This is a genomic window from Nesterenkonia sp. F (genome assembly GCF_000220985.1).
Lineage (GTDB): Bacteria > Actinomycetota > Actinomycetes > Actinomycetales > Micrococcaceae > Nesterenkonia.
Window position 1 is genome coordinate 1 of sequence record NZ_AFRW01000117.1, and the last position, 48,346, is coordinate 48,346.

A 48,346-nucleotide genomic window follows, 5' to 3' on the forward strand; every position below is an offset into this window, starting at 1 on the left:
GGCGACGATGCCGATGTTGAACATCAGCAGCGCCAGCACGCCGGCCAGCGGGCCCAGCCCGTAGGCGGTGCCGCCGATCATCGCGACGAAGAGCAGCGCCCAGCCGACGTCGGGGATGGAGCGCACCACCGAGTTGAGCGCCTTGATCGCCTGGCTGACCACACTGTTCGGACTGGAGACCGGCGAGGCCAGCAGCGCCAGCAGCAGTCCCGCCGCACAGCCGAAGCCGGTGGCGACGACCGCCATGCACAGCGTGGTCAGCCAGTCCGGCCACACGCTGACCACATAGGCCCAGTTCGGGTCCACGAAGGCCGCCAGCTGGCCCTCCAGGTTGCTCCAGCGCTCCCAGATGGAGCTGAGCGTGAAGTCGATCGTCGCCCCGGCCCAGTAGGTGAAGATCGTGAAGCCCAGCGCGCCGGTCGCCAGCGTGGCCCCGGCGCGGATCCTCCAGCAGAGCGCCAGCGACGCCAGCATCGCCGCCAGCCCCAGCAGCGGATTCAGCGGGACCCAGAGGGTGAGCGAGCCCAGCGGCAGGTAGAGCACCGTGCCGGATTCGCGGGTCAGGCAGAAGACGACGAAGGCGGCGACGGCGACGACCAGCAGCCCCAGATACGCCGGCACCGGGCGTCGCGGCGGGCTGGGCCGCGCCGTCGCCGGCCGTGTCGCCCGCGCCGTCTGCTCCGTCTGCGCCGGCGAGGAGGCTGCCCGGGCGGACGCGTTCACGACCGCTCCTCCTCGGCGCGCTCGACGACGACGTCCTCGGCGGTCAGGGAACGCTGGTAGACCTCCTCGATCGCCGCGTCGGTGGCCTCGGCGACCGGGGCGTCGAAGACGACCTCGCCGTCGCGCATGCCGATCACCCGGTCGGCGTAGGCGCGGGCGACGTCGAGATGGTGCATGTTCACGATGCAGGTGATGTCCAGCTCCTGCTGGATGCGGCGCATGTCCCGCATGACCTGGTGCGCCGTCGGCGGGTCGAGGGCGGCCACCGGCTCATCGGCGAGGATGACCTCCGGGTCCTGGGCGAGCACCCGGGCGATGGCCACGCGCTGCTGCTGGCCGCCGGAGAGGGAGGAGGCGCGCTGGTAGGCCTTCTCCACGATGCCCACCCGCTCCAGCGACTGGAAGGCGATCTCCCGGTCCTCGGGCCGGTACCACCCCAGCAGCGAGCGCCAGGTCGGGGTGTAGGCCGACCGGCCGGCGAGCACGTTGTTCAGCACGCTGATCCGATCGACCAGGTTGAACGACTGGAAGATCATGCCCACCTGCGAACGCAGCGCCCGCAGCTTGGCCTTGTTCCGCGGATCCACCGTCCGGCCTCCGACGGCCAGCGTGCCGACGGTGTGCGGCACCAGACCGTTGATCGTGCGGATCAGCGTGGATTTGCCCGCCCCGGACAGTCCGACGACGGCGACGAACTCGCCGCGGTCGATGGTCAGGCTGACGTCGTTCAGCCCCTTGAAGCCGTCGGGGTAGACGACGTCGACGTGTTCGAAGGTGATCATGGGAGGTCTCCGTGCAGAGCCGGGGCGCCGGGCACCCTCCGCGAGGAGGCGCCCCGCGCCCCGAGCGACTCAGGTGGGGGTCAGCGTACCGGTCGCACCCAGCGGGGCGCGCCGATCGGCGGACTCACTCCGCCTGGTCGCCGAACTCCTCGTAGACCGTGCGCGCGCCGTCCAGGGCCTCCTGGTCGGCCTCGACCAGGCCTTCGATCTCGTAGACGTCGTAGAGCGGGTCACCCTCCTCGAGGCCGCCGTCGCCGGCGATGTTCAGGAAGGCCTCGGTGATGGTCTGCTGCTCCTCCTCGGTCAGGTCCGCCGAGGCGACGATGCCGTCGTTGGGGATCGGGCCGGCCCAGGCGAAGGTCACGACCTCCTGGCCGACGTCGGGGTTCTCCTCGGCGATGTTCTCGCGGGCGTCGTCGAAGGAGGTGCCGATGGAGATGTCGCCGCTGTAGACGTTCTGCACCGACTGGTCGTGGCCGCCGGCGAACTGCCCGTCGACCTCGACGCCGAGCTCGTTGAGCTGGGTCTGCGGGTAGTAGTAGCCGGAGGCCGAGCCCTCGTCGACGAAGGAGACGGTGGTGCCGTCCTCGATCTGCTCCAGAGCGTCCTCGCCCATCGGCTGGTAGTCGACCCTCTCGCCGTCCTCGACGATGCCGTTGCAAAACAGGAACGGCTCGACCTCGCCCTCCTGCTCGATCTCCACCGGCTCGTCCTCGCAGTAGGTGTCCGGGTCGTTCGTGAACCACTGGGTCACGTAGGACTCCGAGCCGTAGCGCACCGACTGCAGGATCGAGGTGCCGTCGGCCTCCTGCTCGGCCTGGATCATGCCGATCGGGCCGGACATCACCAGGTGGACGTCGCCGGTCTGCATACCCTGGATGACGCCGAGGTAGTCGTCGAAGACCTCCACGGCGACGTCGAAGCCGCCGAGCTCCTCGGAGACCTGGTCGGCGATGGCCTCCTGGTTCTCCACCACGGTGGCGTTCTCCTGGGAGGGCACCAGGCCGATGACCAGCTCGTCGACGGACTCGATGGCCGCGGCCTCGCCGGCGTCCTCGGACCCGTCGCCGCCGTCGCCGTCGCCGGAGACGTCGGACTCCTCGGCGGCGCAGCCGGTCAGGGCCAGGGCGAGCACGCCCGCCAGGGCGAACGCGGACTTCGTGGTGGTCTTGGTCGTGGTCTGCATGGCAGGGGTCCTCTTCATCACGGGGCGAGTGTGAGCACCGGAGGCGGGATCCGGGCGCCCCTCGACGCCGCGTCCCCGGGGATTCCTCCGTCGGCACCGACGACGGCGTCGGGACCTTCACGACTCTAGAGAGGCCTGATCTGGGGCGACAAGAGCTGACGGCGCTGTTCGGCCACTCGTCACGCAGAGTTCACACATCGGAGTGAGGAGCGGCCGCCCAGTGCCGGAGGATCGGAGCGGCCGCGGCGAGGTCCGGCACGCGGTGGTCGGGGGTTCCGACGCCGGCGCCGAAGCGGTCGATGAGCACCGTGGTCCCGCCCCGGGCGGCGACGGGAGCGAGATCGTTCTCCCAAATGTCGCCGATCGACAGGACCTGCGTCTCGGCGACGTGCTCGGCGCCGGCGCGGCGCCGAGCCTCCTCGAGCGCCGCCGGCAGGCCGGCGGGCTTGCCGGCGTCGTTGACCACCGCGTCGAAGGCACCGGTCAGGCCGAGGACCTCCAGCCAGGGGGCGAAGGCGGCCGCGGGAGAGTTGGTGATCAGCACGACCGCGGCGGTCTCGCGGACCTCGTCGAGCAGCGCGGCCAGCCCGGCGGGGGCGTGGACGTCGGAGCGGTGGAGCCCGGCGGTCAGCAGCGCCTCGCGGCCGGCGCGGAAGGCGACGCCGGCCTCCTCGACGGAGAGCCCTCGGGCGAGGCCGAGCCGCTGGACCAGCTGATAGCCGTCCTGCACGCTCACGCCCGGCGACAGCTCGGGGACATGCAGGTCTCCGGCGGCCAGGGCCTCGGCGACGACGTCGCGCACGCCGGCGTCGCCCTCTGCCGTGCCGCCGTCGTCGCGCTCCGCCGCGCCGCGATCGGCCAGCAGCGCGTCGACCTGCGCGGCGTAGTGCAGCACGGGATCGTCGCCGAGGCAGACGGTGCCGTCGAAGTCGAGCAGCAGCAGCTGCTCACGGGACGGGGACGAGTGACCGGTCGGAGTGCTCATCATGGGAACCACTCTTCCACGCCCGACGACCAGACGAGCCGCCGAGGTCTCAGCGCGAGGCGTGCCGCGCGGCCGGAGTCGCCGGGAGCTCGCCGTGCAGGCAGAACCGGGCCAGCGCGGCGACATGGGCGTCGACGGAGTCCAGCGTCGGCACCGGCGCCGTCTCCGGCGGGACCAGGAGGCCGATCTCCGTGCAGCCGAGGACCACGACGTCGGCACCGCGGCCCTGCAGCTCCTCCATCGCGGCGAGGAACTCGGCGCGCGTGGTCTCCGGGAACTCCCCGAGGGTCAGCTCCGAGAAGATCCGACGGTCCAGCAGCCGGCAGGTCTCGGCGTCCGGGACGACGACGCCCAGCCCGTGGGACTCCAGTCGCTCGCGGTAGAAGGAGTCGAGCATCGTCGGCGCGGTGCCCAACAGCCCCAGCGTGCCGGCGCCGCGGAGGTGGCCCGCCTGGGCGACGGCGTCGGCGATGTGCACCAGCGGGACGTCGACGGCACGCTCGACGGCGGGCGCGACCTTGTGCATGAGGTTCGTGCCCACGGCGAGCGCCTCGACGTCGGCGGCGACCAGTCTCCGGGCCGCCGCGGCGAGGGCGTCCCCGGCCGCGTCCCAGTCCTCGGCGATCTGGTGGGCGCGGATCTCGGCGAAGTCCGCCGAGTCCAGCACCATCGGCGCCGACGCGTGGCCGCCCTGCTCCTCGGCGACCGCCTGGTTGATCCCGCGGTAGTACTGCTCCGTGGAGTGCCAGCTCATGCCGCCGAGCAGTCCGATCCGATGCATGGTGCGTCCTTCCTCAGACGGGGCCCGAGACCGTCGACATGACCGAGCCTGGTGCACTGCGCCCCGGGGTGCGTCCGACGCAGCGACACATACTTCTTCCGCCGCCCATCATGTATCTTCATGGCAGACACCGGTAGACCGCGTCATCGGGGACCCCGCTATAAGCAATCGTGATGACGGAGACCGTGGGGGCGTCTGCGGAGTCGGGAGCGGGAGGAACGGGCGGGGCCCCGGCCCGGTGGACACCCCGCACGACAGCACCGGCCCGAGCACACCGGGAAGACCGCACCAGGACGAGCACGAAGCGGAGCAGCGGGCGATGAGCACTGATGATCACGCACGGGGCGACGAGGGCATCGCGGACACGGCGGGCACCGAGGGCCCCGAGGGCCCCGAGGGTCCCGAGGGTCCCGAGGGCCCCGAGGGTCCCGAGGGTCCCGAGGAGGCTGCGGACGCCGACGCCTTCGACGGGGTGTTCGAGGACGACTTCGACGACGCGGAGCTCGACCCGCGGACGCTTCCGCAGCCCAGCCCCGACTACGTCGATCAGACCGAGCCTCCCGGGGCCGGCGATGGGGCCGGCCGGTCCGGCGGGACCGGGGCATCGAGGAGGTCCGGGACGTCTGCCGTCGCCCCGCGTCGCGGGGAGGAGGAGCAGCTGGACCTGCGCAAGCTGCTGCTCTTCGAACGGGCCGTCGCCGCCGGAAGCCTCACCGCCGCGGCCGCCGAACTCGGCTGGACCCAGCCGGCGGTCTCCCAGCAGCTCGGCTCCCTGGAACGTGCTCTCGGCACCCAGCTGCTCACCCGCACCACCCGCGGCGTCGTGCCCACTCCCGCCGGCCGGATCATGCTCGGCCGCGCCGAGGCCATCCGCGCGCAGACCCGCGCGGCGCTGGAGGACCTGACCTCGGCGTTCAGCTCCGCCGAGCAGACGCTGCGCATCGCCGCCTTCCCCTCGCTGATGGGCGGCCCGCTCGCCGAGGCGCTGGAGCAGCTCGCGGCCGGCGGAGGCGGCGGCTTCGAAGTCCTGGAGCACGAGCCGCCCGAGGCCCTGGACCTGCTGCGCCGCGGCCGAGTCGACGTCGCCCTGATCTTCCGCCACGGTACGGACGACGCCGTCCCGCCGGACCACCGGGCGGTGTCGCTGGGCGTCGACCGCCACCGACTCATCCTGCCGCGGCGCTGGGACCTGCACGGCGACGTCCGCGAGCTGGGCGACGCCGGCGAGCTCCCCTGGGTGGCCGGCTGCCAGCGCTGCACCGAGCACCTGCAGCAGGTCTGCGCCCAGGCCGGGTTCTCCCCGACCATCCGCCATGTCACCGATGATCCGCAGGCCATCCAGGCGCTCGTCGCCCACGGGCTCGGCGTCGCCCTGGTCTCCCGTCTCGCGCTGCGCGCCCCGGGAGCGGCGGGCTTCGCCGACCGGATCGACGTCGTCGACCTCCCCGACCTCGCCCCGCGCGAGGTGGCCGCCGTCCACCCCGAGAGCTGGACCGGCGCCGTACGGCTCGACGAGCTCATCTCAGCCCTGAGCCGACTCCTCTGACCCCGCTCCGACGCCTCGCCCGCAGGCGCACGAGCAGACGCACGAGCAGACGCACGAGGGGCCCGCCACCAGTCGGTGACGGGCCCCTTCTCGCGAGCGTGGCGCTCAGCCGATCACTTGACCGACTTGCCCGCCGAGCCCAGACGCTGGGAGGCCTCGACGATGCGAGCCGCCATGGACTCCTCGGCCTTGGCGCCCCAGACGCGCGGGTCGTAGGTCTTCTTGTTGCCGACGTCGCCGTCGACCTTCAACACGCCGTCGTAGTTGGAGAACATGTGGCCCGCCACCGGACGCGTGAAGGCGTACTGGGTGTCTGTGTCGATGTTCATCTTGATGACGCCGTAGGAGACCGCGTCGTCGATCTCCTGCTCGGTGGAGCCGGAGCCGCCGTGGAAGACCAGGTCGAAGGGGGCGTCCTTGCCGTACTTCTGACCGGTCTTCTCCTGGATGTCCTTCAGGATCTCCGGACGCAGCTTCACGTTCCCCGGCTTGTAGACGCCGTGGACGTTGCCGAAGGTCAGCGCGGTGATGTACCGGCCCTTCTCGCCCAGGCCCAGAGCCTCGATGGTGGCGACGGCGTCCTCATAGGTGGTGTAGAGCTTCTCGTTGATGGCGTTCTCGACGCCGTCCTCCTCGCCGCCGACCGCGCCGATCTCGACCTCGAGGATCTGCTTGGCCGCCGCGGACCGGGGCAGCAGGTCGGCGGCGATGCGGAGGTTCTCCTCCAGCGTCTCGGCCGACCCGTCCCACATGTGGGAGTTGAAGATCGGGTCGCGACCGGCCTTCACCTCAGCCTCGGAGGCCTCCAGCAGCGGCAGCACGAAGCCGTCGAGCTTGTCCTTCGGGCAGTGGTCGGTGTGCAGGGCGATGTTGACGCCGTAGTTCTTGGCGACCTGCTTGGCGAAGGCGGCGAAGCCCAGCGAACCGGCGACCATGTCCTTGATCGAGGCGCCCGACCAGTAGGCGGCGCCGCCGGTGGAGACCTGGATGATGCCGTCGGACTCGGCCTCGGCGAAGCCGCGGATGGCGGCGTTCAGCGTCTGCGAGCTGGTCACGTTGACCGCCGGGTAGGCATAGCCGCCGGCCTTGGCGGCGTCGATCATCTCGTCGTACTTGTCCGGGGTTGCGATGGCCACGCTGAACTCCTTCGAGTCGGGGTGTCGTGAGCGGTCTCGCACCCATCCTATCCGTGGACGGCACCACACAGGTCGACGCGCCTCAGAACAGATGCACCAGCCCGACGAAGGTCAGCGTCCCGGCGCCGACGCTGAGCAGCGTGCTGCGGCCCAGGCCCAGATGCGCCGCGACGGTGACGACGACGGCGATCCCGGCATGCGGCAGGTGCCCCCAGGCGGCGCCGGCGGAGTCGCGCAGCGTCGTCGCGGCGAGGATGACCATCAGACCGGCCGGCATCCAGGCGGCCAGCGAGCGCAGGAAGGCCGATTCGCGCAGCGGCATCACCAGCGCGAAGGGCAGCGCACGCAGCCCGAAGGTGATGGCGAAGACGACGGCGACGACGGCGACGACGTATCCGGTCTCAGGCATCGCGGGCCTCCTGCTCCTCCGCGCCCCGCCGGCGGGCGACGAGATGACGCACCGTCAGCGCCGCGAGGAAGGCCAGCATCCCGACCAGCAGCGCATGCTCGGGGACGACGACCAGCGCGCCGGAGATGCACACTCCGCCCAGCACCGCCTGCGGGACTCACGGCCGGAGCGGCAGCTGTCCAGCGTCAGCGTGATGAACAGGGCGCAGAGGGCGAACTCGAGCCCCTCGATCGGCCCGGGCAGCAGATGCGCCAGCGCGACGCCGGCCAGCCCCCCGCCGATCCAATACGTGTGGAAGGCCAGCTGCAGCGGCAGCAGGCTCCAGCCGGTCCATCCGCGCGGCGAGGCGGCGGTGACCGCGTAGGCCTCGTCGACCAGCGCATGCATCGCATACAGCCGTCCGAGCCGCGAGCGCACCGCGCTCAGCGGGAAGCTGATCGCATAGAAGACGTGGCGGAAGTTCACCAGCAGGGTGGTCAGCGCGACGGTCGCCAACGGGGCCGCGGCGAGGATCATGCCCACCAGCAGCAGCTCCAGCGAGCCGGTGAAGACGACGCCGGAGAGCACCGGCGCCAGCCACCACGGCAGGCCGGACTGCACCACGACCATCCCGAAGGCGATGCCGATGGGCACCAGGCCCATGCCGGCGGCCAGCGAGGCCCGCAGCCCGGAGGCGATCTGACGGCGGCGATCGGTCGCCGTCGTCGACGGCGCCGGTGCGGCCTCCGCCGCCCCGGCCTCCGCCGCCCCCGGCTCGGCCGGCACGGTCTCCGCACCGGTCGTCGACACCGGCTCGGCGCGCTCGATCACCTGCTGCTTCTGCATGCTTCGATGATTCCAGGAAACCCGCAGAATGTGCTTTCAGATCTTCTCCGTCTGCCCCACGATCGTGCAATACTCGACTCATGGATTCATTGGATCGCGCAATCATCGCGGAACTGGAGAAGGACGGGCGCATCTCCAACGTGGACCTGGCCGAGCGCATCGGCCTCACGCCGGGGCCGTGCCTGCGCCGAGTGCAGCGCCTGGAGGCCGACGGCGTCATCCTGGGCTACCGGGCACAGATCAGCCCGACGGCGCTGCAGCGCAGCTTCGAGGTGCTGCTCGACGTCGACCTGGACGGCTTCCGCCGCCCGCTGGCGCGGCAGTTCGAGGAGACCATGGAGACCTACGAGGAGGTCCTGGAGCTGCACCGGCTCTTCGGCTCGCCGGACTACCACGTGCGCGTGGCCGTGCAGGATCTCGCCGCCTACGAGCAGTTCCTGATGGAGAAGGTCATGGCGATCCCGGGGATCGCCAACGTCAGCTCGCGCTTCCCGATGAAGATCCTGAAGTCGCTGCGCCCGGAGTGAGCCCGGCGCGGATCAGGCGCCCGAGGCCCGGGCGACCATGGCCCGATTGACCAGCCCGGCGGCGGTGATCAACGAGGCCGCCGCCAGCGGGGCCAGCAGCGCCGCCTGGGTTCCGGCGGTCTCGGCGATGTGCCCGTTGATCGCCGAGGCGGCGGACTGGCCGACGACGACCCCGGTGGTCGCCATGGTCATCACTGTCGCGCCGCGGCCTCGCGGACTGCGGTCGGAGGCGATCGAGTAGACCACGACCAGCGTGGGCCCCAGCCCGATGCCCAGGACCAGCAGCACCATCAGGAGCAGCGGCATCGACTCGACGACCAGCAGCGCGGCGGTGCCGACGACCATGATCAGCGGGAAGACGATCCAGCGGGCGTGCATCGTGAAGCGGGCCGGGAAGAGCGCCGAGCCCAGGGCGAAGGCCGCCGAGCCGATGCCCATCACGCCGTAGACCAGGCCGGCCGACTCGGCATGGCCGGCGTCGGACATCGCCGAGGTCAGGGCGGTGAGCAGCGAGCCGAAGAACAGTCCGATGCCGAGCACGCCGACCAGCACCACCACCAGGCCCGGCCGCAGCAGCTCGCGCGCGGGCGCGGCGACCACTCCGGCGGTCCGGTTCGACGGGACCTCGTGGACGCTGGAGTGCAGGGCGAAGGCGGTGACGAAGACCAGCGTGAGCACCGCCGCGCCGATCACCGGGGCCGCCGGGCTCATGGTCGCGGCCAGCAGGCCGACGATCATCGGCCCGAAGACGAAGGTCAGCTCGTCGACGGCCGACTCGTAGGCCATGGTGCCGGTGGTCACCGCCGTGCGCCGCTCCGGGACGACACGCCGGGTGATGATGCCGACCAGCCGGCTGCGCGACATCGGCGGGACCTGCGGCGTCGTCGCACCGATGACGAAGGCGGTGGCCAGCACCGCGGCGTCCGGCAACGGCGAATACACCACCCAGGCCATGGTCAGCAGCGCGAGCGAGCTGGCCATCCCGGCGAGCATCACGACCAGCCGCTGGCCGAAGCGGTCGGCGGCCGAGCCGATGAGCGGCCCGAAGATCGCGGTGCCGACGCCGACCATGGCCGAGGTCAGTCCGCCGATCCCCAGCGAGCCGCGGCCGGCGACCACCAGGGTCAGCACGCCCACGACCATCATGGCGTAGGGGAAGCGGGCCACCAGGGCGATCGGGAAGAAGGACGTCCCGACGGCGGGGAGAAGGGTGGTGTGGCGAGCGTCCGAGGCGTCGTGGGCCTCGGCGGGACGCTCGGAGTCGGTGATGGTCATCGTCGCGCGCACCTCCTGCAGCGGACTCGTGGAGCACAGTGCCGCCTTAGCGCGCTCGTCGTCGAGCGTCACCAGGTAGATACACAATCTGATGGGCAAGGACGGCCCGGATGTCGGACAAGCCGTCCAGGCCAGCATTTCAGTCTAAACGCGCTTCTCTTGAAGGGCAACCCTGGACAGATACCCCTAGGGGGTATACATTCTGGGATATGAGCACCGAATCCAGAGATCACACGGACCAGGGCCACGACCAGCACGACCGGCACGACCACAGCCCCTCGCACGGTCACGAGGAGCACGCCGGGCACAGCACCCCTGCCGGACACGGTGACCACGCGGGACATGGCGGTCACTCCGGCCACTCCGGTCACTCCGGCCACTCCGGTCACGGCGACCATGCCGCCCAGTTCCGCCGCCTCTTCCTGATCATGCTCGTCGTCGCGATCCCGACGGCGGCGCTGGACCCGGCCTTCGCCGAGCTGCTGGGCTACTCCGTGCCCGACGCCCTCTGGCTCCGCGGCATCGCGCCGGTGCTCGGCACGGTGATGTACGTCTGGGGCGGGCGCCCCTTCCTGGCCGGGGGCCTCTCCGAGCTGCGGTCGCGCAGCCCCGGCATGATGCTGCTCATCGCTCTGGCGCTGACCGTCGCGCTGCTCTCCTCCTGGGGCGCGATGCTGGGACTCGTCGACGCCGGGCTGACCTTCTGGTGGGAGCTGGCCCTGCTGGTGGTCATCATGCTGCTGGGCCATTGGATGGAGATGCGTTCGATCGCCCGGACCAGCTCGGCGCTGGACTCGCTGGCCGCGCTGATGCCCGACGAGGCCGAGCGCGTCGACGGCGAGTCCGTCACCACCGTCTCCCCCGAGGACCTGGTCGCCGGCGACGTCGTCGTCGTGCGCCCGGGCGCCTCGGTCCCCGCCGACGGCCGGATCACCTCCGGAACGGCGAACCTGGACGAGTCGATGATCACCGGCGAGTCGCAGACGGTGACCCGCGGCGCGGGCGAGCAGGTCGTCGCCGGCACGGTGGCCACCGACTCCGGACTGCGGGTGGAGATCACCGCCGTGGGCGAGGAGACCGCGCTGGCCGGCATCCGCCGGCTCGTCGAGGACGCTCAGAACTCCAGCTCGCGGGCCCAGCGGCTGGCCGACGTCGCCGCGGCCTGGCTGTTCTGGTTCGCCCTGGCCGCCGCGGCGCTCACCGCCGCCGCCTGGCTGCTCGCCGGCAGTCCCGACGACGCGGTGGTCCGCACCATCACGGTGCTGGTCATCGCCTGCCCGCATGCCCTCGGCCTGGCGGTGCCGCTGGTGGTCTCCATCGCCTCCGAACGCGCCGCCCGGGCCGGCGTGCTGATCAGCGACCGGGTCGCCATGGAGACTATGCGCAGCGTCGACACCGTGCTCTTCGACAAGACGGGCACGCTGACCCGCGGCGAGCCCGAGCTGGTCGACCTCGCCGCGGCGGCCGGGCAGGAGGAGCAGCAGCTCCTGGCGCTGGCCGCGGCCGCAGAGTCCGACTCCGAGCACCCCCTCGCCGCCGCGATCCGCGCCGCCGCCGAGCAGCGCGGACTGGACGTCCCGAGCGCCGAGGACTTCAGCTCCTCCCCCGCCGTCGGCGTGGAGGCGACCGTCGACGGCGCCCGGGTGCAGGTCGGCGGCCCGCGGCTGCTCGAGGAGCACTCGCTCGCCGAACTGGACGCCGTCGGATCCTGGCGCGCCGAGGGGGCGATCATCCTGCACGTGGTCGTCGACGGCGCAGCCGCCGGGGCGCTGCGCCTGGACGACGCGATCCGCGAGGAGTCCCGACAGGCCGTCGAGGCGCTGCACTCCCGCGGCGCGGAGGTCGCGATGATCACCGGCGACGCCGAGGCGGTGGCGCATACGGTGGCCGAGCAGCTGGGCATCGACCGGGTCATCGCCGGCGTGCGCCCGGAGGAGAAGTCCGCCGAGGTCGCGCGCCTGCAGCAGGATGGCCGACGCGTGGCGATGGTCGGCGACGGCGTCAACGACGCACCGGCCCTGGCCCAGGCCGACGTCGGCGTGGCCATCGGCGCGGGCACCGACGTCGCCGTCGGCTCGGCCGGCATCATCCTGGCCTCCTCCGATCCGCGCGGCGTGCTCTCGGCGCTGCGCCTCTCCGACGCCGCCCGGACCAAGATGCGGCAGAACCTGTGGTGGGCGGCCGGCTACAACCTGATCGCGGTGCCGCTGGCGGCCGGGGTGCTCGCCCCGATCGGCTTCGTGCTGCCGATGAGCGTCGGAGCGGTGCTGATGTCGCTGTCGACGGTGCTGGTCGCGGCCAACGCCCAGCTGCTCAGGCGGCTCGACCTGCGGCCGGAGGCGCTGGAGACCGCCTGATCCGTCGGAGGGTCGGGGACCGACAGGGCGCGGCTGGCCATATACATAACCACGTTATATACTGACGGCGATGGATTCCCCCTCCACTCAGGCTGCGGCCTCCGCCGCAGTCGACGACCAGTCCGTCGAGGACCTCACCGCCGAGCTCGTCGTCGTCTCCGGCCGGCTGACGCGCACCCTGCGTCGGCTGGCGCGCGAAGAGACCGATCCGTCCACGGTCCGCGCGCTGTCGGTGGTCGACGAGCTTCAGCCGGTCCGCGTGGGCCGCTTCGCGGCGGAGCACCTGTGCTCTCAGCCCGCCGCGACGAAGCTGCTGGCCCGGCTGGAGGCCGACGGGCTGGTCGTCCGCCGCATCAGCGGCGCAGATCGGCGCGCCGCGGAGTTCTCGCTGACCGAGGACGGGCGACGGCGACTGGCCTCCATCCGCGGCCAGCTCACCGAGCAGCTCGCCCCGGCGCTGCGCGACCTGGACGCGGGCGACCGTGCGGGCCTGGCCCGCTCCATGGCCTCAGTGGAGGAGTTCATCAGCTCGGTGCGGCCGGACGACGACGTCCGCCGCTGACGCGCCGCCTCTCCCGCCCCGGCACGGCCGCAGGTCGTCCGGGGCGTCATCCTGCCCGGCGCCCGACACAGACCCCGCACAGACCCGACGCCCCGAGAGAAGAAGGTGGTCCCCCACGTCCTCCGCACCGCGCACCGACGCTGACACCGGCACGACCAGCACGCCTGCCCCGTCCGGCCCGACCGACGCCTCCGGCTCGCCCGGCTCCGACGCCGACGCCTCCATCCTCCGCCAGCCCCGGGCCGTCTGGGCCGTGGCCTTCGCCTGCGTCATCGCCTTCATGGGCATCGGCCTGGTGGACCCGATCCTCCCGGCGATCTCCGCCGAGCTCGACGCCACTCCGGCGCAGTCGATGCTGCTGTTCACCAGCTACCTGCTGATCACCGGGGCGATGATGTTCTTCACCAGCGCGATCTCCTCGCGGATCGGCGCGAAGCCCACGCTGCTGATCGGGCTGGTGCTCGTCGTCGCCTTCGCCGCCCTGGCCGGCAGCTCGGCGACCGTCTGGCAGATCATCGACTTCCGCGCCGGCTGGGGCCTGGGCAATGCCCTGTTCATCTCCACCGCGCTGGCGACCATCGTCGGGGCGACCTCCGGCGGCTCGGAGAAGGCGATCATCCTCTATGAGGCCGCCCTGGGCCTGGGCATCGCCACCGGCCCGCTGCTCGGCGGACTGCTCGGCGAGATCTCCTGGCGCGGCCCGTTCTTCGGCACCGCCGCCCTGATGGCGATCGGGCTGATCGCCGTCGCCGCCCTGCTGCCGAAGCAGGAGCGCCCGACGCCGGATCAGCACGTGCGGCTGACTGCGACCTTCCGGGCGCTGTCCCACCCGGGTCTGCTGACCCTGGCGATCACCGCGCTGCTGTACAACTTCGGCTTCTTCACCCTGCTCGCCTACAGCCCCTTCCCGCTGGAGGAGGACGCCGCCGCGGCCGGACTGGCGAACTTCGGGGCCATGGGCCTGGGGCTGGTGTTCTTCGGCTGGGGCATCTGTCTCGCGATCACCTCGGTCTTCGTCGCCCCGCTGCTCACCCACCGCTTCGGCCGCCGCCCGGTGCTGGTCACCACGCTGGCCTGCCTGGCGGTGATCCTGCTGGGCATGGCGCTGTTGGTCGACTCGCTGGCCGCCCTGGCGACCGGCGTCATCGTCGCCGGACTGTTCCTCGGCGTGCTGAACACGGTGCTGACCGAGGCCGTCATGGAGGTCAGCGACCTGCCGCGGCCGGTGGCGTCGTCCACGTACTCGGGCGTGCGCTTCATGGGCGGCGCCGTCGCACCGTTGATCGCCGGGCAGGTCTCCGACGCGCTCGGCGCCGGCTCGCCCTACCTCTTCGGCGCCGCGGCCGTGGTGCTGGCGATCGTCGCCCTGGTGATCGGGGCACGTTCGCTGCGCGTGCTCGACCGGGTGCACGGCGAACCCGTCGAGGAGGAGGCCTGGGCGATCACCGGAGGCGACGCGTGAGCGCGCGCTGCCCCGCTCATCATGCATCGAACGGGGGATCCACTGCGGCTATGAGCCGAACCCGGCCGCATAGCCGCAGTGGATCCCCCGTTGATGAGCGGTGGGGCCCGGCGGAGCGGTGGGCCCGGCGGACGGGCGGCGTCACCCTCAGCGCGGGCCGAAGTCCGCCGTCGAGTCGGCGGCCTCTCCGCGGGCCTGTTCGCCGTCGTCGGCACTGTGGGTGAGCTTCAGCCCGACGATGCTGCCGACGATCCCGGCCATGAACACCAGCTTCCACGCTGAGACCGGCTCCTGACCGAGGGCGATGCTCGCCGCGACGGTGATCGTCGCCCCGAGGCCGGCCCAGACGGCGTAGGCGGTGCCGATCGGGATGCTCCGCGCCGCCCGGGCGAGGGTCACCATGCTCACCAGCAGTCCGAGGAGGAACACGACGACGGGCACCGGCCGGGAGAAGCCGTCGCTCAGCCCCAGGGCGGTCGCCCAGACGGCCTCCATCACTGCGCTGAACACCAGGATGATCCAGGCCATCAGCTCACCACCTTCAGCCCGATCAGGCTGACCACGAGCAGCGTCAGCAGGCCGGTCCGCGCGACGTCGAGGGTCTCGCTGCGCCGCACGACGCCGATCACGATGGTCAGCACGGCACCGATCCCCACCCAGACCGCATAGGCGGCGCCGGCCGGAATGGCCGTCATGCCGTAGGCCAGCCCGCTCATCGACAGGACCAGCGCCGCGATGAACAGCAGCGTCGGGCGCCGCCGGCGCAGGCCGTCGGACTCGCCGAGGGCCGTCGCCCAGACCGCCTCCAAACCGCCGGAGACGGCCAGCACGATCCATTCCATGAGTCCTCCTCCCTCGTCCGCTCCGCACGAGATCCGCCCGCCGACGCCCATGTACATCGGGCGGGGGACCCCTCGGGGTCATCCGGCCGGATCGGCGACGAACACCCCGAGGAATCCCCCGCCCGACGGCGGAACGGCGGCGAGCCTCAGCGGGTCGGGTCGACCATCACCTTCAGCGACTCGCGGTCGTCCATGGCGCGGTACCCCTCGGGCACCTCGTCCAGGCCGATCACCCGGTCGAAGACCCGGCCCGGCTCGACCGTGCCGTCGAGGACGGCCGGCAGCAGCTGCTCGACGTAGGCGCGCACCGGGGCCGGGCCGCCGGTCAGCGTGATGTTGTGGCCGAAGAGGCTGCCGAAGCCGACCGGAGCCTCTTCATACTGCGGGACGCCGACGCGGCTGATCACGCCGCCCGGGCGCACCACGCCGAGGGCCTGCTCGTAGGCGGGCATGTGGCCGACGGCCTCGAGCACTGCGTGAGTGCCCTCGCCGCCGGTGATCTCGCGGACCTCGGCGATGCCCTCCTCGCCGCGGGAGGCGACGACGTGCGTCGCTCCGAACTCGCGGCCGAGGTCGGTGCGGGCCTTGTGCCGGCCCATCAGGACGATCGTCTCGGCCCCGAGCTGCTTCGCGGAGAGCACCGCGAGCAGGCCGACGGCGCCGTCGCCGATCACCGTGACGGTGGAGCCCGGGCCGACGCCGGCCTTCACTGCGGCGTGCCAGCCGGTGGGGTACACGTCGGTGAGGGTCAGCAGCGAAGGCAGCAGCGACTGGTCGACGTCGCCGGGGACGGCCACCAGCGAGCCGGAGGCCTGCGGCACGCGGATCTTCTCCGCCTGGGCGCCGCTGTGGAAGCCGCCGTTCGGGCAGGAGGTGTGCAGGCCCTCCCGGCAGTGGTCGCAGGTGTTGTCCGCATAGGCGAAGGGAGCGACGACCATGTCGCCGATCGAGAGGCCGGCGACCTCCTCGCCGAGCTCCTCGACGATGCCGACGAACTCGTGGCCGATCTGGTCGCCCTCCTCGGCGTCGGGCTTGGAGTGGTACGGATGCAGGTCCGAGCCGCAGACGCAGGTGACCACGACGCGCACCACCGCATCGGTGGGCTCGACGAGGGCGGGGTCGGGGACGTCGGCGACGCGGACGTCGCCGGCGCCGTGGATCAGGGCTGCTCGCATGAGCGATGACCTCCTGGGGTCAGGTGGGAGACGTGTCCGGGGCGGAGCCCGCCCCGGCACAGCGTCGCCGAGCCCTGGTTTGTTCCGTGAGGTTCGTCCCTTCGGAGGTCTCACCCCACGTCAGGGCGACGACGGTGCGGACGACGACGGCGATCCCGGCGACCACCCCACCGTCGGCATCGTTCCGTTCACTCTTCGGCGGTCTCGATCCGGGTCTCCGAGGTCAGCGTGCGATGCACCGGGCACTTCTCGGCGATCTCGAGCAGCCGGGCGCGCTGCGCGTCGTCGAGGTCGCCCTCCAGGTGGATGCGCCGGGTGATGCGGTCGATCCGCCCGGCCTGGGTCTCGCAGTCCTCGCAGTCGGCGGCGTGGACACGGTCGTGGCGCAGTCCGACGGTGACCTTCTCCAGCGGCAGGTCGTGCCGCTCGGCGTACATCCGCAGTGTCATCGAGGTGCAGGTGCCCAGGGCGGAGAGCAGCAGATCGTAGGGCGAGGGACCGCCGTCGTCGCCGGTCGGAGACGGCTCATCGGCGACGAATCGGTGCCGGCCGGATTCCACGACCTGCCCGTAGCCGCCCATGCCGGACTCGGCGACGACGACCGAACCGTCCAGCGCCGGGTCTCCCTCCTCGCGCTCGGGCAGGTAGCGGCGGACCCAGGCGCCGAGCACTCCGGCGGCGTACTCGGCGTCCCCGCGGCGGGTGAGCAGGTGATCGGCACCGTCCAGCGAGACGAAGGACTTCGGGTGCCGGGCCGTCTCGAAGATCTGCCGGGAGTTGTCGACGCCGACGATCTCGTCCATCGGCGCATGCATGACCATCAGCGCGGCGTCGAGTCCGGCGATGCGCTCAGCCTGCGGCTGCTCGGCGATGTCGTCCAGGAACTCCTGACGGATGCGGAAGGGTCGGCCGCCGATCGACACCTCGGCCTCACCGTCACGCTCGATCTGATCCTTGCGGCTGTCGAACCGCGCGGCGACGTGCGCCGGGTCGGCCGGAGCGCCCATCGTGGCCACCGCGCTGACCTCCGGAACCCGGTGGGCCGCGGCGATGACCGCCGCGCCGCCGAAGGAGTGGCCGACCAGGAAGGTCGGGGCCTCGTGCTCGGCCCGCAGATGGTCGGCGGCGGCGACGAGGTCGCCGACGTTGGAGCTGAAGTCGGTGTTCGAGAAATCTCCCTCGGAGTCGCCCAGACCGGTGAAGTCGAAGCGCAGCACCGCGATGCCGTCGTCGGTCAGCGCGCGGGCGATCCGCGAGGCCGAGACGACGTCCTTGCTGCCGGTGAAGCAGTGGGCGAAGAGCGCATAGGCCCGCGGAGCCTCGTGGGGCAGCTCGAGCTTTCCGGAGAGCACCGCTCCGCGGGATCCGGGGAACTCGACGCGTCGGCTGATGGGTCTGGTCCTGGTCTCCATGGATCCGATTGTTCCCTGTCGGCCCCTCGGAGGCCAGACTGGAGGCGACAGGCGCGGGTCAGTCGCCGGCACGCCCGGCCAGCACACCGGCCAGCACCACTGCGTGGTTGATCGCGCGGTCCTTCGCGGCGAAGAGCAGCGTGGCGACCGGCTCGCCGTCGAGCTGCTCGCGCAGCTCCGCGAGCGCCTCGGCCGCGGGGCAGTCGGCGAGCTCGGCGCGGTAGGCCGCGGCGAACTCCTCGAAGCGCTCAGGGTCGTGGTGCCACAAGCGCCGCAGCTCAGGGCTGGGCGCGACGTCCTTCGGCCAGAGGTCGACGGCGGCACGCTCCTTCGACACCCCCCGGGGCCAGAGCCGGTCGACCAGCACGCGCGGCCCGTCCTCGCCGGACGGGTCGTCGTGGACGCGCTTCAGGCGGATCTCGGGAGTGGTCATGATCGTCCTCTCTCCACGTCGGACGGTCGAGCACGTCGAGGCGTCCACGCCCCGACGTAGTCGGCCAGGTGCTCGCCGGTGATCGTCGAGCGCTCCGCGACCAGCTCGGCCGGCGTGCCCTCGAAGACCACGCGGCCGCCGTCGTGCCCTGCGCCGGGTCCGAGGTCGATGATCCAGTCGGCGTGGGCCATCACCGCCTGGTGGTGCTCGATGACGATCACCGTCCTGCCGGCGTCGACGAGCCGGTCCAGCAGTCCCAGCAGCTGGTCGACGTCGGCCAGATGCAGCCCGACCGTCGGCTCGTCGAGGATGTAGATCCCGCCGGAGGACTTCATGCTCATCGCCAGCTTCACTCGTTGCCGCTCGCCGCCGGAGAGCGTGTTCAGCGGCTGCCCGAGCGTCAGGTAGCCCAGCCCGACGTCGTCGAGCCGGGCGAGTATCGTCCGCGCCGCCGGCGTGCGGGCCTCGCCGTCGCCGAAGTACTGCAGCGCCTCGGCGACGGAGAGCTCCAGCACCTCGGCGATGTTCTTCCCCGCCAGGCGCAGCTCGAGCACCTCGGCCTGGTACCGCTTGCCGCCGCAGTCCTCGCAGGGAGTGGAGACGGTGTCGGTGAAGCTGAATTCGGTGACGATCACCCCGGAGCCCGAGCAGGTCGGGCAGGCGCCGTCGGAGTTGGCGCTGAACAGCCCCGGCTTCACGCCGTTGGCCTTGGCGAAGGCCTTGCGGATCGGGTCCAGCAGCCCGGTGTAGGTGGCCGGGTTGCTGCGCCGCGAGCCCTTGATCGGCGCCTGGTCGACGGTGATCACCTCCTCGCCGGCGACGTGCCCGCCGATCAGCGAGCTCTTGCCCGATCCGGCGACGCCGGTGACAGCGGTCAGCACGCCCAGCGGGATGTCGACGTCGACGTCGGCCAGGTTGTGCGTGTCGGCGCCGCGCACCTCGAACGCTGCAGTCCTCTCGCGCACCGACTCCTTCAGCTGCGCTCGGTAGGACAGCGCCTCCCCGGTGCGGGTCTCGACCGCGCGAAGTCCGTCGACCGTGCCCTCGAAGACCACCTCGCCGCCGCCGGCCCCGGCACCAGGCCCCATGTCGACCACATGGTCGGCGATCGCGATCATCTCCGGCTTGTGCTCGACCACCAGCACCGTGTTGCCCTTGTCGCGCAGATCGACGAGCAGCTCGTTCATCCGCGCGATGTCGTGCGGGTGCAGGCCGATCGACGGCTCGTCGAAGACGTAGGTGACGTCGGTGAGCGCCGAGCCGAGGTGACGCACCATCTTGGTGCGCTGCGCCTCGCCGCCGGAGAGCGTCCCCGACGGGCGGTCCAGCGAGAGGTAGCCGAGGCCGATGGCGATGAAGGAATCGAGCAGATGCAGCAGCGTCTCGACCAGCGGCGCCACGCTCGGGTCGTCGATGGTGCGCACCCAGGCGGCCAGATCGCTCACCTGCATCGCGCTGACCTCGCCGATGTCCTTGCCGTCGATCGTCGAGGAACGGGCCGAGTCGTTGAGCCGGGTGCCCTCGCACCTCGGACAGGTGGCGAAGACGGCGGCCGCCTCCACGAACCGTCGGATGTGCGGCTGCAGCGAGTCCGGGTCCCGGCTGAACATCGACTTGCGGATCTTCGGGATCAGGCCCTCGTAGGTGACGTTGATGTTCTCGACCTTGACCTTACGCGGTTCGGCATACAGCAGGTCCTCGCGCTGCTCGGCGGTGAGGTCCTTGATCGGCACGTCGCCGGGCACCTGGGTCTTATAGGGCGCGACCATCCAGCCGTCGGCCGTGTAGCCCGGCACCAGGATCGCGCCGTCGACCAGCGACGTCGACTCGTCGACGATCCGGCTCAGGTCCAGGTCGGAGACAGTGCCCCGGCCTTCGCAGTCGGGGCACATCCCGCCGAGATAAACCTGTCGCTTGATGACGTTCTTCTTCCCCGATTCGGTGACCGAGGCCCCGCCGACGGTGGTGGTGGGGATGTTGAAGGAGAACGCCGTCGGCCCGCCGATGGACGGCTCGCCGAGCCGGCTGAAGAGCTGGCGCAGCATCGCGTTCGCATCGGTGACCGTGCCCAGCGTCGACCGTGGATTGGCGCCCAGCCGCTCCTGGTCCACCAGGATCGCCGTGGTCAGCCCCTCCAGTCGGTCGACCTCCGGACGCGGCAGCGTCGGCATGAACCCCTGGACGAAGGTCGAGTAGGTCTCGTCGATGAGCCGGCGGGACTCCGCGGCGACGGTGCCGAAGACCAGCGAGGACTTCCCCGAGCCGGAGACCCCGGTGAAGACGGTGAGTCGCCGCTTGGGGAGGTCCAGGTCGACGCTCTTCAGGTTGTTCTCCCTCGCACCCCGGACTCGGATGACGTCATGGGCGTCGGCACGTGTCATGGCCTTCTCTCCTCCTCGCTCCGGAACATCTCGCCCCTCGGTCCACAGGCGGCACGGCCGCGGAGACGGCGTGCTCATCGATGATGTGACGGTCACTGTAGCCCGTCCTCGCGCGGCGACGCGGGACTCGGCGGCCCTCGTCCCGACCGGCGGCGCGTCAGAGCACGGTCAGGGCGCGATCACGACACGGTCACGGCCCAGCTGAGACCCGAGGGGTCGGTGAACGCGCCGACGGTCTCGTCGCCGTCGACGGAGACGCTCGCCCGGTCGCGCGCTCCGGCGGCGCGCGCCGCGGCGAGCACCTCCTCAGCTTCTGCGCGGGTGCCGGCCCGATGCACCAGGACGACCGCCCCACCGAGCTCGTCGGCACTGACGCCGACGTCCTTGGCGATCGCCCGGGGCGGCATCATGCCGAGTCGGTGGCGCGACTCCTCCAGAGAGAAGTCGACGAACGTGTCGCCGTAGTCGCGGTCCGTGACCATGCCCATCGCCAGGTAGAACTCCTTCGCCCGCGTGGGCGCCGAGACGCCCGCGATCGCGATGGTCTCGCGGATGGTCGGCGGATCCGCGACAGGGTCGCGCCGGCGCTTCGAGGTCGCGGAGAGCTTCCAGACCACCCCGTCAGGAGCCCGGTGTGAGGCGTGGTAGCCGCCGAAGAGCCCCCTCTTCCCCGGACGCACCACCTGCGCACCGTCGCGTGCGGCGGCGTCGAGCAGGGCGTCGACCTCGCCGGGCCGCTCGACGACCTGGGACATCAGCACGGCCGGCCCGTCGGCGGACTCCGCGGCCGGGCGCACCGCGTCGAGTCGCAGGGACATCACGCCGCCTCGTTGAGCCGGATGTGGTTGCCCGCGGGGTCCCGCAGCGCGCAGTCGCGCACGCCCCAGTCCTGGTCCATCGGCTCCTGGACGATCTCGGCGTCGGCGGCCTGGAGCCGCTCGAAGGTGGCGTCGAGATCGACGGTGGCCAGATGGATGCTCCCGAAGCTCCCCTTCGCCATCAGCTCCGTGATGGTGCGCTGATCCTGCTCGGTGATGCCCGGATCCGCCGTCGGCGGGTAGAGCACGACCGAGACGTCCGGCTGCGTCGGGGGACCCACGGTGATCCACCGCATCGCACCGCCGCCGACGTCCATCCGGACTTCGAAGCCGAGCACGTCACGGTAGAAGGCCAGCGATGCCTCGGGGTCGGTGTGGGGCAGGAAGGTCTTGCTGATCGTGATGTCCATATCGGTCACCCTAGGCGGACTCGCGCAGCGGCGCTTCTCGATTCCTGATCGGTCGAGTGACCTGCTTGGCCATGCACGGCGGCAGCGTCGACGCCTCGTGCTCCTCGAGGCGGGCGTAGGCACTGGGCGGCATCCCCACCAGCTCGGCGAACCGGGTGCTGAAGGTGCCGAGTGAGGAGAAGCCGACCGCGAAGCAGACGTCGGTCACGCTCTGATCGCCGCGACGCAGCAGCGTCATCGCCCGCTCCACGCGGCGGGTCATCAGATAGGAGTACGGCGACTCTCCGTAGGCCTGCTTGAACCGGCGGCTCAGGTGGCCCGAGGAGAGATGGACGCCCCGGGCGAGCCCGTCGACGTCGAGCGGGCGGTCGTACTCGCGGTCGATGCGATCCCGGACGCGGCGCAGCAGCACGAGTTCGGCGAGTCGCGGGTCCGAGTCGGCCACCATGCGCTCAAAGTACCACTGCCGCGCGGCGGCCCGATGCCCCGCCCCCCGGCGATGACTCCGCGGAAAACGTGGGAAAGCGGGGCCATTCCCACCCGTCCCACGGAGTCATCCATTCCCGGGACGACGCCGATCGGCTAGAGTCCCAGCCACGACGCCGCCGCCGGGCGGGGCACCATCGACACCAGGAGGCGAGTCCCACGGCACCGCGCAGACTCTCCGCCGGCCAGCGCAGCCAGGTGCTGATCGGCGGGCCCGATCTGGAAGCCCCGGAGCTGGTCTTCGAGACGGAGGAGCTCCTCCTCGAGGCGCCGAACTGGAGCCCCGACGGCGCGGGGCTGCTGCTCAACGGCGACGGCCTGCTGCACCTGCTGGACCTCGCGGACCCCACGCGTCTGGGACCCGTCGAGTTCAGGAATATCCCACCGATCAACAATGACCATGTGGTCCACCCCGACGGACGCCACATCCTGCTCTCGGCGGACGACGGCCACATCCACCATGGTGCTCTGACCGGCGGCGACACCACGATCGTCACTCTGGACGACGGAATGAGCCATTTCCTCCACGGCGTCTCCCCCGACGGCGGCCGGATCGCCTACGTGGAGCTCGGCCCTGACGGCCCGCCGGGCCGTCTGATGGTGATGCCGCTGTCCGGCGAGCGCGCGCCGTCGCCGCTGGACACCGGACCCGGTCACGTCGACGGCCCGGAATGGAGCCCCGACGGCGACTGGATCCTCTGCACCACAGAGGCCTTCGCCGAGACGTCCGGCCATGCCCAGCTCGCCCGACTGCCCGAGGCCGGCGGCGCGCTCGAGCGGCTGCGGACCTCCCCGACCGTCGACTGGTTCCCCCATCCGGCGCCCGATGCGGTGCACGGCAGCTTCCTGGCCTATCCGCCGGGGACGCAGGGGCATCCGGGCGACGTCGACGTCGTCGTGCACGTGGTCCGCACCGCGGACTGGGACGAGTCCGTGCAGCAGTATCCGGTCTTCGGCGGCCAGGGCACGCTGAACGTGAACAGCTGGTCGCCGGACTCGACGCGCTGCGCGTTCGTCGCCCACCCGTTCGACGCATGAGGTCCACAGCGTCGCCGCCGGTCCCGGCGGCCGGAGCTGGTCAGCTGCTCAGAGCGCTTTGAGCCACTGGCGCAGCAGGGCCGCCTCCGCCGGGGTGAACCCTTCGGGCACCTCCGGCAGCGCGGCGAGCAGTCGGGAAGCCTCGCTCTGCGCCCCCTCATGGACCACCTCGGCAGCACCGCCGGCGATGGCGGCGATCGTCGCCTCCCGCGCGGCCGCGGAGAGCTCCGGATCCGGCGCGTCCAGGACGATCTGCCGCAGCGTCACGCCGATGTTCGTCGACAAGACATGGCTGACAGCCTGCTCGACGCTGACGATCAGCCGACCTTGCCGGTCAGCCTCCTCGGCCAGCGCCGTGAGCGCCCGGGTGGGACGGTCCGCGGCCGGGTCGAAGCTCCCCGGGGCAACCTGCCCGTACATCAGCGCATAGAAGCCCGGATTCTCCAGCCCGAACGCCACATGGGCGTCCCAACCGTCGCGGATGTCCTGAATCGGGTCGCCGCTGCTCTCCCGGGCCCCCTTGACCTCCATATAGCGGTCGAAACCATGCGTGACCACCGCATCGAGGAGGCCCTCCTTGTTGCCGAAGAAGTGATACAGCGTCGGCATCTTCACCCCGGCCGCGTCGCAGACCGCCCGCAGCGAGACGTCCTCGCCGGGGCGCGCGGCGATCAGCCCGGCGGCGGCCTCGAGCAGGCGCGAGCGGGTGTCGGGGTTGCGCGTGTCCGTCACCCTGCGAGAATATCAATATATCGGTGATACATTCACTGATAAATCGACCCCTGAGGAGACTGTCATGCCCCGCACCACACTGCAGGACGCCGTCGTGCTCGTCGCCGGCGGCGCGAAGAACCTCGGCGCGCTCATCGCCCGCCAGGCCGCCGAGGCCGGCGCCGACGTCGCCATCCACCACCATGACGAGGCCAGCCGCGCCGAGGCCGAAGACACTCTGCGCGCCGTCGAGGCCGCCGGGCGTCGCGGAGTGCTGCTCAGCGGCGATCTCACCGTGCCCGAGGCCTGCACATCCCTCTTCGCCGACGCCGAGGCCGCCCTGGGACGCGTCGACGTCGCGGTGAACACCGTCGGCAAGGTGCTGCGCAAGCCCATCGCCGAGACCGACGAGGACGAGTACGACGCGATGTTCGACATCAACGCCAAGGCGGCCTTCTTCTTCCTCAAGGAGGCCGGTCGCCGCGTCGCCGACGGCGGCGCGGTCATCACGCTGGTGACCTCGCTGCTGGCGGCCTTCACCGACGGCTACGCGACCTATGCCGGCGGCAAGGCTCCGGTGGAGCACTTCACCCGGGCGGCTGCCAAGGAGCTCGCCGAGCGTGGCATCTCGGTCACCGCCGTAGCCCCCGGCCCCATGGACACGCCCTTCTTCTACCCGCAGGAGACGCCCGAGCGCGTGGAGTTCCACAAGTCCCAGGCCATGGGGAACCAGCTGACCCGGATCGAGGACATCGCTCCGATCGTGCGCTTCCTCGCTACGGAGGGCTGGTGGATCACCGGTCAGACGATCTTCGCCAACGGCGGCTACACCACCCGCTGATCCGCGCGGAACCGGGAGGGGAGCACCCCGGTGCGCTGCCGGAACCAGGCGGTGAAGTTGCTGGCGTCGTCGAAGCCCAGCGCGGCGCCGATCCGGTGGACCGGTCGCGCGGAATGGGCCAGCAGCCGGCGGGCCTCCAGCACCAGACGCTCGTCGATGATCTGCTTCGGCGTCATCCCCCTGGCCCGGGCCGTCGCCCGGGCCAGGGTGCGCGGTGACCAGCCCAGCTCCCGGGCATAGTCGCCGACGTCGTGCCAGCTGCGGTGCCGCTGCTCGACGAGGTCGCGGAAGGCCAGGAAGGCTTCGGGCACGGCCCCCTCGGGCGGGGCGTCGTCCACGACGGCGGCGAGCTGCAGCAGCACGACGCCGAGCAGGTGCCGCAGCGTGGCCGCGCGGAGCTCGGGCGCCAGGTCGGCGCGCGGGGAGAGCTCCTCCAGCCGGGTCATCAGCGGTTCCAGCTCGGCGCACCGCGCAGGGTCCAGACGCCACAGCGTCGGCCCGTGGGGCGACTCCGCGCCGACCAGCCGGTCCACGTCCGGGGTGACCAGTCCGGCGGGGAAGAGCAGGACGTGGCCGTCGAAGGCGCTGAGCGTCCCCCACTGCTGCACCTGCCCCGGTCGCACCCAGAGCACCGTGCCGGGATGCAGCTCGTGCGCGGCGAAGTCGACCATATGCCGGCCGACCCCGGAGGTCACCATCACGAGCTGATGGAAGTCCGGCCGCTGCACCCGGGAGAAGACCGCCTGGGAGGCCTGGGCCCGCAGTCCGGCGACGGTGCGTGCTTCAACTTCACCGGCTTTGCCCGCCGGCGGAGCATAGGGCATCGCCGCGATCGCGTCGTGTCGCATATTCACCATGGTATGACCCACGAGAACCGTGTGCGGCGACGCTGATGTCGGTAGATTCACCAGTGTCGGGGCCGCAGCGGCCGCCGACGTCGCCGGCACCGCCGTACGACCCCGCCATCCCGCCATCCCGCCATCCCATGAGGAGGACCCATGACCCGCATCGCCGTCGTCGGAGGCACCGGCTACGCCGGATCCCACATCGTCGCCGAGGCCGTCGCGCGCGGCTTCGCCGTCACCGCCGTCTCACGCACCGCCGTCGAGGCGCCCGCGGGCGCCGAGAACGTCACCGGGGACCTGAGCGACACCGAGCTGATCTCCCGGCTGGCCGCCGAGCACGACGTCGTCGTCCTGGCCGTGCCCGGCGCCGGAAGCTCGCCGCGCCTGCCCGACGCCCTGCCGGAGGTGCTGCGCGCCGTCGCCGGACAGGCCCGACTCGGCGTCGTCGGCGGCGCCGGCAGCCTCCGCGTCGAACCTGGAGGCCCGAAGCTGGTCGAGACCCCGGACTTCCCGGAAGATTTCCTCCCCGAAGCGACGGCGCACGACGACGTCCTCGCCCAGCTGCGCGAGGCCGACGCCGGACTGCGCTGGTTCTACCTCTCCCCCGCCGCCGTCTTCGGCGCCTGGGCCCCGGGAGAGCGCACCGGCACATACCGCACCGCCGACGAGGTGCTGATCACCGATCAGCAGGGCGAGTCGACCATCAGCGGCGCGGACTACGCGATCGCCTTCGTCGACGAGATCGAGCGTCCGGCCCACGAGAACGCCCGGTTCCACGTCGCGAACTGACGCACTCCCCGGGGGCCGGTCGTCGCGGACGGCCGGCCTCCTGCGCTCAGCGCTCCCGCGCCCGCAGGAGGCCGGTCGCCGAGATCGCCGCGGCACCGATGGGAATGCCCGGCGGTGCGGAGACGCTGGAACGGGGAGCCTGAAGCACGCATGGAAGGACATCCCACGATGAGCACGACCTCCCCGATCCGCATGTTCGGCGCCCAGTGGTGCGGCGACTGCCGGCGCACCAAACGCCAGCTGGACACGCTGGGCCTCGACTACGAGTACATCGACCTGGAGCAGGACCCGAGGGCCGCCGACGTCGCCCGGGACATCTCCGGGCGGACGAACATCCCGGTGGTCGTCTACCCGGACGGCTCCCACCATGTGGAGCCGGCCGACGACGACGTCGCCGCGAAGCTGCGCGAGCTCGAGATCATCTGAGCCCCGGGGCGCGGAAGGTTCCACCGCGCCCGGAGCCTCTCGGGCCGTAGCATGGGCTCGACGACGGGTGAGCCGCCCATGGCCCGGGACGAGAGGAGCACAGGCAGTGTCGATCCACAGTTCTCACTGGGGTGCTTTCCATCCCCGGGTCGAGGACGGCCGGATCGTCGAGGCCTCCCCGTTCGCCGGAGACCGCGACCCGTCGCCGCTGCTGCGCTCCGTGCAGGGGTCCGTCCACGCGACGAACCGCGTGACCCGGCCGGCCGTCCGCTCCTCCTGGCTGGACGGCACCGGCGGGAGGCGCGGCGTCGATCCGTTCGTCGAAGTCAGCTGGGACACCGCCCTGGACCTGATCGCCGGAGCCCTGCGGAGCAGCTACGCGCAGCATGGCGCCTCGGCGATCTACGGCGGCTCCTACGGCTGGTCCAGCGCCGGGCGCCTGCATCACGCCAAGACCCAGCTCAACCACTTTCTCGCCTGCACCGGCGGATACACGGGCTGTCTCTCCAACTACAGCTACGGCACCGCCGAGCGCCTGCTGCCCTACGTCGTCGGCGACGCCGGCTCGGTCACCGGCGCCGTGGCGACCTGGGACGAGATCGCCGAACACACCGACACGCTGCTGATGTTCGGCGGCGCCCCGGCGAAGAACATGCAGCTGGAGCCCGGCGGCACCGGCGACCATGCCTCGCGGCTCGGCTTCGACCGCGCCCTCTCAGCCGGCACGCAGGTCATCAACGTCAACCCGGTGCGCTCGGACGCCCCGGACCACCCCGGGGTTACCTGGATCCCCGCCCGCCCCGGCGGCGACACTGCGCTGATCCTGGCGCTGATCCATCACCTGGAGACCCGCGGTCTCGTCGACGGCGACTTCCTGCAGCGCTGCACCGTGGGCTGGGAGCGGCTGCGCGAGTACATCCTCGGCCGCACGGACGGGACCCCCAAGACGCCGGCATGGGCCGAGCCGATCACCGGCGTGCCTGCCGCACGGATCGAGGAGATCGCCCGGCGCCTCAGCGACGGACGAAGCCTGGTCACCGCGACCTGGGCGCTGCAGCGCGCCGAGCACGGCGAGCAGCCGTATTGGGCAGTGATCGCACTGGCCTCCTGTCTGGGGCAGATCGGACTGCCCGGCGGCGGCTTCGGCTTCGGCTACGGCAGCGTCTCCGGGATCGGCTCGGCGCGGCGGCCCTTCGGCACGCCGTCGTTCCGCGCGCGGAAGAACCCCTGCGACGTCCGCGTGCCGGTGACCCGGCTGAGCGACATGCTGCTCGATCCCGGCGGGACGTACGAGTTCGACGGCGCCCAGCATCGCTACCCCGACATCCGGATGGTCTACTGGGCCGGCGGCAATCCCTTCCATCACCACCAGGATCTGAACAAGCTCACCGAGGCGTGGCGGCGGCCGGAGACGATCGTCGTCCACGAGCCGTGGTGGACTCCGACGGCGCGGATGGCCGACATCGTGCTGCCGGCGACGACCACGCTGGAGCGCGACGACATCGCCGCGAGTTCCAAGGATCCTTACCTGGTCGCGATGAAACGGACGGTCGACCCGCCGGGCGAGGCGCGCAGCGACCGGGAGATCTTCGCCGCGCTGGCCGCACGCCTCGGCGTGGAGCAGGAGTACACCGACGGCGACGACGACCAGCAGGCGCTGCGGGCGATGTACGAGCGCGCCCGCGAATCGGCTCGCGAGCACGGCCACCCGCTGCCCGATTTCGAGACCTTCTGGGAGCGCGGCCACCACCGCTACGAGCTGCCCGACGCGCCGCCGCCGTTCGCCGGCTTCCGCCGGGCGCCCGAGGAGGAGCCGCTGGCGACGCCGTCGGGCCGGATCGAGCTGTTCTCCGAGACGATCGACCGCTACGGCTACGCCGAATGTCCGGAGCATCCAGTCTGGCTGCCGGCCGAGGAATGGTCCGGGGCCTCCGACGACGCGCGTTTCCCGATCCACCTGCTCTCGCCGCAGCCGTCCTCGCGCCTGCACAGCCAGCTCGACATGGGCGCGGTCAGCACCGAGTCCAAGGTCGCCGGCAGGGAGCCGATCGTGCTGAACGCCGACGACGCCGCCGCGCGCGGCATCTCCGCCGGAGACGTCGTCCGCATCTGGAACGACCGCGGCGAGACCCGCGCCGGGGCGACGCTCTCCGAGGAGGTGCTCGCCGGCGTCGCGCTGCTGGCCACCGGCGCCTGGTTCACACCGGCCGAGCCCGGGACGCCCGGAAGCCCCGAGCAGCATGGCAACCCCAATGTGCTCACCCGCGACGTGCCCACTTCGCGGCTGACGCAGGGCCCGACGGCGCAGTCGGTGCTGGTGGAGGTCGAGGCGGGGCCCGCCGGGGAGGAGGCACCGGACCCGCACCGGCTGCCGGAGTTCACCGCGGGGCCGGCCTGAGGCGTCGCGGCGGTCGCCCGGCACCACACGCACCGTCGGCGCCCGCGTCCGAGCAGCCGTGACGATGGTCGCTGTCGCCAGGGCGCAGAACGGAGGAGAACATGCAGGATCCGCGTGACAGCGAGACGTCGGAAGGTCTGCCGGACGCATCCCGGATCTCTCCGAGCCAGGCCCCGGACGATGGTGCCCTCGCCGGCCTGCTCCGCCGGCGCCGATCGACGCGCTCCTACAGCTCCGGACCCGTCGATCGTGACGACCTGGGCCGACTCCTGCGCACCGCCATAGTGGGGCCGGCCGGTCGACGCCCCTACGCCTCGGCGCACGCGCGGTACGACGTCACGACCACCGTGGTCGCCGTCGACGTCGAGGGACTCGCCCCTGCCGCCTATCAGCACCGACCTGAGAGCCATGAGCTGATCCCCGTCGCAGAGGGGGACCACGGGGCACGCCTGGCACACGCCACGCTCGACGCCGAGTGGTTGGAGGAATGCCCTGCCGTTCTGCTGCTCTCCGCCGATCTGGCAGCCGCTGACGAGGCCTTCGCGACTCAGGGACCGGGCCAGGGCGAACGGTTCTGCTGGTTCGAGGCGGGGCTGATCGCCCAGAACGTGCACCTCTGGGCGGCCGAGAACGCCCTCGGCACAGTCTTCCTGGGAGGGCTCGACCCGTCGGAGACCCGTGGGGTCGAGCACCGGCTGCTGCCGTCGGGGCACACGCTCCTCGGCGTGCTCCCGCTGGGGCGACCGTCTCGCATCGAGCCCACGGATCTGTGACCACGGACCGTCTCCCGCAGATGGCCGCCGGAGACGACGCGAGCCCTGCCCCACACTGTGTGGGGCAGGGCTCGCATCTCGACGAATCGTGGAGCCAAGGGGAGTCGAACCCCTGACCTCGTCGATGCGAACGACGCGCTCTACCAGCTGAGCTATGGCCCCATATCCAGTTTCTGCACCGCCTCGGACGATCCGTCCGAGCACAGCGACCACACCAGGATATACGCCCCGACCCGTTCGGCGAAAATCGGCGCGGCCCCGGCGACACACGGCGATCGGCTGTGACCCGCGCCATGGGCGGCGGCGCCGTCGTCGGCGACAATGGAGCGATGACCAGCACCGCCGCACAGCCCGAGACCACCCGCGCCGCTCCCCCGTTCGCCCTGCTGCTCGACGTCGACGGCCCCATCGCCTCGCCCGTCACGCGCACGGTGGCGATCGAGTCCATCGCGACCGACCTGGTCGCCATGGCCGCCGCCGGCATCCCGGTCATCTTCAACACCGGCCGCTCGGACGCCTTCATCGCCGAGCAGGTCGTCCCGGCCCTGCGCGACGCCGGACTGTCCGACGGCGCGATGGTCCACACCATCAGTGAGAAGGGCGCAGTCTCCAGCGAGGTCACCCCCGCCGGCCTCGGCGAAGTCCACGTCGACGCCGAGCTGGCGATGCCGTCCGGACTCTCCAGGCAGGTCCGGCAGCTGGTCGCCGATCGCTTCTCCGAACTGATGTTCTTCGACGAGACCAAGCGCTCGATGATCTCGGTGGAGCAGCACGTCGACGTCGCCTCGGCGGACTACCTGGCCGCCCAGCCGCAGTTCGACGCCGCCGTCGCGGAGTTGCTCGAGGCAGAGGGTCTGGACCACGTGCGGATCGACCCGACGATCATCTCCACCGACGTCGAGCACGAGCGCGTCGGCAAGGACCTCGGCGCCGAGCAGGCCGTCGCGCTGCTGGCCGCCCGCGGCATCCGCCCGCAGTCCTGGTACACGATGGGCGATTCGCGCTCCGACTACGCGATGGCCACCTGGCTGCACGAGCTCGGCCACTCGGTGCGCCACGTCGACGTCCGACCGGCCGACGGCGTGCCGGAGACCGACTACCCGGTGCTCACCTCTCAGGCTGGGGCGATCCACGACGAGGCCGGCGCGGAGTTCCTGCGCCGCTGGGCGGAATCGCTGGGCTGAACCGCCGACCCGACCGACGCGCTCAACCGATCCGCGCGTGCTGGCGGATCCAGGAGTGCATCGCGATGCCGGCGGCCGTGCCGGCGTTGATCGATCGGGTGGAGCCGAACTGCGCGATGGACAGCGTCGCCGTCGCCGTCTGCCGGACCTCCTCGCTGAGCCCCGGCCCCTCCTGGCCGAAGACCAGCACGCAGTCTCGCGGCATCGCGTAGGTCTCGATCGGTGCGGAGTCCGGGAACAGGTCGACGCCGAGCACGTCCAGCCCGGACTCGGCGGCCCAGGCGACGAACTCCTCCACCGTGGCGTGGTGGCGGATGTGCTGGTAGCGGTCGGTGACCATCGCTCCGCGCCGGTTCCAGCGCCGCCGGCCGATGATGTGGACCTCCGCGGCGAGGAATGCGTTGGCGGTTCGGACGACGGTGCCGATGTTGAAGTCGTGCTGCCAGTTCTCGATGGCCACGTGGAATGAGTGCCGACGGGCGTCCAGGTCGGCGACGATCGCCTCATGCCGCCAGTAGCGGTACTCGTCGACCACGTTGCGCCGGTCGCCGTGGGTCAGCAGCTCGGGGTCGTAGTGCTCGTCCTCCGGCCAGGGGCCATGCCAGGGCCCGACACCGACCTCGCGTTCGACCTGATCAGCCTGCTCGGGGGCGCCGGGGCCGTCCACGGCGGACCCGGAAGCCTCGCCCTGCTCTGCTCCACGCTCAGATGCCATGCGCCCGAGCGTATCGCGCCGCCATCGCACCCTCACCAGGCCCCACCAAACCTGCCCGAGCATCGAGTGGGCGATCTGTCGAGGAACTCTCCCGAATCAGGCGCCGAAACCTCGACACATCGCCCACTCGATGCGGGGACGCCCTCATCGGGCGGCGAGCAGCGCGGCCACCTGGGCCACGATCGCGGCGAATCCGTCCCGATGGTCCTCGACGTTCACGCGGAGGACCGTCCACCCCTCTCCGTGGAAGACGTTGTCGCGCCGCTGATCGGCGCGCTGCTGCTCCGGGTCGAAATGCATCTCACCCTCGTACTGGATCGCGATCTTCAGCTCCGGATAGCCGAGATCCGCCCGCGGCGAGAACCGGTCGCCGGGGACCGCGGGGACCTGCAGCGCCGGCTCGGGGAGCCCGGCGTCGACCAGCGCCAGGCGCAGCCGCGTCTCCTGGACCGAGTCGGCGCCGATGCGCATCCGCTCCAGGGCGGCGAGGCAGCGCCGTCGCCCCGGTGCGCCGCGGGCGTCGTCGAGCATCTCGCGCAGCCCCGGCACAGTGGCGAACGGGGTCGAGCGCCCTTCATAGCGCAGGTACGGCGTGCGGATGAGCTGATCGCCCATGATGATCAGCTGATGCTCGCCGCACCGGCCGGCGACGTCCAGCCAGGCCCGGGCCGGCGAGCTCGCCGGCACCCCGCCGACGCTGACGAGGTCGCCGTCGCGCACCTGCATCCGATGCCCGCAGACGCCGCGGCGGCGGGTCCAGGTGTCCGGACCCGCGGGCCGGGAGAGGTGGAGCCGGGAATCGTCCCGCAGCGCTGGCGGCAGCCACAGCCCGTGGAGGCGGGCCGCACTGACGTGGGAGACCCAGGCGTCCGGCCGCTCGGCGATCAGCGCCGCGGCCTTGGCACGCAGGAGGGCGACGTCGTCGAGCCGCTCGGCGAACGCCCGCGGGGCATGCACACCGGAGCCGAGGGCGACCACGTCGGATCGCGTCAGACGATCACGGGAGACGTCGTGCGCTGCGGCGGCCGACGCGGTGAAGGCCCGGCCCGCCAGCTCCTGAGGCAGTGCGTACATGCCGACAGTGTGCCGAGAATCGCCGCACGGCGCCTCCGAATCTCCACAGGAACGCATCGAGTGGGCGATGTGTCGAGGTTTTCCCGCCGATCTCGGCCAGAAACCTCGACACATCGCCCACTCGGTGAAATCCGGGCCGCGCCGGGACGGCGGGCCCGAGCCGCACCCGGTCCCGCAGCGAACCCGGGCTCAGCCCTCGGACTGCAGCTTGCCGGCCAGCCGCTCGCGCATCGCCGTCGAGGCTTCGTTCAGCCCGACGACCTCCACGGACTTGCCGTAGGACTCGTACTTCTCGGTCACCGAGTCCAGCGCGGCGATCGTCGAGGCGTCCCACAGGTGCGACTGGGACATGTCGATCCGCACGCGCACCGGGTCGTGCGTGTAGGAGAACTGGTAGTAGAGGTCGTTCGAGGACGCGAAGAACAGCTCGCCGTCGACGGTGTAGGTCGCCAGCGCGTCGTCGCCCTCGCCCTCGATGCGCCGCTCGACGGTGACGAAGTGGGCCACCCGGCGGGCGAAGAGCACCATCGCCATGATCACCCCGCAGACGACGCCGACGGCGAGGTTATGGGTCCACACGGTGAAGGCCACGGTGACCAGCATGACGGTGGTCTCGGACTTCGGCATCGCCTTCAGCGTCGAGGGGCGGATGCTGTGCCAGTCGAAGGTCGCCCAGGAGACGAAGATCATCACCGCGACCAGCGCAGCCATCGGGATGAGCGCGACGATGTCGCCGAGCGCCACCACCAGGATCAGCAGGAAGAGGCCGGCGCAGAAGGTCGAGATGCGGGTGCGGGCCTGCGAGGCCTTCACGTTGATCATCGTCTGGCCGATCATCGCGCAGCCGCCCATGCCGCCGAAGAAGCCGGTGACGATGTTCGCCACGCCCTGGCCCCAGCCCTCGCGGGTCTTGTCGGAGTGGACGTCGGTGATGTCGTCGACGAGCTTGGCGGTCATCAGCGACTCGAGCAGACCGACGAAGGCCATCGCCAGCGCGTAGGGGAAGATGATCTGCAGCGTCTCCAGCGTGACGGGCACGTCCGGGATGAACAGCGACGGCACCGCCTCGGGCAGCTCGCCCTTGTCGCCGACGGTCGGCACGGTGATCGAGGCGGTCACGGTGATCAGTGTGAGCACCACGATCGCGACCAGCGGCGCCGGCACGGCCGTCGTCAGACGCGGCAGCAGGAAGACGATGAGCAGTCCGACGAGCGCCAGCGGGTAGACCAGGAACGGCACGCCGAGCAGCTCCGGCACCTGGGAGGTGAAGATCAGGATGGCCAGCGCGTTGACGAAGCCGACCATCACCGAGCGCGGGATGAAGCGCATCAGTCTGGCCACCCCCACCAGCGAGAGCACCACCTGCAGGATGCCGGCGAGGATGACGGTGGCGATGAAGTAGTCGACGCCGTAGTCGCGGGCCACCGGGGCGATCACCAGCGCGACGGCGCCGGTGGCCGCCGAGATCATCGCCGGACGACCGCCGACGAAGGCGATGGTCACGGCCATGGTGAAGGAGGCGAAGAGCCCAAGGCGCGGGTCGACCCCGGCGATGATGGAGAAGGCGATGGCCTCGGGGATGAGGGCCAGCGCGACGACGACGCCGGCCAGGACCTCGGTCTTCAGCAGGCGCGGCGAGCGCAGCGTGCGCCAGACGGACTGGCGCTGCTCCGGAGTCAGCACCCCGGCGGTGTCGGACATAGACTGTGTCACGGATCGTCCCTTCACGTGATGTGTGCGAGTGCAGGCAGGCCGGCAGGCATGGTGTCTGCCCGGCATGCGGAGGATGAGGGGGCCGGCGCCCGGATGATCGTCGGGCGCTCGCGGCGAGGCCCACGGCGATGGGGACCGCCCTTCACCCTACCCTGACGCGACGTGAAGGTTGAACCGGCGAATGACGGAGACGCGCAGCATGAATGATGGATCTCAGCCCTCGCAGGCGGGTTCGGCGACGCCCGGAGAATCCTCGATGCACATCGGAGAATTGGCCGAGAAGACCGGACTCTCGCACCGGACCATCCGGCACTACGACGACGTCGGCCTGCTTCCGGCCTCCCGCACCGAAGGCGGCTTCCGGGTCTACACCCGGGCCGACCTCGAGCGCCTGCTGGTGATCCGCACGCTCAAGCCCATGGGCTTCTCGCTGGAGGAGATCACCCGCGCGCTGGAGGCGATCGACGATGCGGCCGCCCATCCGGACGACGCCGCGGCGCGCACCCGGATGACGGAGCTGTGCGACGACCTCGCCGAGCGCCGGGAGAAGCTCGCCCGGAACCTGCGGCAGGCCGACGAGCTGCTCGCCTCGCTGACCGGATCCTGACGCCCCTCCGGCGCGATTCCCGGAGTCCGACGCACCCCTTTCCTCGCCGCCGCCCCCTCCGGCGCCGCCGCCTCTGCGCCGGCCCCTCGTCGCGCCGCACCACCCTGGAGAGTGTGAAGAATCACACACCGACCTCGGAGTGCAGCGCGCCGACCGTTCAACACACCTTCACAGTTCTTCAGAATCATTCGCTGGTCCTTCCTGGTCGCCGATGGAACGCTCAGAAGCACGAGCAGTTCCACACGACGATCCGGCCCGCACGATGCCGACCGCCCGCGGCGGCGCCGTCGGCCCGGAGGAAGGGGCCCGCCATGATCGGGATCATCATCGTCCTCGGCGTCCTGGGCATCATCCTGGGCGTGCACACCGCCATCGGCCGCCTGGCCACGCCGCGCGAGGAGCGCACGCCGTGGCGCCGTCTCGGCGTCGCCGGCTGGCTGGCCACGCTGCGGCGCAGTGTGCGGGTGCTGGAGGAGAACTCCCCGCCCGGGGGCTTCCGCCCGCTCTGAGCAGGGAGCCGCCCGAACCGCGGATCAGCTCCGGAACACCGACGGAGCGCCTCCGGCGGCTCTCCGGCTCAGCCGAGGTCGACGCCGGCGATCGCCCGCGCCATCTCCTCGGCATGCGGCTCGGCGACCCGCAGCAGCCGGATCCGCCGCTGCGGGGCCGGGTCGACCAGCGGTCGCACCACCACGCCCTCATGCGGGGTCGCCAGCCCCAGCCGCGGCATGACGCCCAGCCCCAGACCGGCGGCGATGAGACCCTGGGCCGTGTCGATGTCGTCGCACTCGATGCAGATGTCCGGCCGGAAGCCGTGCGCCGCGCAGGCCTGCAGCAGCGGCTCGCTGCAGCTGCCCAGCGGCCACTCGTGGGTCACCCAGGGCTCGCCGGCCAGGTCGGCGACCGCGACCGCCTCCTGCGCGGCCAACCGGTGACCGGCCGGCAGCACGACGTCGAAGGGGTCGTCGAAGAGATGGGTCTCGGTGACCCCGTCCAGACCCGCCGGCACCTCGCTGGAGATCAGCGCGACGTCGACCTCGCCGCGGCTGACGCGCAGCGCCGGGTCGCCCTCGGGCTCGAGCAGCAGCTCCACCCGAGCGCCGGGGTTCCTGCGGCGGAAGGCGGCGACGGCCGGCGCCACCATCGACTGCCCGGCGGTGGTGAAGTACTCCATGCGCAGCCGGGCGCCGCGCCCTTCGCGGTAGTCCTCCAGCGCCTGTTCGACCTCGTCGATCTGCTCGAAGATCGCCCCGGCCCGCTCGTCCAGCAGCCGCGCCGCGGCTGTGGTCCGCACGCCCCGGCCGACGTGCTCGAGCAGCCTCAGTCCGGTCTCGCGCTGCAGAGCGGCCATCTGCTGGCTCACCGACGACGGCGTGTAGCCCAGCGCCTCGGCGGCCCGGCTGACCGAGCCGGTCGCGATCACCGAGCGCAGCACCTGAAGACGTCGCACGTCGAGCACCGCAGCCTCCTCCTCGTCGTCGGGCACGGCCTGCGCCCATTCTTCCACCGGCGCCGACCTGCCCGGCACGAACCGGCACGAACCGACTCAGTCACCGGCCCGGCCATGCGCCAGCCCCGTCGGGACTCCCAGGCGCGGCAGGTCGCCGCCCGCTTCGCCCCGACCCTCATCGACCGCTGCGGCCGCCGAACAGACCCCGGTCTCCGGCAGCGCCAGGTCCCGCACGGAGCCGTCCCCGCCGGCCAGATGAGCCGCGACGGATCGGACCTGTTCATAGCCGGTGGCCAGCAGGAAGGTCGGGGCGCGCCCATAGGACTTCATGCCGACGATGAACACCCCGTCCTCGGGGTGAGCGAGTGCATCGGCCCCATGAGCCGGAACCGTGCCGCAGGAGTGGACTTCCGGGTCGATCATCGGCGCCAGCCGCACCGGAGCCTCCACCGCCGGATCCAGCTGGATCCGCAGCTCGCGGAGCATCTCCAGGTCCGGGCGGAAGCCGGTGGCGCGGACCAGCCGATCCACCGCGAGCTCACGACGCCGCCGCCCCGCGCCGACCTCGACGACGAGCCCTCCGGCCGGCCCAGGACGCATGGCCTGCACCGCCGCCCGGGCCTCCAGCCGGACCAGACCCTCCTCGACCGCGCGCTGCAGCCGGGCGCCGAGCATGCCGCGGGCCGGCAGCCCGTCGGCGTCGCGGCCCCCGTAGGTGCGCGACGGGTCGTCGCCGCGGATCGCCCAGACGGCTTCGGTGCCGGGCTCCTCGCGAGCCAGTCGGACCAGGTCCAGCAACGTGGTGACCGCGGAGTGCCCCGCGCCGACGACCAGTGTGGAGCGCCCGACGAAGTCGGCACGGTCGGTGCCGAGCACGTCCGGCAGTGCTCGCGCCAGGTGCTCCGCCGTCGCCGGGTCCTCCTCCCCGATCGCGGGCAGCCCGTTCGCTCCGGCCGGATTCGGCCGTCCCCACGTGCCGCCGGCGTCGACGACGGCGCGGGCCCGATGCTCGACGACTCGTCGGCCGCCGGCGCGGGCCTCCTCGGTCCGGACCACGAAGGGCGCGGACGAGCGGGCCCGGGCATGCGTCTTGTCGCGCCCTCCGCGCGATACCGCAGTGACGCGGACACCGAGTCGAAGCCGATCGCGCAGCGCCGGGACGGCGGCGAGCGGCTCCACGTACTCGGTGAGCAGCTCGCGGGCCCAGGGCAGAGCGTCGGGCTGCGGCGCGCTCCACCCTGTCGCCTCCAACAATCGGCGGGAAGCGTCGTCGAGGGTGTAGCGCCACGGCGAGAACAGCCGGACGTGGCTCCATTCCCGGACCGCGGCGCCGGGGCGGCCACCCGCTTCGAGGATCAGCGGCTCGAGACCCTGCTCGAGCAGATGGGCGGCCGCGGCGAGGCCCACCGGGCCGGCACCGACGACGATGACGGGCAGATCGCCGAGGACATCGCCGGCGTCGTCGACGGCGGCAGCGTGGGCGGACATCACAGTCTCCGTTCCATCGCGGCACGGCGAGCGCCGGCGCGATCATATTGACGACTTTCGATGAATACGACCGTAGGCCTGTTCATCGAAGTTCGTCAATACGTCGCCTATACTCGTGCCATGACCGACTCATCACCCGCCCGATCGCCCGCTCCGGCGGACCTCGCCTGCTGCCTGCCGACCTTCCGCGGACCGCTGAGCGCCGAGGAGGCGGAGCCGCTGGCCGCCGTGTTCAAGGCCGTGGCCGATCCGGTGCGGCTGCGTCTGCTCTCGCTGATCGAGCACCACGACGACGCCGAAGCCTGCGTCTGCGATCTCACCGAGCCGCTCGGCCTCTCCCAGCCGACCGTCTCGCACCACCTGAAGATCCTGGTCGAGGCCGGGCTGCTGACCCGCGCCCGCCGCGGCCGCTGGTCGTACTACGCCGTCGTCGGCCCCGCGCTGGAGGAGTTCGGCACGCTGCTGCGCGACCACCCGCGGACGGAGGACTGAACGTCCCTGCACTGCACCCGCACGCCGCGGCTCAGCGCAGCGCGGAGGCCAGCGCGTCCAGGAAGCGGGCGACGGCGACGGCGCCGGCGTCCTGCGCCCCGGCGGTCGCAGCCTCCGGCACATAGGCCGCCCGCCCGGCCTTCGCGGTCAGCGCTGCGGTCGCCTCCGCACCCTGCCCTGCCGCACGGGCGGCCTCGGGCAGCCCGCCGCCCCCGGCCAACGCCCGCTGGGCCGGCAGCAGCGCGTCGAGCATGGTCCGGTCACCCTCGACGGCCCCGCCGTGGTGCTGCATGGCCGCGATGCCGGCTTGGAACGCCTCGGGCCAGCTGCGCCCGTCCTCCAGGGCCCTGGCGACGGCGGTGGAGCAGATCGCCAGCAGCACGCCGGAGGAGCCTCCCATCGCAGTCTCCAGCGAGCGCGCGATCCGGCGCACCGCCGCGGCCGGGTCGGCGAAGCCGAGCTCGCCGGAGCCGATGAGCTCGTCGACGGCGCGCGCTCCGGCGGCGAAGGTCGTGCCGGCGTCGGCGTCGCCGGCGGCCCGGTCCAGCGCGTCGAGCTCCTCGGTCGCGGCCGTCAGGGCCGCCGCCCCCGAGCGCACGGCCTGTTCGACGCGGCCGTCCTCGGTGGTCGGCGCCGGGTCCCCGGCCTCAGCGGTCGACTCGCCGGCCGGACGCGTCCTCGGCTCGCCGGGCGTCGTCGCCGGCGCCCAGCCCGGCGCCGTCGTCGGCGCGTCGACGGCGGCCAGCAGCTCCTCGGTGGCCGGTGCCAGGGTGACGGAGAAGCCGTGCATGTCCAGCGAGGTCATCAGCGGCGCGGGACCGATCAGGCGGGCGAGCGGCCGGACGCCGAGCTGGCCGAGCAGCTCGCGGGCCAGCACCAGCCCCTCCTGCGGCGAACAGCCGCCGAGGTCGTTGAGGACGGCGACCAGTCCGCGGCCGCCGTGCTCGTCGGCGAGCGACCGGGCGTCCAGCGCCTCGAGGACCAGGGCCATCGCGTCGTCGGCCCCGGAGACCTCCGCCGAGCGGGCACCCGGCTCGTTGTGGATTCCCAGGCCCAGCTCGGCGCCGCGGGAGGCGTCCCGCTCGGCGCCCGGCAGCGTGGCCGGCGTCAGCGCCAGCGCCATGGTGCGGATCCCGGCGCCGGTGCGCTCGGCCGCGGCGGCGACGTCGTCCAGCGAGCCACCCTGCGCGGCCAGATGCCCGGCGACCTTGTGCACCAGCACGGTGCCGGCCAGCCCGCGCGGCTGCTCGATGTCCGGCAGCGCGACGTCGTCGCGGATCAGCACCGTGCGCACGTCCAGCCCCTCTTCCCGGGCCCGCTCGGCGGCCAGCCCGAAGTTCAGCCGGTCGCCGGTGTAGTTCTTGATCACCAGCAGGCAGCCGGCCGGCCCGGTGACCGCGCGGATCGCCTCGAGCACGGCGCTGACCGGCGGGGAGGCGAAGAGCGACCCCGGCACGGCCGCGGCGAGCATGCCCTCGCCGAGGTACCCGGCGTGGGCCGGCTCGTGGCCGGAGCCGCCGCCGCTGACCACGGCGACGCCGGCGGCGGGATCATGGTCGGCGCGGACGAGGACGTCGACGCCCTCGGAGGTCTCCAGACGCTCGACGGCGGCGGTGCGCAGCAGCGCCTCGAGCACCTCGGGCACCAGCTGGTCGCGGGAGGGATGGAAGTGAGCCACGCTGCTCTCCTGTCGCTCGGGGCCGGAGCCCCTCGGGCGCCGGTCGTGCTGAATGTGCTGGTGCGGGGGCTGGTCGTGCTGAGCCTGACGGCTGCGATGCTCGAGGCCCGGGCGGCCGGACCGTCCGGGGCGCTCGGACCGGTCAGTCCACGCCGAGGTCGATCTTCGAGTACGCGTAGAGATAGGGCACCTGTGCGGTGTCCTCGATGTGCTCGCGCGCGCCGGTGTTCCGGTCGACGAGCACGGCGACGGCCTGCACCTCGCCGCCGGCGCCGCGCACGCCCTCGACGGCGGTCAGCGCCGATCCGCCGGTGGTGGAGGTGTCCTCGAGGACGACCACCTTGCGTCCGTCGACGCTGGGCCCCTCGACCTGACGCCCCATGCCGTGGGACTTCGCCTCCTTGCGGACGACGAAGGCGTCGATCGCCCGGCCCTCCTCCTGGGCGGCGTGCATGATCGCCGCGGCGACCGGGTCGGCGCCCATCGTCAGCCCGCCGCAGGCGACGTAGTCGATGCCGGCGTCGTCGAGCATGCGCATCATCACCCGGCCGACCAGCCGGGAGGCCTCGTGGTGCAGCGTGATGCGCCGCAGGTCGATGTAGTAGTCGGCGCTCTCGCCCGAGGAGAGGGTGACCTCTCCGTGGACGACGGCGAGCCGCTGGATCAGCTTCTTCAGCCGCCGACGCTCGGCGCTGGGGGTGGACACCTCGGTGCTGCTGCCGGTGGTCGTCGAGATCATGGGGCCATCCTACTGGCGTCGCGTCGTCTCTCCATCCCCGATCGCTCCGCCGCCGGAAGCTCCCGATCAGCGCGACGGCGGGGCTGTCACAGCCGGACCCGACGGCGGCCGTGACCATCTCCGGGCGCCCGGAACCGCCGCGCCGTCGCCCGCCACCTCCGGGCGACTCCGTCACGCCGGAGACACACCGGAGACACGCCGCGCCGGTAGACTCGAAGCATGTGTGAGCAGCAGACCGCCATCATCGACGAGATGGGCGTGCAGCCCGAGATCGACCCCGCCGCCGAAGTCGCCCGCCGGGTGGAGTTCCTGACCGACTATCTGCGCCGCACGGGGGCGCAGTCGCTGGTGCTGGGCATATCCGGCGGCGTGGACTCGTCTCTGGCCGGACGACTGTGTCAGCTGACCGTCGAGGCCGTGCGCGCCCACGGCGACGACGTCGCCTTCCACGCAGTGCGTCTGCCGCACGGCGTGCAGCAGGACGAGGACGAGGCCGCCGCAGCTCTGGAGTTCATCGCTCCGGACCATGCCCACACGGTGAACATCGCCGAGCCGGTGGCCGCGCTCGACGCCGCCGTCGCCCCGTCCGTGGGCGGGAGGCTCAGCGACTACCACCGCGGCAACGTCAAAGCCCGCGTGAGGATGGCAGCCCAGTACGCGATCGCCGGCGAGCATCGCGGTCTGGTGGTCGGCACCGATCATGCCGCGGAGTCGGTCACCGGCTTCTTCACCAAGTACGGCGACGGCGGCGCCGACGTGCTGCCGCTGTTCACGTTGAACAAGCGACAGGTCCGTCAGCTCCTGCAGCACCTGGGCGCGCCGGAGAACCTCTGGTCGAAGCCGGCCACGGCGGACCTGCTCGACGAGAACCCCGGTCAGCTCGACGAGACCGAGCTCGGGCTGACCTATGACGTCATCGACGACTACCTCGAGGGCCGCGAGATCGATCCCGAACTCGCCGAGCAGCTCGAGGCCCGGCACCGCGCCACACGACATAAGCGCAGCGTGCCGGTGAGCATCCAGGACGAGTGGTGGCGCGGCTGAGGCGACCGACGCTCCCGGACTTCCTGTTGGAGTGAGCCGCTCGACCTCAGTAGGGTGTGACGGCACGCTCGCACCACGAGGTCGCCGCCGGCGGCTCCAGGAGGTCACAATGCCGAACGACGCGAACCCGCTCCTCCCCGGCCCTGAGTGGCTCATGTTGGGAGCCCCCGTCGCGGTGCTGTCTGTCAGCCTCACGCTGATCGTCGCCGCCGGGATCTATCTGCTGCCGACGTTCCTCGCCGTCGCCCGCGGCTCCGAGAGGCTCTGGCCGGCGGTGCTGATCGACGTGCTGCTCGGCTGGACGGTCATCGGCTGGATCGCCGCGATGATCCTCGCACTGATCCCGCCGAAGCCCGCGCCGTCGGCCCCGGAGCCTGCCCCGGCCGCGGCGCCGTCGTCGTTCGCCGACTGACCCGCCCGCAGAGCGCGCTGATAGCTTGGACTCCATGCGGATTGCGACGTGGAATGTGAACTCTATGCGCGCCCGGGCCGACCGGGTGGAAGCCTGGCTGGACCGCTCGGACGTCGACGTCCTGGCGATCCAGGAGACCAAGTGCAAGGACGACAACTTCCCCTGGGAGGTCTTCGAGCAGAACGGCTACGACGTCGCGCACTTCGGCTTCGACCAGTGGAACGGCGTGGCCATCGCCTCCCGAGTGGGACTGCGCGACGTCGAGCGCACCTTCGCCGACCAGCCGGCCTTCGGCAAGAACGGGAAGGACCCGGTCCAGGAGGCCCGCGCGATCGCCGCGACCTGCGGGGACCTGCGACTGTGGAGCCTCTACGTGCCCAACGGCCGCGCCCTGGACGACGAGCACATGAGCTATAAGCTCGACTGGCTGGCCACACTGCGCGGCCACGCCGCGTCCTGGTTGCAGGAGGACCCCGAGGCCCAGGTCGCGCTGGCCGGCGACTGGAACATCGCCCCGCAGGACGACGACGTCTGGGACATCGACCACTTCCGCGAGCAGGGGCTGACCCACGTCTCCGAGCCGGAGCGGGAGGCCTTCCGCGGCTTCCTGGAGGCCGGCTACGTCGACGTCGCGCGCCCGCACACTCCCGGCCCCGGCGTCTACACCTACTGGGACTACCAGCAGCTGCGCTTCCCGAAGAAGGAAGGCATGCGCATCGACTTCGTCCTGGGCAGCCCGGCGATCGAACGGCGCGTGGAGAACGCCTTCATCGACCGCGAGGAGCGCAAGGGCAAGGGGGCCTCCGACCACGCCCCGGTGGTCGTCGACCTCAGCTGAGCCGCCGCACATCGGAGGATGACTCGGCGGGACGTGTAGGAATACGGCCTCATTCCCACACGTCCCGCCGAGTCATCCGACGACGACGGCGCCCGGACTCAGCGCCGCTGGTGCATCTCGCGGCGCAGCGACTCGATCTCGATCCGGGTGCCGGCGGTGTTCTGCGACGTGCGGATCATCGCGATGTAGAACTCCAGCATCACGCGGATGAGGATCAGGTAGATCACCGCCGGGATCCAGCCCAACAGCAGGGCCAGCACGCCGACCCAGGTGTCGGCGACGAACCCGCCGATGACCATGAACAGCCAGCCCAGCACCAGGAACACCAGCAGCACGATGTAGATGAACGTGGCGAACTTGACGGTGACGAAGCTCTGGAAGGAGAAGTCGAAGAGCGCCCCGAAGAATCCCTTCGCCTCGACGGCGTTGGACTGCTGGGGGTGCGGCGGCTGGTCCTGCGGCGATGGTTGCCGACCCTGCTGCGGGTAGTACCCCTGCTGCGGGTGCTGGCCTTCCGGGGGCTGCTGGCCCGACGGGCCGGGGGCACCGGGTGGCTGCGTCATAGGTCCTCCTCAGAACGGCGATGCGGTGATCATGCGGCGACCGGGCGCCGGTGGTCACAAGGTAGCCGCAGGATGCCGCGGCAGTCGACTGTTCGCGCACCGCCGACGTCGGACGGACGCGTCGGGCGGCAGCGTCGGACCGCGTCGCCGGAGACCGCGTTCGCGCCTCTCCAGCTCCGTCCACACCGCACGGACATGTGAGACTGGTGGGATGCAGACTGCTCCGTCCATCCGGCCCGCCGTCGTCCGCACCGGCCGCCTCGCAGTACTGGCCCTGCTCGCGGCGGGCCTGTGGTGGGGATGGTTCGGATGGGACGACAGCTACCAGCACGATCCGGCGACGGGCGAGACGTCAGGCCCCTATGCACTGTGGCAGGTCATCGGCTGCACAGCGTCCGGAGTCCTGCTGGTCGTCGTGGCCGAGCGGTTCGTGCCGCCGCCGGCCCTGCTCACCGTGGCGCCGCTGGCCTTCACCGCCGCCTGGGCGCTCACCGCCGTCCCGACCGACCAGTCCGGCCTCGCACTCGTCGGCACCGTGCTGGTCCTCACCGGAACGCTCCTCGGCGCCTCGGCCGTCGTCGCGACGACCCGGGCGCTCCGCGGCCTCGCCCGCCGTCACGGGCACTGACGTCCTCTCCATCGCCCGGACACGACCGCACCCGCCGGGCTTCAGCTGGGTGAATGACTGCGCGAGCATCGGCGTCCATGGTCTGGACGCATCTCAGCCCGTCGGCGCCGGCGGGGACCTCCGGATATGTCCAGCATCGGCACGCCGTCGCCGGTCGGCCGACCATCGCCGGCCCGAACCCCACCCCTCCGGAGAACCCCGAGACGCAGAAAGACCCCCGGGATATTCCCGGGGGTCTTGACTGTGGCTCCGACCGGCGTCGATCCGGTGACCTTTCGATTTTCAGTCGAACGCTCTACCAACTGAGCTACAGAGCCAGATCATCATCCTCGCGGGATGACCCGCTCTCCGGTCAGGTTCTCTGTCAGAGAGAGGAGCGACCCTGACGGGACTTGAACCCGCGACCTCCGCCGTGACAGGGCGGCGCGCTAACCAACTGCGCTACAGGGCCTTGTTCTTTTATGTGCCGGGCGGGCACGAAGAAAAACTCTATCAGAGCTTCGCTGCGAGCACCAACTCGGCGCCTCGACCCGCACCCCACCCGGCCGGAAGAACCTCTTCCGACCGAACGGCCCGGCGAGCCTGGTACCCCCAACGGGATTCGAACCCGTGCCGCCGCCGTGAAAGGGCGGTGTCCTAGGCCGCTAGACGATGGGGGCGCGAACCCACGAGGGAGCCGAGGCAAGTCTAATCGCGCCGCGAACGGACCGGCAAATCCGCACCATCCTCCCCGAGGACCGACGTCGGTCGGAGCACACCCCCCCCGGGAGCGCCCGTAGACTGACGCCATGGCCTTCCCGATGAGCGACGAGGAGTTCGACGCCGCGGCCTCCGAGGCGCTGGACTCCATTCCGCAGCGGCTGCGCGACATGATCGACAACGTCGTGATCTTCGTGGAGGACCGCTATCAGCCGGAACCCGGCGAGGACCCGGACACTGTGCTGCTGGGCCTCTACGAGGGGATCCCGCTGACCGAGCGCGGCAACGAGCCCTGGGCGATGCCGGACCGCATCATGCTCTACAAGGAGGCGATCCTCGACATCTGCTCGACCCGCGAGGAGGTCGTCGACCAGGTGACGATCACCGTGGTCCACGAGGTCGCCCACTTCTTCGGCATCGACGACGCCACGCTGCACCGCCTGGGCTGGGGATGACGCCATACCACGTGGCCGCCGCCCCGTCACGGATATCGAACCTTCAACCTACTTGAAGGTTGTCGCAACCTCTTCGTGACCCGTGCATCCCCTCCATCATGCGGATCGAGCGCTCACAGGCGAATCACAGGAACGACACGGGCCATTGCCCCCGTGATCTCCCTGCAATTATCGTGAGCTCTGCAACGCCACTGGGTCGCCGCCGTGTTTCCCATCGCCGCGGAGCAGACGCCCGGACGCCGTCGATCCCATCGCGTCCGGTCTGGACGGCCTCGCCGAACAGACCGGCAGGACGGTTCCCGGACCCCGTCGCCCCGCACCCTCCGACGGCGGACGACCGGCCCCTGTGCGTGGCGCTGCTCCAGTGAGTGAGAAGTGAGGACATACCGTGACGAATCGCCGCAATCTCGGCGTGGCAGCTGTGACCGCAGCAGTCGTGACGACTGCTCTGGTCGGCACGACCCTGCCTGATCTGCTGGCTGACCGCGCCGCGCATTCCGATCAGCAGAACCCTGACCTGGGCGAAGCCGGCTCGATCGTCGAGACCGAGCTGCCCGACGCCCCCTCCGGCGAGGAGATCGACGCCGCGCAGGAGTCCCCGCAGGCGCGCGACGGCATGATCGAGGAGATCACCGAGCGCCTGTCCCAGGCCAACCAGCGAGCTCTCGAGCTGGAGGCCTCCACACAGATCGAGCAGCAGAACGCCCTCGAGGCAGAACAGGCCGCCGAGGCCGCGGAGCAGAAGGCCGAGGAGGCCCAGGAGGCGTCCGAGGAGGCCGACCGCAGCCAGGCCGAGCAGTACAAGGACGGCGAGACCGGCGCCGGCGACGTGCTCCTCTCCGAGGACGAGGATGCGCTGGCCGACTCCGCGACCCGCGAGAAGCTCGACGAGCAGGCCCGGCAGGAGGCCGAGCAGGCCCGGCAGGAGGCCGCCGAGGCCGAGAACCTGGCCGCGCAGGCCGAGGAGCAGCGCCAGGCCGCCGAGCAGGCGCAGGAGGAGCTCGCCGAGGCTCGCCGCGGCACCGACGACGAAGCTCGTGAGATCGGCGAGACCGCCCTCGAGCTGGTGCGACAGATCGCCGAGCTCAACGACTGGGACGTCGACGTCGCGCTCCAGCAGATCCGGGCCAACGAGGCGTTCCTGAACGAGGACGGCGAGCTCGACGAGGCCCAGCTGGGCTACCGGCTCGATCAGCTCCGAGCTCAGATGGGCCTCTCCCAGGACCAGCCGACCCAGACGGTCGGCGACCAGACCGCCGAGGATTCGGCGGACGGTGGAGAAGGGGAAGCTTCACCGTCCGCCGAATCCGAGGCACCCGAGTCGGACGAGGGCCCGGCGGCGCCGGAGACCCAGTCCCTGTCGGACTACAAGGTCGGCACCCGCAACCTGGTCGAGCGCTATGCCGCGCTGCAGGATCAGGAGCCGGAGGAGGCCTTCCGCGAGATCATCGTCGACGCCGCGCTGGTCGACTCCTCCGGCGAGATCGATTTCGACGCCCTGCTGACGAAGGTCACCGAGCTGGAGCCCGAGCCTCAGGTCCGCGCCGCCTCCGCTCCGACGGAGAACTCCGAGGAGCAGGACGAGGGCGACGACGAGGATGCGGACGACCCCTCCGACGAGGACTCCGACCGGGCGCCCGAGGAGGAGCGGCCCTCCGAGGACCCGGCCTCGCTGGCCACCCCGGACCAGCAGCTCTCGAACTATCTGCCGGACACCCGCGCGCTCGTCGAGGAGTTCGCCCAGCTGCGCGAGAAGACCCCGGAGCAGGCCTTCGACCTGCTCCTCGGCAAGGAGAAGTTCACCGACGACGACGGCCTGCTGGACTTCGCAGCCCTCTCCGACCGGGTCGAGGAGCTGCGACCGGAGCCCGAGCAGACCGAGGAGGAGCAGCAGGAGGAGCAGGCCGCCGCCCAGCTGCAGCAGTATCTGCCGGCGACCCAGGAGCTGGTCGAGGAGTTCGCCCAGCTGCGCGACATCACTCCCGAGCGAGCCTTCACCCGGCTCCTCGACGAGGAGGCGTACACCGACGACGAGGGCGTGCTCGACTTCGACGCGCTGGACGAGCGGGTCGCCGAGCTGCGCGGCGAGGACGAGACCTCCGAGGAGTCGGCGGAGTCGGCGGGGTCCGACGAAGGAGCGTCCGAGCCCTCCGAGGACGCCTCCTCCGAGAGCTCCGGGCCGAGCCTGGCGAACTACCTGCCGAACACTCGCGACGCCGTGGGCGAGCTGGCC

General features: G+C 71.6%; 49 protein-coding genes and 4 tRNA genes. 21 read left to right on the plus strand and 32 right to left on the minus strand.

Features of this window, described 5'->3' with window-relative positions; all coding sequences use genetic code 11:
- The 5 genes from GU5_RS16430 to GU5_RS0109970 all read right to left on the minus strand — a co-directional run.
- Positions 1 to 723 (minus strand): hypothetical protein (locus tag GU5_RS16430; RefSeq protein ID WP_010525429.1); only part of this gene is annotated, 723 nt, incomplete at its 3' end.
- Positions 720 to 1,505: a phosphonate ABC transporter ATP-binding protein gene (phnC, locus tag GU5_RS0109955; RefSeq protein ID WP_010525430.1), complete on the minus strand. Its 786-nt coding sequence runs from the start codon at positions 1,503 to 1,505 to the stop codon at positions 720 to 722. The genes phnC and GU5_RS16430, both read right to left, overlap by 4 nt.
- 124 nt (positions 1,506 to 1,629) lie before the next feature.
- Positions 1,630 to 2,691, minus strand: a complete 1,062-nt coding sequence (locus tag GU5_RS0109960; protein ID WP_010525431.1) for a phosphate/phosphite/phosphonate ABC transporter substrate-binding protein — start codon at positions 2,689 to 2,691, stop codon at positions 1,630 to 1,632.
- A 190-nt stretch (positions 2,692 to 2,881) separates the two neighbouring features.
- Positions 2,882 to 3,679 (minus strand): HAD family hydrolase, encoded by a 798-nt coding sequence (locus GU5_RS16435; RefSeq protein ID WP_010525432.1) that lies wholly within the window; start codon positions 3,677 to 3,679, stop codon positions 2,882 to 2,884.
- 46 nt (positions 3,680 to 3,725) lie between these two features.
- Positions 3,726 to 4,457 (minus strand): aspartate/glutamate racemase family protein, encoded by a 732-nt coding sequence (locus GU5_RS0109970; RefSeq protein WP_010525433.1) that lies wholly within the window; start codon positions 4,455 to 4,457, stop codon positions 3,726 to 3,728.
- Between the two features lie 319 nt (positions 4,458 to 4,776).
- Here GU5_RS0109970 and GU5_RS0109975 point away from each other — a divergent pair, with 319 nt between their 5' ends.
- The gene (locus GU5_RS0109975) at positions 4,777 to 6,003 is read left to right on the plus strand and encodes a LysR family transcriptional regulator (protein ID WP_139084414.1); all 1,227 of its coding nucleotides are present in this window, start codon (positions 4,777 to 4,779) and stop codon (positions 6,001 to 6,003) included.
- Between the two features lie 113 nt (positions 6,004 to 6,116).
- Here GU5_RS0109975 and fbaA read toward each other — a convergent pair whose 3' ends face one another.
- The 3 genes from fbaA to GU5_RS16015 all read right to left on the minus strand — a co-directional run bounded on the left by fbaA (position 6,117) and on the right by GU5_RS16015 (position 8,373).
- Entirely contained in the window at positions 6,117 to 7,139 is a 1,023-nt protein-coding gene (fbaA, locus tag GU5_RS0109980) for a class II fructose-bisphosphate aldolase (RefSeq protein ID WP_010525435.1), read from the minus strand.
- A gap of 82 nt (positions 7,140 to 7,221) precedes the next feature.
- Entirely contained in the window at positions 7,222 to 7,548 is a 327-nt protein-coding gene (locus GU5_RS0109985) for a branched-chain amino acid transporter permease (RefSeq protein ID WP_010525436.1), read from the minus strand.
- A 54-nt stretch (positions 7,549 to 7,602) separates the two neighbouring features.
- On the minus strand, positions 7,603 to 8,373 hold the full coding sequence (locus GU5_RS16015) for an AzlC family ABC transporter permease (RefSeq protein WP_010525437.1): 771 nt from the start codon (positions 8,371 to 8,373) through the stop codon (positions 7,603 to 7,605).
- An 80-nt stretch (positions 8,374 to 8,453) separates the two neighbouring features.
- On the opposite strand from GU5_RS16015, the gene GU5_RS0109995 reads away from it, so the two are divergent.
- Positions 8,454 to 8,900 carry an Lrp/AsnC family transcriptional regulator gene (locus GU5_RS0109995; RefSeq protein ID WP_029514192.1) on the plus strand — a complete coding sequence of 149 codons (447 nt, stop codon included), beginning with the start codon at positions 8,454 to 8,456 and terminating at the stop codon, positions 8,898 to 8,900.
- 12 nt (positions 8,901 to 8,912) lie between these two features.
- Here the strand turns inward: GU5_RS0109995 and GU5_RS0110000 are convergent, their stop codons facing one another.
- The gene (locus GU5_RS0110000) at positions 8,913 to 10,175 is read right to left on the minus strand and encodes an MFS transporter (RefSeq protein ID WP_010525439.1); all 1,263 of its coding nucleotides are present in this window, start codon (positions 10,173 to 10,175) and stop codon (positions 8,913 to 8,915) included.
- Between the two features lie 209 nt (positions 10,176 to 10,384).
- On the opposite strand from GU5_RS0110000, the gene GU5_RS0110005 reads away from it, so the two are divergent.
- The 3 genes from GU5_RS0110005 to GU5_RS0110015 all read left to right on the plus strand — a co-directional run bounded on the left by GU5_RS0110005 (position 10,385) and on the right by GU5_RS0110015 (position 14,556).
- On the plus strand, positions 10,385 to 12,532 hold the full coding sequence (locus GU5_RS0110005) for a heavy metal translocating P-type ATPase (protein ID WP_010525440.1): 2,148 nt from the start codon (positions 10,385 to 10,387) through the stop codon (positions 12,530 to 12,532).
- Positions 12,533 to 12,602: 70 nt separating this feature from the next.
- Positions 12,603 to 13,094, plus strand: coding sequence for a MarR family winged helix-turn-helix transcriptional regulator (locus GU5_RS15195; RefSeq protein ID WP_010525441.1), 492 nt, complete (start codon positions 12,603 to 12,605; stop codon positions 13,092 to 13,094).
- A gap of 280 nt (positions 13,095 to 13,374) precedes the next feature.
- Positions 13,375 to 14,556, plus strand: coding sequence for an MFS transporter (locus GU5_RS0110015; protein WP_369750472.1), 1,182 nt, complete (start codon positions 13,375 to 13,377; stop codon positions 14,554 to 14,556).
- A 147-nt stretch (positions 14,557 to 14,703) separates the two neighbouring features.
- Here GU5_RS0110015 and GU5_RS0110020 read toward each other — a convergent pair whose 3' ends face one another.
- The 9 genes from GU5_RS0110020 to GU5_RS0110060 form a co-directional block, all read right to left on the minus strand.
- Positions 14,704 to 15,084, minus strand: coding sequence for a multidrug efflux SMR transporter (locus GU5_RS0110020; RefSeq protein ID WP_010525443.1), 381 nt, complete (start codon positions 15,082 to 15,084; stop codon positions 14,704 to 14,706).
- Complete coding sequence (locus tag GU5_RS0110025; RefSeq protein WP_010525444.1) at positions 15,084 to 15,398, minus strand: multidrug efflux SMR transporter; 315 nt, start codon at positions 15,396 to 15,398, stop codon at positions 15,084 to 15,086. Before GU5_RS0110025 ends, GU5_RS0110020 begins: the two co-directional genes overlap by 1 nt.
- Positions 15,399 to 15,544: 146 nt before the next feature.
- Entirely contained in the window at positions 15,545 to 16,573 is a 1,029-nt protein-coding gene (locus GU5_RS0110030; protein WP_010525445.1) for an alcohol dehydrogenase catalytic domain-containing protein, read from the minus strand.
- A gap of 188 nt (positions 16,574 to 16,761) precedes the next feature.
- Complete coding sequence (locus tag GU5_RS17670) at positions 16,762 to 17,985, minus strand: bifunctional alpha/beta hydrolase/OsmC family protein (protein ID WP_050806662.1); 1,224 nt, start codon at positions 17,983 to 17,985, stop codon at positions 16,762 to 16,764.
- A gap of 58 nt (positions 17,986 to 18,043) precedes the next feature.
- Positions 18,044 to 18,418, minus strand: a complete 375-nt coding sequence (locus GU5_RS0110040) for a DUF488 domain-containing protein (protein WP_010525447.1) — start codon at positions 18,416 to 18,418, stop codon at positions 18,044 to 18,046.
- Positions 18,415 to 20,799, minus strand: coding sequence for an excinuclease ABC subunit UvrA (locus GU5_RS0110045; protein WP_010525448.1), 2,385 nt, complete (start codon positions 20,797 to 20,799; stop codon positions 18,415 to 18,417). Before GU5_RS0110045 ends, GU5_RS0110040 begins: the two co-directional genes overlap by 4 nt.
- Before the next feature lie 179 nt (positions 20,800 to 20,978).
- Positions 20,979 to 21,617: a glyoxalase/bleomycin resistance protein/dioxygenase gene (locus tag GU5_RS16440; protein ID WP_010525449.1), complete on the minus strand. Its 639-nt coding sequence runs from the start codon at positions 21,615 to 21,617 to the stop codon at positions 20,979 to 20,981.
- Positions 21,617 to 22,027: a VOC family protein gene (locus tag GU5_RS0110055; protein WP_010525450.1), complete on the minus strand. Its 411-nt coding sequence runs from the start codon at positions 22,025 to 22,027 to the stop codon at positions 21,617 to 21,619. The genes GU5_RS16440 and GU5_RS0110055 overlap by 1 nt, the downstream gene beginning before the upstream one ends.
- Positions 22,028 to 22,037: 10 nt before the next feature.
- Entirely contained in the window at positions 22,038 to 22,475 is a 438-nt protein-coding gene (locus tag GU5_RS0110060) for a helix-turn-helix transcriptional regulator (RefSeq protein WP_010525451.1), read from the minus strand.
- Positions 22,476 to 22,711: 236 nt separating this feature from the next.
- Here GU5_RS0110060 and GU5_RS0110065 point away from each other — a divergent pair, with 236 nt between their 5' ends.
- The gene (locus tag GU5_RS0110065) at positions 22,712 to 23,551 is read left to right on the plus strand and encodes a PD40 domain-containing protein (RefSeq protein ID WP_010525452.1); all 840 of its coding nucleotides are present in this window, start codon (positions 22,712 to 22,714) and stop codon (positions 23,549 to 23,551) included.
- Positions 23,552 to 23,599: 48 nt separating this feature from the next.
- On the opposite strand, the gene GU5_RS0110070 is transcribed toward GU5_RS0110065, so the two are convergent.
- Complete coding sequence (locus tag GU5_RS0110070; RefSeq protein WP_010525453.1) at positions 23,600 to 24,283, minus strand: TetR/AcrR family transcriptional regulator; 684 nt, start codon at positions 24,281 to 24,283, stop codon at positions 23,600 to 23,602.
- Between the two features lie 64 nt (positions 24,284 to 24,347).
- Between GU5_RS0110070 and GU5_RS0110075 the strand changes: the two genes are divergently transcribed.
- A complete protein-coding gene (locus GU5_RS0110075; protein WP_010525454.1) occupies positions 24,348 to 25,103 on the plus strand; it encodes an SDR family oxidoreductase in 756 nt (251 codons plus the stop codon).
- On the opposite strand, the gene GU5_RS0110080 is transcribed toward GU5_RS0110075, so the two are convergent.
- A complete protein-coding gene (locus GU5_RS0110080; RefSeq protein ID WP_010525455.1) occupies positions 25,088 to 25,951 on the minus strand; it encodes an AraC family transcriptional regulator in 864 nt (287 codons plus the stop codon). The two genes, GU5_RS0110075 and GU5_RS0110080, sit on opposite strands and share 16 nt — an antisense overlap.
- Positions 25,952 to 26,101: 150 nt before the next feature.
- Between GU5_RS0110080 and GU5_RS0110085 the strand changes: the two genes are divergently transcribed.
- From GU5_RS0110085 to GU5_RS0110100, 4 genes are all read left to right on the plus strand, one after another.
- Positions 26,102 to 26,737, plus strand: a complete 636-nt coding sequence (locus tag GU5_RS0110085) for an NAD(P)-dependent oxidoreductase (RefSeq protein WP_010525456.1) — start codon at positions 26,102 to 26,104, stop codon at positions 26,735 to 26,737.
- Between the two features lie 168 nt (positions 26,738 to 26,905).
- The gene (locus GU5_RS0110090; protein ID WP_010525457.1) at positions 26,906 to 27,163 is read left to right on the plus strand and encodes a glutaredoxin domain-containing protein; all 258 of its coding nucleotides are present in this window, start codon (positions 26,906 to 26,908) and stop codon (positions 27,161 to 27,163) included.
- A gap of 106 nt (positions 27,164 to 27,269) precedes the next feature.
- Positions 27,270 to 29,561 carry a molybdopterin-dependent oxidoreductase gene (locus GU5_RS15205; RefSeq protein ID WP_010525458.1) on the plus strand — a complete coding sequence of 764 codons (2,292 nt, stop codon included), beginning with the start codon at positions 27,270 to 27,272 and terminating at the stop codon, positions 29,559 to 29,561.
- Positions 29,562 to 29,662: 101 nt separating this feature from the next.
- Positions 29,663 to 30,334 (plus strand): nitroreductase family protein, encoded by a 672-nt coding sequence (locus tag GU5_RS0110100; protein ID WP_010525459.1) that lies wholly within the window; start codon positions 29,663 to 29,665, stop codon positions 30,332 to 30,334.
- Between the two features lie 89 nt (positions 30,335 to 30,423).
- Here the strand turns inward: GU5_RS0110100 and GU5_RS0110105 are convergent.
- Positions 30,424 to 30,496: transfer RNA gene (locus GU5_RS0110105), tRNA-Ala, on the minus strand.
- A 167-nt stretch (positions 30,497 to 30,663) separates the two neighbouring features.
- Between GU5_RS0110105 and GU5_RS0110110 the strand changes: the two genes are divergently transcribed.
- The gene (locus tag GU5_RS0110110; protein WP_029514196.1) at positions 30,664 to 31,518 is read left to right on the plus strand and encodes a hypothetical protein; all 855 of its coding nucleotides are present in this window, start codon (positions 30,664 to 30,666) and stop codon (positions 31,516 to 31,518) included.
- Positions 31,519 to 31,540: 22 nt separating this feature from the next.
- On the opposite strand, the gene GU5_RS0110115 is transcribed toward GU5_RS0110110, so the two are convergent.
- The 3 genes from GU5_RS0110115 to GU5_RS0110125 form a co-directional block, all read right to left on the minus strand.
- Positions 31,541 to 32,233, minus strand: a complete 693-nt coding sequence (locus GU5_RS0110115; protein ID WP_083830471.1) for an RNA methyltransferase — start codon at positions 32,231 to 32,233, stop codon at positions 31,541 to 31,543.
- A gap of 144 nt (positions 32,234 to 32,377) precedes the next feature.
- Positions 32,378 to 33,307, minus strand: a complete 930-nt coding sequence (locus GU5_RS0110120) for an endonuclease domain-containing protein (RefSeq protein ID WP_010525462.1) — start codon at positions 33,305 to 33,307, stop codon at positions 32,378 to 32,380.
- 189 nt (positions 33,308 to 33,496) lie between these two features.
- Complete coding sequence (locus GU5_RS0110125; RefSeq protein ID WP_010525463.1) at positions 33,497 to 35,008, minus strand: SulP family inorganic anion transporter; 1,512 nt, start codon at positions 35,006 to 35,008, stop codon at positions 33,497 to 33,499.
- A gap of 268 nt (positions 35,009 to 35,276) precedes the next feature.
- Between GU5_RS0110125 and GU5_RS0110130 the strand changes: the two genes are divergently transcribed.
- The gene (locus tag GU5_RS0110130; protein ID WP_010525464.1) at positions 35,277 to 35,627 is read left to right on the plus strand and encodes a MerR family transcriptional regulator; all 351 of its coding nucleotides are present in this window, start codon (positions 35,277 to 35,279) and stop codon (positions 35,625 to 35,627) included.
- 311 nt (positions 35,628 to 35,938) lie between these two features.
- Positions 35,939 to 36,136: a hypothetical protein gene (locus tag GU5_RS0110140; protein ID WP_010525465.1), complete on the plus strand. Its 198-nt coding sequence runs from the start codon at positions 35,939 to 35,941 to the stop codon at positions 36,134 to 36,136.
- A gap of 68 nt (positions 36,137 to 36,204) precedes the next feature.
- On the opposite strand, the gene GU5_RS0110145 is transcribed toward GU5_RS0110140, so the two are convergent.
- Both GU5_RS0110145 and GU5_RS15210 read right to left on the minus strand, forming a co-directional pair.
- Positions 36,205 to 37,113: a LysR family transcriptional regulator gene (locus GU5_RS0110145; RefSeq protein WP_029514198.1), complete on the minus strand. Its 909-nt coding sequence runs from the start codon at positions 37,111 to 37,113 to the stop codon at positions 36,205 to 36,207.
- Positions 37,114 to 37,173: 60 nt separating this feature from the next.
- Complete coding sequence (locus GU5_RS15210) at positions 37,174 to 38,565, minus strand: FAD-dependent oxidoreductase (RefSeq protein WP_010525467.1); 1,392 nt, start codon at positions 38,563 to 38,565, stop codon at positions 37,174 to 37,176.
- Positions 38,566 to 38,685: 120 nt separating this feature from the next.
- Here GU5_RS15210 and GU5_RS0110160 point away from each other — a divergent pair, with 120 nt between their 5' ends.
- The gene (locus tag GU5_RS0110160) at positions 38,686 to 39,057 is read left to right on the plus strand and encodes a helix-turn-helix transcriptional regulator (RefSeq protein ID WP_010525468.1); all 372 of its coding nucleotides are present in this window, start codon (positions 38,686 to 38,688) and stop codon (positions 39,055 to 39,057) included.
- A gap of 31 nt (positions 39,058 to 39,088) precedes the next feature.
- Here GU5_RS0110160 and GU5_RS0110165 read toward each other — a convergent pair whose 3' ends face one another.
- Together GU5_RS0110165 and pyrE are read right to left on the minus strand one after the other, a co-directional pair.
- Positions 39,089 to 40,735: a dihydroxyacetone kinase subunit DhaK gene (locus GU5_RS0110165; RefSeq protein ID WP_010525469.1), complete on the minus strand. Its 1,647-nt coding sequence runs from the start codon at positions 40,733 to 40,735 to the stop codon at positions 39,089 to 39,091.
- A gap of 142 nt (positions 40,736 to 40,877) precedes the next feature.
- Positions 40,878 to 41,474 carry an orotate phosphoribosyltransferase gene (pyrE, locus tag GU5_RS0110170; RefSeq protein WP_010525470.1) on the minus strand — a complete coding sequence of 199 codons (597 nt, stop codon included), beginning with the start codon at positions 41,472 to 41,474 and terminating at the stop codon, positions 40,878 to 40,880.
- Positions 41,475 to 41,693: 219 nt separating this feature from the next.
- Here pyrE and nadE point away from each other — a divergent pair, with 219 nt between their 5' ends.
- From nadE to GU5_RS0110185, 3 genes are all read left to right on the plus strand, one after another.
- Positions 41,694 to 42,518 (plus strand): ammonia-dependent NAD(+) synthetase, encoded by an 825-nt coding sequence (gene nadE, locus GU5_RS0110175; protein WP_010525471.1) that lies wholly within the window; start codon positions 41,694 to 41,696, stop codon positions 42,516 to 42,518.
- A gap of 175 nt (positions 42,519 to 42,693) precedes the next feature.
- Positions 42,694 to 42,930 carry a superinfection immunity protein gene (locus GU5_RS15215; protein ID WP_158217726.1) on the plus strand — a complete coding sequence of 79 codons (237 nt, stop codon included), beginning with the start codon at positions 42,694 to 42,696 and terminating at the stop codon, positions 42,928 to 42,930.
- A gap of 34 nt (positions 42,931 to 42,964) precedes the next feature.
- On the plus strand, positions 42,965 to 43,768 hold the full coding sequence (locus GU5_RS0110185) for an exodeoxyribonuclease III (RefSeq protein ID WP_010525473.1): 804 nt from the start codon (positions 42,965 to 42,967) through the stop codon (positions 43,766 to 43,768).
- A 98-nt stretch (positions 43,769 to 43,866) separates the two neighbouring features.
- Here the strand turns inward: GU5_RS0110185 and GU5_RS16445 are convergent, their stop codons facing one another.
- Complete coding sequence (locus GU5_RS16445) at positions 43,867 to 44,331, minus strand: DUF4282 domain-containing protein (protein ID WP_010525474.1); 465 nt, start codon at positions 44,329 to 44,331, stop codon at positions 43,867 to 43,869.
- 211 nt (positions 44,332 to 44,542) lie between these two features.
- Here GU5_RS16445 and GU5_RS15230 point away from each other — a divergent pair, with 211 nt between their 5' ends.
- Positions 44,543 to 44,959, plus strand: coding sequence for a hypothetical protein (locus tag GU5_RS15230; protein ID WP_010525475.1), 417 nt, complete (start codon positions 44,543 to 44,545; stop codon positions 44,957 to 44,959).
- A 244-nt stretch (positions 44,960 to 45,203) separates the two neighbouring features.
- On the opposite strand, the gene GU5_RS0110200 is transcribed toward GU5_RS15230, so the two are convergent.
- The 3 genes from GU5_RS0110200 to GU5_RS0110215 all read right to left on the minus strand — a co-directional run bounded on the left by GU5_RS0110200 (position 45,204) and on the right by GU5_RS0110215 (position 45,618).
- A tRNA-Phe gene (locus GU5_RS0110200) sits at positions 45,204 to 45,276 on the minus strand.
- 60 nt (positions 45,277 to 45,336) lie between these two features.
- Positions 45,337 to 45,410 (minus strand) — tRNA-Asp (locus GU5_RS0110205).
- A 132-nt stretch (positions 45,411 to 45,542) separates the two neighbouring features.
- Positions 45,543 to 45,618 (minus strand) — tRNA-Glu (locus GU5_RS0110215).
- A gap of 129 nt (positions 45,619 to 45,747) precedes the next feature.
- Here GU5_RS0110215 and GU5_RS0110220 point away from each other — a divergent pair.
- Both GU5_RS0110220 and GU5_RS15235 read left to right on the plus strand, forming a co-directional pair.
- Complete coding sequence (locus GU5_RS0110220) at positions 45,748 to 46,113, plus strand: metallopeptidase family protein (protein WP_010525476.1); 366 nt, start codon at positions 45,748 to 45,750, stop codon at positions 46,111 to 46,113.
- Between the two features lie 412 nt (positions 46,114 to 46,525).
- On the plus strand, positions 46,526 to 48,346 hold a 1,821-nt coding region (locus tag GU5_RS15235), incomplete at its 3' end, for a hypothetical protein (RefSeq protein ID WP_158217727.1).

What these genes read in the sequence shown, in the direction of transcription:
- phnC (WP_010525430.1), bottom strand. Translation starts at nt 1,505, where the DNA reads ATGATCACCTTCGAACACGTCGACGTCGTCTACCCCGACGGCTTCAAG.
- GU5_RS0109960 (WP_010525431.1), bottom strand. Translation starts at nt 2,691, where the DNA reads ATGCAGACCACGACCAAGACCACCACGAAGTCCGCGTTCGCCCTGGCG.
- GU5_RS16435 (WP_010525432.1), bottom strand. Translation starts at nt 3,679, where the DNA reads ATGATGAGCACTCCGACCGGTCACTCGTCCCCGTCCCGTGAGCAGCTG.
- GU5_RS0109970 (WP_010525433.1), bottom strand. Translation starts at nt 4,457, where the DNA reads ATGCATCGGATCGGACTGCTCGGCGGCATGAGCTGGCACTCCACGGAG.
- GU5_RS0109975 (WP_139084414.1), top strand. Translation starts at nt 4,777, where the DNA reads ATGAGCACTGATGATCACGCACGGGGCGACGAGGGCATCGCGGACACG.
- GU5_RS0109985 (WP_010525436.1), bottom strand. Translation starts at nt 7,548, where the DNA reads ATGCCTGAGACCGGATACGTCGTCGCCGTCGTCGCCGTCGTCTTCGCC.
- GU5_RS16015 (WP_010525437.1), bottom strand. Translation starts at nt 8,373, where the DNA reads ATGCAGAAGCAGCAGGTGATCGAGCGCGCCGAGCCGGTGTCGACGACC.
- GU5_RS0109995 (WP_029514192.1), top strand. Translation starts at nt 8,454, where the DNA reads ATGGATTCATTGGATCGCGCAATCATCGCGGAACTGGAGAAGGACGGG.
- GU5_RS0110000 (WP_010525439.1), bottom strand. Translation starts at nt 10,175, where the DNA reads ATGACCATCACCGACTCCGAGCGTCCCGCCGAGGCCCACGACGCCTCG.
- GU5_RS0110005 (WP_010525440.1), top strand. Translation starts at nt 10,385, where the DNA reads ATGAGCACCGAATCCAGAGATCACACGGACCAGGGCCACGACCAGCAC.
- GU5_RS15195 (WP_010525441.1), top strand. Translation starts at nt 12,603, where the DNA reads ATGGATTCCCCCTCCACTCAGGCTGCGGCCTCCGCCGCAGTCGACGAC.
- GU5_RS0110015 (WP_369750472.1), top strand. Translation starts at nt 13,375, where the DNA reads ATGGGCATCGGCCTGGTGGACCCGATCCTCCCGGCGATCTCCGCCGAG.
- GU5_RS0110020 (WP_010525443.1), bottom strand. Translation starts at nt 15,084, where the DNA reads ATGGCCTGGATCATCCTGGTGTTCAGCGCAGTGATGGAGGCCGTCTGG.
- GU5_RS0110025 (WP_010525444.1), bottom strand. Translation starts at nt 15,398, where the DNA reads ATGGAATGGATCGTGCTGGCCGTCTCCGGCGGTTTGGAGGCGGTCTGG.
- GU5_RS0110030 (WP_010525445.1), bottom strand. Translation starts at nt 16,573, where the DNA reads ATGCGAGCAGCCCTGATCCACGGCGCCGGCGACGTCCGCGTCGCCGAC.
- GU5_RS17670 (WP_050806662.1), bottom strand. Translation starts at nt 17,985, where the DNA reads ATGGAGACCAGGACCAGACCCATCAGCCGACGCGTCGAGTTCCCCGGA.
- GU5_RS0110040 (WP_010525447.1), bottom strand. Translation starts at nt 18,418, where the DNA reads ATGACCACTCCCGAGATCCGCCTGAAGCGCGTCCACGACGACCCGTCC.
- GU5_RS0110045 (WP_010525448.1), bottom strand. Translation starts at nt 20,799, where the DNA reads ATGACACGTGCCGACGCCCATGACGTCATCCGAGTCCGGGGTGCGAGG.
- GU5_RS16440 (WP_010525449.1), bottom strand. Translation starts at nt 21,617, where the DNA reads ATGTCCCTGCGACTCGACGCGGTGCGCCCGGCCGCGGAGTCCGCCGAC.
- GU5_RS0110055 (WP_010525450.1), bottom strand. Translation starts at nt 22,027, where the DNA reads ATGGACATCACGATCAGCAAGACCTTCCTGCCCCACACCGACCCCGAG.
- GU5_RS0110060 (WP_010525451.1), bottom strand. Translation starts at nt 22,475, where the DNA reads ATGGTGGCCGACTCGGACCCGCGACTCGCCGAACTCGTGCTGCTGCGC.
- GU5_RS0110075 (WP_010525454.1), top strand. Translation starts at nt 24,348, where the DNA reads ATGCCCCGCACCACACTGCAGGACGCCGTCGTGCTCGTCGCCGGCGGC.
- GU5_RS0110080 (WP_010525455.1), bottom strand. Translation starts at nt 25,951, where the DNA reads ATGCGACACGACGCGATCGCGGCGATGCCCTATGCTCCGCCGGCGGGC.
- GU5_RS0110085 (WP_010525456.1), top strand. Translation starts at nt 26,102, where the DNA reads ATGACCCGCATCGCCGTCGTCGGAGGCACCGGCTACGCCGGATCCCAC.
- GU5_RS0110090 (WP_010525457.1), top strand. Translation starts at nt 26,906, where the DNA reads ATGAGCACGACCTCCCCGATCCGCATGTTCGGCGCCCAGTGGTGCGGC.
- GU5_RS0110100 (WP_010525459.1), top strand. Translation starts at nt 29,663, where the DNA reads ATGCAGGATCCGCGTGACAGCGAGACGTCGGAAGGTCTGCCGGACGCA.
- GU5_RS0110110 (WP_029514196.1), top strand. Translation starts at nt 30,664, where the DNA reads ATGACCAGCACCGCCGCACAGCCCGAGACCACCCGCGCCGCTCCCCCG.
- GU5_RS0110115 (WP_083830471.1), bottom strand. Translation starts at nt 32,233, where the DNA reads ATGGCATCTGAGCGTGGAGCAGAGCAGGGCGAGGCTTCCGGGTCCGCC.
- GU5_RS0110120 (WP_010525462.1), bottom strand. Translation starts at nt 33,307, where the DNA reads ATGTACGCACTGCCTCAGGAGCTGGCGGGCCGGGCCTTCACCGCGTCG.
- GU5_RS0110125 (WP_010525463.1), bottom strand. Translation starts at nt 35,008, where the DNA reads ATGTCCGACACCGCCGGGGTGCTGACTCCGGAGCAGCGCCAGTCCGTC.
- GU5_RS0110130 (WP_010525464.1), top strand. Translation starts at nt 35,277, where the DNA reads ATGCACATCGGAGAATTGGCCGAGAAGACCGGACTCTCGCACCGGACC.
- GU5_RS0110140 (WP_010525465.1), top strand. Translation starts at nt 35,939, where the DNA reads ATGATCGGGATCATCATCGTCCTCGGCGTCCTGGGCATCATCCTGGGC.
- GU5_RS15210 (WP_010525467.1), bottom strand. Translation starts at nt 38,565, where the DNA reads ATGTCCGCCCACGCTGCCGCCGTCGACGACGCCGGCGATGTCCTCGGC.
- GU5_RS0110160 (WP_010525468.1), top strand. Translation starts at nt 38,686, where the DNA reads ATGACCGACTCATCACCCGCCCGATCGCCCGCTCCGGCGGACCTCGCC.
- pyrE (WP_010525470.1), bottom strand. Translation starts at nt 41,474, where the DNA reads ATGATCTCGACGACCACCGGCAGCAGCACCGAGGTGTCCACCCCCAGC.
- nadE (WP_010525471.1), top strand. Translation starts at nt 41,694, where the DNA reads ATGTGTGAGCAGCAGACCGCCATCATCGACGAGATGGGCGTGCAGCCC.
- GU5_RS0110185 (WP_010525473.1), top strand. Translation starts at nt 42,965, where the DNA reads ATGCGGATTGCGACGTGGAATGTGAACTCTATGCGCGCCCGGGCCGAC.
- GU5_RS16445 (WP_010525474.1), bottom strand. Translation starts at nt 44,331, where the DNA reads ATGACGCAGCCACCCGGTGCCCCCGGCCCGTCGGGCCAGCAGCCCCCG.
- GU5_RS15230 (WP_010525475.1), top strand. Translation starts at nt 44,543, where the DNA reads ATGCAGACTGCTCCGTCCATCCGGCCCGCCGTCGTCCGCACCGGCCGC.
- GU5_RS0110220 (WP_010525476.1), top strand. Translation starts at nt 45,748, where the DNA reads ATGGCCTTCCCGATGAGCGACGAGGAGTTCGACGCCGCGGCCTCCGAG.